Source organism: Rhizobium sp. 10N427, from assembly GCF_056394605.1.
On record NZ_JBFTID010000013.1, the window covers coordinates 56810 to 112925 of the forward strand.

Annotated in this window: 51 protein-coding genes (2 of these 51 cut by a window edge); 22 read left to right on the plus strand and 29 right to left on the minus strand. The window is 61.8% G+C overall.

Annotation, left to right across the window (positions count from 1 at the left end; translation table 11 throughout):
- Positions 1-640: the 3' portion of a DUF2793 domain-containing protein gene (locus AC1DIJ_RS23145; RefSeq protein ID WP_477831561.1), read on the plus strand. 395 nt of this gene lie to the left of the window's left edge; 640 of the gene's 1035 nt are visible here — the last part of the coding sequence; its start codon lies beyond the left edge, outside the window; its stop codon occupies positions 638-640.
- A gap of 3 nt (positions 641-643) precedes the next feature.
- Here AC1DIJ_RS23145 and AC1DIJ_RS23150 read toward each other — a convergent pair whose 3' ends face one another.
- A complete protein-coding gene (locus AC1DIJ_RS23150) occupies positions 644-1390 on the minus strand; it encodes a helix-turn-helix transcriptional regulator (RefSeq protein WP_112390407.1) in 747 nt (248 codons plus the stop codon).
- A gap of 396 nt (positions 1391-1786) precedes the next feature.
- On the opposite strand from AC1DIJ_RS23150, the gene sciP reads away from it, so the two are divergent.
- The gene (gene sciP, locus AC1DIJ_RS23155) at positions 1787-2062 is read left to right on the plus strand and encodes a CtrA inhibitor SciP (protein ID WP_034476390.1); all 276 of its coding nucleotides are present in this window, start codon (positions 1787-1789) and stop codon (positions 2060-2062) included.
- A 19-nt stretch (positions 2063-2081) separates the two neighbouring features.
- On the opposite strand, the gene AC1DIJ_RS23160 is transcribed toward sciP, so the two are convergent.
- Complete coding sequence (locus tag AC1DIJ_RS23160) at positions 2082-2549, minus strand: paraquat-inducible protein A (protein WP_112390406.1); 468 nt, start codon at positions 2547-2549, stop codon at positions 2082-2084.
- A 102-nt stretch (positions 2550-2651) separates the two neighbouring features.
- Between AC1DIJ_RS23160 and AC1DIJ_RS23165 the strand changes: the two genes are divergently transcribed.
- Genes AC1DIJ_RS23165 through AC1DIJ_RS23175 form a run of 3 tightly spaced genes read left to right on the plus strand, consistent with a single transcriptional unit; the run spans position 2652 to position 3543 of the window.
- Positions 2652-2930 carry a GNAT family N-acetyltransferase gene (locus tag AC1DIJ_RS23165; protein WP_112390405.1) on the plus strand — a complete coding sequence of 93 codons (279 nt, stop codon included), beginning with the start codon at positions 2652-2654 and terminating at the stop codon, positions 2928-2930.
- 56 nt (positions 2931-2986) lie between these two features.
- A complete protein-coding gene (locus AC1DIJ_RS23170; protein ID WP_112390404.1) occupies positions 2987-3250 on the plus strand; it encodes a ribbon-helix-helix domain-containing protein in 264 nt (87 codons plus the stop codon).
- A 50-nt stretch (positions 3251-3300) separates the two neighbouring features.
- Positions 3301-3543: a type II toxin-antitoxin system RelE/ParE family toxin gene (locus AC1DIJ_RS23175; protein ID WP_477831567.1), complete on the plus strand. Its 243-nt coding sequence runs from the start codon at positions 3301-3303 to the stop codon at positions 3541-3543.
- Positions 3544-3643: 100 nt separating this feature from the next.
- Here the strand turns inward: AC1DIJ_RS23175 and AC1DIJ_RS23180 are convergent, their stop codons facing one another.
- Entirely contained in the window at positions 3644-3994 is a 351-nt protein-coding gene (locus AC1DIJ_RS23180) for a flagellar export protein FliJ (RefSeq protein ID WP_112390402.1), read from the minus strand.
- 443 nt (positions 3995-4437) lie between these two features.
- Between AC1DIJ_RS23180 and ctrA the strand changes: the two genes are divergently transcribed.
- Entirely contained in the window at positions 4438-5139 is a 702-nt protein-coding gene (gene ctrA, locus AC1DIJ_RS23185) for a response regulator transcription factor CtrA (RefSeq protein WP_112390401.1), read from the plus strand.
- A 202-nt stretch (positions 5140-5341) separates the two neighbouring features.
- On the opposite strand, the gene AC1DIJ_RS23190 is transcribed toward ctrA, so the two are convergent.
- Both AC1DIJ_RS23190 and chpT read right to left on the minus strand, forming a co-directional pair.
- Positions 5342-5704 (minus strand): response regulator, encoded by a 363-nt coding sequence (locus tag AC1DIJ_RS23190; protein ID WP_112390400.1) that lies wholly within the window; start codon positions 5702-5704, stop codon positions 5342-5344.
- 119 nt (positions 5705-5823) lie between these two features.
- Complete coding sequence (gene chpT, locus AC1DIJ_RS23195) at positions 5824-6471, minus strand: histidine phosphotransferase ChpT (RefSeq protein ID WP_112390399.1); 648 nt, start codon at positions 6469-6471, stop codon at positions 5824-5826.
- 189 nt (positions 6472-6660) lie between these two features.
- Here chpT and AC1DIJ_RS23200 point away from each other — a divergent pair, with 189 nt between their 5' ends.
- Complete coding sequence (locus tag AC1DIJ_RS23200; protein ID WP_112390398.1) at positions 6661-7257, plus strand: EipA family protein; 597 nt, start codon at positions 6661-6663, stop codon at positions 7255-7257.
- A 118-nt stretch (positions 7258-7375) separates the two neighbouring features.
- Positions 7376-8533, plus strand: a complete 1158-nt coding sequence (locus AC1DIJ_RS23205) for a coiled-coil domain-containing protein (protein WP_162706084.1) — start codon at positions 7376-7378, stop codon at positions 8531-8533.
- Positions 8534-8535: 2 nt separating this feature from the next.
- On the opposite strand, the gene AC1DIJ_RS23210 is transcribed toward AC1DIJ_RS23205, so the two are convergent.
- Positions 8536-9354, minus strand: coding sequence for a TrmH family RNA methyltransferase (locus tag AC1DIJ_RS23210; RefSeq protein ID WP_112390394.1), 819 nt, complete (start codon positions 9352-9354; stop codon positions 8536-8538).
- A 3-nt stretch (positions 9355-9357) separates the two neighbouring features.
- Positions 9358-9741: a hypothetical protein gene (locus tag AC1DIJ_RS23215; RefSeq protein WP_112390393.1), complete on the minus strand. Its 384-nt coding sequence runs from the start codon at positions 9739-9741 to the stop codon at positions 9358-9360.
- A 36-nt stretch (positions 9742-9777) separates the two neighbouring features.
- Here AC1DIJ_RS23215 and AC1DIJ_RS23220 point away from each other — a divergent pair, with 36 nt between their 5' ends.
- Positions 9778-10812, plus strand: a complete 1035-nt coding sequence (locus AC1DIJ_RS23220; protein ID WP_112390392.1) for an RluA family pseudouridine synthase — start codon at positions 9778-9780, stop codon at positions 10810-10812.
- Between the two features lie 163 nt (positions 10813-10975).
- The gene (gene rpoH / locus AC1DIJ_RS23225) at positions 10976-11884 is read left to right on the plus strand and encodes an RNA polymerase sigma factor RpoH (RefSeq protein WP_112390391.1); all 909 of its coding nucleotides are present in this window, start codon (positions 10976-10978) and stop codon (positions 11882-11884) included.
- 88 nt (positions 11885-11972) lie between these two features.
- Here the strand turns inward: rpoH and AC1DIJ_RS23230 are convergent, their stop codons facing one another.
- The 4 genes from AC1DIJ_RS23230 to AC1DIJ_RS23245 form a co-directional block, all read right to left on the minus strand.
- A complete protein-coding gene (locus AC1DIJ_RS23230) occupies positions 11973-12482 on the minus strand; it encodes an SRPBCC family protein (protein ID WP_112390390.1) in 510 nt (169 codons plus the stop codon).
- Complete coding sequence (locus AC1DIJ_RS23235; RefSeq protein ID WP_112390462.1) at positions 12466-12822, minus strand: ArsR/SmtB family transcription factor; 357 nt, start codon at positions 12820-12822, stop codon at positions 12466-12468. The genes AC1DIJ_RS23230 and AC1DIJ_RS23235 overlap by 17 nt, the downstream gene beginning before the upstream one ends.
- Before the next feature lie 228 nt (positions 12823-13050).
- The gene (locus AC1DIJ_RS23240) at positions 13051-15423 is read right to left on the minus strand and encodes a ribonuclease E domain-containing protein (protein WP_112390389.1); all 2373 of its coding nucleotides are present in this window, start codon (positions 15421-15423) and stop codon (positions 13051-13053) included.
- Between the two features lie 59 nt (positions 15424-15482).
- The gene (locus AC1DIJ_RS23245; RefSeq protein WP_112390388.1) at positions 15483-16778 is read right to left on the minus strand and encodes an adenylosuccinate synthase; all 1296 of its coding nucleotides are present in this window, start codon (positions 16776-16778) and stop codon (positions 15483-15485) included.
- Positions 16779-16974: 196 nt separating this feature from the next.
- Here AC1DIJ_RS23245 and AC1DIJ_RS23250 point away from each other — a divergent pair, with 196 nt between their 5' ends.
- Positions 16975-17892 carry a DMT family transporter gene (locus tag AC1DIJ_RS23250; RefSeq protein WP_112390387.1) on the plus strand — a complete coding sequence of 306 codons (918 nt, stop codon included), beginning with the start codon at positions 16975-16977 and terminating at the stop codon, positions 17890-17892.
- Here AC1DIJ_RS23250 and AC1DIJ_RS23255 read toward each other — a convergent pair.
- Positions 17889-18734: a GNAT family N-acetyltransferase gene (locus tag AC1DIJ_RS23255; protein WP_112390386.1), complete on the minus strand. Its 846-nt coding sequence runs from the start codon at positions 18732-18734 to the stop codon at positions 17889-17891. The two genes, AC1DIJ_RS23250 and AC1DIJ_RS23255, sit on opposite strands and share 4 nt — an antisense overlap.
- A 321-nt stretch (positions 18735-19055) precedes the next feature.
- Positions 19056-21095: a response regulator gene (locus tag AC1DIJ_RS23260; RefSeq protein WP_477831568.1), complete on the minus strand. Its 2040-nt coding sequence runs from the start codon at positions 21093-21095 to the stop codon at positions 19056-19058.
- A 351-nt stretch (positions 21096-21446) separates the two neighbouring features.
- Here AC1DIJ_RS23260 and AC1DIJ_RS23265 point away from each other — a divergent pair, with 351 nt between their 5' ends.
- Positions 21447-22316, plus strand: coding sequence for a DUF6030 family protein (locus AC1DIJ_RS23265; RefSeq protein ID WP_112390384.1), 870 nt, complete (start codon positions 21447-21449; stop codon positions 22314-22316).
- Between the two features lie 4 nt (positions 22317-22320).
- Here AC1DIJ_RS23265 and AC1DIJ_RS23270 read toward each other — a convergent pair whose 3' ends face one another.
- The 3 genes from AC1DIJ_RS23270 to ung all read right to left on the minus strand — a co-directional run bounded on the left by AC1DIJ_RS23270 (position 22321) and on the right by ung (position 24714).
- Complete coding sequence (locus AC1DIJ_RS23270) at positions 22321-22929, minus strand: alpha/beta hydrolase (protein WP_112390383.1); 609 nt, start codon at positions 22927-22929, stop codon at positions 22321-22323.
- Positions 22930-22940: 11 nt separating this feature from the next.
- Entirely contained in the window at positions 22941-23873 is a 933-nt protein-coding gene (locus tag AC1DIJ_RS23275) for a VOC family protein (protein ID WP_112390382.1), read from the minus strand.
- Between the two features lie 139 nt (positions 23874-24012).
- Positions 24013-24714 (minus strand): uracil-DNA glycosylase, encoded by a 702-nt coding sequence (ung, locus tag AC1DIJ_RS23280; protein ID WP_112390381.1) that lies wholly within the window; start codon positions 24712-24714, stop codon positions 24013-24015.
- 153 nt (positions 24715-24867) lie between these two features.
- Here ung and AC1DIJ_RS23285 point away from each other — a divergent pair, with 153 nt between their 5' ends.
- The 4 genes from AC1DIJ_RS23285 (at position 24868) to AC1DIJ_RS23300 (ending at position 30190) form a co-directional block, all read left to right on the plus strand.
- On the plus strand, positions 24868-26289 hold the full coding sequence (locus tag AC1DIJ_RS23285; protein ID WP_112390461.1) for a phosphomannomutase: 1422 nt from the start codon (positions 24868-24870) through the stop codon (positions 26287-26289).
- Between the two features lie 32 nt (positions 26290-26321).
- Positions 26322-27749: a mannose-1-phosphate guanylyltransferase/mannose-6-phosphate isomerase gene (locus AC1DIJ_RS23290; RefSeq protein WP_112390380.1), complete on the plus strand. Its 1428-nt coding sequence runs from the start codon at positions 26322-26324 to the stop codon at positions 27747-27749.
- Positions 27750-27846: 97 nt separating this feature from the next.
- Positions 27847-29163, plus strand: coding sequence for a UDP-glucose dehydrogenase family protein (locus AC1DIJ_RS23295; protein WP_112390379.1), 1317 nt, complete (start codon positions 27847-27849; stop codon positions 29161-29163).
- Between the two features lie 4 nt (positions 29164-29167).
- On the plus strand, positions 29168-30190 hold the full coding sequence (locus tag AC1DIJ_RS23300; protein WP_112390378.1) for an NAD-dependent epimerase: 1023 nt from the start codon (positions 29168-29170) through the stop codon (positions 30188-30190).
- On the opposite strand, the gene AC1DIJ_RS23305 is transcribed toward AC1DIJ_RS23300, so the two are convergent.
- The 6 genes from AC1DIJ_RS23305 to AC1DIJ_RS23330 all read right to left on the minus strand — a co-directional run bounded on the left by AC1DIJ_RS23305 (position 30191) and on the right by AC1DIJ_RS23330 (position 39537).
- On the minus strand, positions 30191-31978 hold the full coding sequence (locus AC1DIJ_RS23305; RefSeq protein WP_112390377.1) for a GGDEF domain-containing phosphodiesterase: 1788 nt from the start codon (positions 31976-31978) through the stop codon (positions 30191-30193). It abuts the gene before it with no gap.
- Positions 31979-32156: 178 nt separating this feature from the next.
- Positions 32157-33044, minus strand: coding sequence for an NAD(P)-dependent oxidoreductase (locus AC1DIJ_RS23310; RefSeq protein ID WP_112390376.1), 888 nt, complete (start codon positions 33042-33044; stop codon positions 32157-32159).
- Positions 33041-34027, minus strand: coding sequence for a D-erythronate dehydrogenase (gene denD / locus AC1DIJ_RS23315; RefSeq protein ID WP_112390375.1), 987 nt, complete (start codon positions 34025-34027; stop codon positions 33041-33043). The genes AC1DIJ_RS23310 and denD overlap by 4 nt, the downstream gene beginning before the upstream one ends.
- A gap of 143 nt (positions 34028-34170) precedes the next feature.
- Positions 34171-37368 carry an efflux RND transporter permease subunit gene (locus AC1DIJ_RS23320; RefSeq protein ID WP_112390374.1) on the minus strand — a complete coding sequence of 1066 codons (3198 nt, stop codon included), beginning with the start codon at positions 37366-37368 and terminating at the stop codon, positions 34171-34173.
- Positions 37369-37488: 120 nt separating this feature from the next.
- Complete coding sequence (locus tag AC1DIJ_RS23325; protein WP_112390373.1) at positions 37489-38676, minus strand: efflux RND transporter periplasmic adaptor subunit; 1188 nt, start codon at positions 38674-38676, stop codon at positions 37489-37491.
- Positions 38677-38724: 48 nt separating this feature from the next.
- The gene (locus AC1DIJ_RS23330) at positions 38725-39537 is read right to left on the minus strand and encodes an alpha/beta hydrolase fold domain-containing protein (protein WP_112390372.1); all 813 of its coding nucleotides are present in this window, start codon (positions 39535-39537) and stop codon (positions 38725-38727) included.
- A 165-nt stretch (positions 39538-39702) separates the two neighbouring features.
- On the opposite strand from AC1DIJ_RS23330, the gene AC1DIJ_RS23335 reads away from it, so the two are divergent.
- On the plus strand, positions 39703-40614 hold the full coding sequence (locus AC1DIJ_RS23335; protein WP_112390371.1) for a LysR family transcriptional regulator: 912 nt from the start codon (positions 39703-39705) through the stop codon (positions 40612-40614).
- A 234-nt stretch (positions 40615-40848) separates the two neighbouring features.
- Here the strand turns inward: AC1DIJ_RS23335 and AC1DIJ_RS23340 are convergent, their stop codons facing one another.
- Positions 40849-41751 (minus strand): SDR family oxidoreductase, encoded by a 903-nt coding sequence (locus AC1DIJ_RS23340; RefSeq protein WP_112390370.1) that lies wholly within the window; start codon positions 41749-41751, stop codon positions 40849-40851.
- 63 nt (positions 41752-41814) lie between these two features.
- Positions 41815-42555, minus strand: a complete 741-nt coding sequence (locus tag AC1DIJ_RS23345) for an SDR family oxidoreductase (RefSeq protein WP_112390369.1) — start codon at positions 42553-42555, stop codon at positions 41815-41817.
- 118 nt (positions 42556-42673) lie between these two features.
- Between AC1DIJ_RS23345 and AC1DIJ_RS23350 the strand changes: the two genes are divergently transcribed.
- Both AC1DIJ_RS23350 and AC1DIJ_RS23355 read left to right on the plus strand, forming a co-directional pair.
- On the plus strand, positions 42674-43591 hold the full coding sequence (locus AC1DIJ_RS23350; RefSeq protein ID WP_112390368.1) for a LysR family transcriptional regulator: 918 nt from the start codon (positions 42674-42676) through the stop codon (positions 43589-43591).
- Positions 43588-44175, plus strand: a complete 588-nt coding sequence (locus tag AC1DIJ_RS23355) for a DNA-3-methyladenine glycosylase (protein ID WP_112390367.1) — start codon at positions 43588-43590, stop codon at positions 44173-44175. Before AC1DIJ_RS23350 ends, AC1DIJ_RS23355 begins: the two co-directional genes overlap by 4 nt.
- Positions 44176-44191: 16 nt before the next feature.
- Here AC1DIJ_RS23355 and AC1DIJ_RS23360 read toward each other — a convergent pair whose 3' ends face one another.
- The 3 genes from AC1DIJ_RS23360 to AC1DIJ_RS23370 are packed head-to-tail and all read right to left on the minus strand — an operon-like array spanning position 44192 to position 47423.
- Positions 44192-45736 carry a DHA2 family efflux MFS transporter permease subunit gene (locus AC1DIJ_RS23360; protein ID WP_112390366.1) on the minus strand — a complete coding sequence of 515 codons (1545 nt, stop codon included), beginning with the start codon at positions 45734-45736 and terminating at the stop codon, positions 44192-44194.
- Between the two features lie 12 nt (positions 45737-45748).
- Positions 45749-46966 (minus strand): HlyD family secretion protein, encoded by a 1218-nt coding sequence (locus AC1DIJ_RS23365; RefSeq protein WP_112390365.1) that lies wholly within the window; start codon positions 46964-46966, stop codon positions 45749-45751.
- Entirely contained in the window at positions 46959-47423 is a 465-nt protein-coding gene (locus tag AC1DIJ_RS23370; RefSeq protein ID WP_112390364.1) for a MarR family winged helix-turn-helix transcriptional regulator, read from the minus strand. Before AC1DIJ_RS23370 ends, AC1DIJ_RS23365 begins: the two co-directional genes overlap by 8 nt.
- A 226-nt stretch (positions 47424-47649) precedes the next feature.
- Here AC1DIJ_RS23370 and AC1DIJ_RS23375 point away from each other — a divergent pair, with 226 nt between their 5' ends.
- The 3 genes from AC1DIJ_RS23375 to AC1DIJ_RS23385 all read left to right on the plus strand — a co-directional run bounded on the left by AC1DIJ_RS23375 (position 47650) and on the right by AC1DIJ_RS23385 (position 53800).
- Positions 47650-49194 (plus strand): cation:proton antiporter domain-containing protein, encoded by a 1545-nt coding sequence (locus AC1DIJ_RS23375; RefSeq protein WP_112390363.1) that lies wholly within the window; start codon positions 47650-47652, stop codon positions 49192-49194.
- A gap of 242 nt (positions 49195-49436) precedes the next feature.
- Entirely contained in the window at positions 49437-50618 is a 1182-nt protein-coding gene (locus tag AC1DIJ_RS23380; RefSeq protein ID WP_112390362.1) for an efflux RND transporter periplasmic adaptor subunit, read from the plus strand.
- Positions 50615-53800 (plus strand): efflux RND transporter permease subunit, encoded by a 3186-nt coding sequence (locus AC1DIJ_RS23385; RefSeq protein WP_112390361.1) that lies wholly within the window; start codon positions 50615-50617, stop codon positions 53798-53800. The genes AC1DIJ_RS23380 and AC1DIJ_RS23385 overlap by 4 nt, the downstream gene beginning before the upstream one ends.
- A 4-nt stretch (positions 53801-53804) precedes the next feature.
- Here AC1DIJ_RS23385 and AC1DIJ_RS23390 read toward each other — a convergent pair whose 3' ends face one another.
- Both AC1DIJ_RS23390 and AC1DIJ_RS23395 read right to left on the minus strand, forming a co-directional pair.
- On the minus strand, positions 53805-54812 hold the full coding sequence (locus AC1DIJ_RS23390) for an acyltransferase family protein (RefSeq protein ID WP_112390360.1): 1008 nt from the start codon (positions 54810-54812) through the stop codon (positions 53805-53807).
- A 46-nt stretch (positions 54813-54858) separates the two neighbouring features.
- Positions 54859-56116, minus strand: the 3' portion of a protein-coding gene (locus AC1DIJ_RS23395) for an O-antigen ligase family protein (protein ID WP_112390359.1). The gene runs 8 nt beyond the window's last position; the window shows 1258 of its 1266 coding nt (coding positions 9-1266); its start codon lies off the right edge, out of view; it ends in the stop codon at positions 54859-54861.

Here is a 56116-nt window from a genome sequence, read left to right on the forward strand (position 1 = left end):
CCTCGCTATCTCCTCCTCTRCCAGCCTTTTCAATCACGAAGGTCATGGTCATCAGGTGAAGGTCAACAAGGCGTCGGCCGGCGACACCGCGTCGCTTCTCTTCCAGTCCAACTGGTCGGGTCGTGCGGAAATGGGGCTTGCCGGCAATGACGAGTTCTCGATCAAGGTGAGCGGCGATGGCGCGGCATGGGAGACAGCGTTGGCGATTGCCGCCGGCGGCATCGTCAGGACACCGGCGCGCCCGGTTGTGCGCGCTTCGCTTGCGGCGGGGACTTCGACCCCGGCCAACAACGCCCGCACCGGCTTCAATGCCATGCATGCGCAGCAGGGTGGGTTCGCCTTGGGCGCCGCGGTGCCATCCGGCACCGGCAACAGATTGATCGTGCCCGCTTCCGGCCTCTACCTGCTGATTCTCTCGGTCAGCACGCTGACCTCATCGGCCTATGGCGCACGGCTGGAAGCGAACGGCAGCACCGCACTCGCCACCGTTGCCGGTGTCACCACCACCGCGGCAGCACGCCAGACGGCGTTCGGCCTCGCCCAGCTGACCGCCGGAGACTGGCTGTCGATCGTGCATACGGGAACGGCGCAATATGAATTCGGCGCCGGAAAGACGGAGATCAGCGCCATCCTGCTTTGAAGGTCAGAGCAGCCGGTAACGCAGCGCCCGGGCAACGGCCTGCATGCGGTTGACCGAATCGAGCTTGCGCATGGCGCTCTTCAGGTAGCCAACGACGGTATGCGAGGAGAGATCGAGAATGATGGCGATCTCGTCGCTGCTCTTGCCGGCCGCAGACCAGCGCAGACATTCGATTTCGCGCCGCGTCAGGCTTTCCGCCGGGCCCACTTCATCGCGATTGGCGCTGCTGAAACGGTCGAGCGCCTGCATCGCCGAGAAAAAAAGTGCCATCTGCTCTTCCTGCTGCAGCGCGGGCCGCGAACCGGAAAAAGCAAAAATGTATTGTTTTAGATCAGCGTCATGTAGCGAAAAGCCGAAAGTTGCCTGCAATCCATGCATCTGGAAGGCGGCGTTCAACCGGCGGTTTTCTAGATTGGCGGCAGCCCCGCCAAAGGTTCCCGCATTGCAATATACTGGCACGATCGTCTGCTTCAGAGCATTGACGAGTTCGCTGCAGTAAAACATGTCCGCGCCCTCGTATAGATTGACGAGGGTCTGCGGCCAGTTGCTTGCGACCCGGTTTTCAACGAAGCCCGTCGCATCTCCGCGCGGAAACGAGGCAAGCAGGAAAAAATCGAAGCCCGCTTCCTTGGTCATGCGCTCAAGGCTGCGCTTGAACTCGATCTTGAGATCGCCCTGGCGCGTGGTGGTGGAAAGCGAAAAAGCGTTATCGTCTACGCAGTTACGCACTGCGCGTTCCCGTCTCGTCATCGATTTTTTCCTCAATCGCGACCTGCGGTCCGTTCCCGCTCCAGCAGGCCGTTGAAGGCGCCGGACAACAGCAAGAGCACAGCGAGGCTCCGCGTCGCAGTGGACGGAAGCTTTCGGCGTGATTCTATGACTGAATGCTGCGAGAAGAACGGAGACGAGGTCTAGCGCTCATTCGTAATGTTGCAGCGCTTATAAATCTTCCCGCGAAATATAGATATTATTTATTACGCATGGGAGCCATGCACCGGGCTCAAATTTACGTAAGGGAAGTTCGGCCGGAGGTGGGTAGCTCCGGCACTTAAAGTTGTTATCAAATTCTTACGACCGGTTTAGGCAATTTTTAAATGTGACGGGCTAGAGTGACGTTTGTGGTCTTGAGTTGTGTAGAGAGTCCCAATGACCGAAATGATACGACCCCGAGTAAAATATGTCATCGGCCCCGATGGCAGCCCGCTTACGATTGCGGATCTACCGCCGCCGAATACAAGGCGCTGGGTTATCCGCCGCAAGGCTGAGGTTGTCGCGGCTGTGCGCGGTGGCCTGTTGAGCTTGGAAGAAGCGTGTGAGCGTTACACGCTTACCGTAGAAGAGTTCCTGTCCTGGCAGTCGTCGATCAGCAGTCACGGCCTGGCCGGCCTGCGCACGACGCGTATCCAGCAGTACCGTCACTAATCGCCTTTTGGCGCCAAATTCATTTCGGGCCGGACGCATTCCCCGTCAAGGAATGCAGAAGGCCCGAAATTATTGTTGAGGCCGCATAACACCAGAGGCCCGGCTGCGTAAAAGCATCCGCCAGCCCTGTGGTCTTCGCCGCAGCAATGACGATCGCCACCAGAAGCACGTCCATCATTGACCACTTGGACAGGTAAGGCACGGCGTGACGATAAAACCAGCTGCCGGTTCCGCCACCGGCCGCTGTCGCCTCCACCGCCAGGCCGATCATCTTGCAAACCGGCAGAACGATCGAGACCAGGGCCACGATCGCCGCAAGCAGCATGTCGCCGCCGCTCCAGAGCGATGCAACGATCCCGATCAGCGACGGCGTCTCATCGAAAAAATAGAGTTTCTCGAAGCGGATCAGCGGCAGGACCAGCCCGAGCGCCAGAAAGAACGGCGCCGCGACCAGCAGCACGGGCTTCAGCAGCGCCAATTTCACCATCAAGCCTTCTCCGTTGAACACTGCGTCGCCCTCGCTCCGGCTTGTGAGCCCCTGCCCGGCATGCCACGTTCGGGCAACGCATCTCTTTCGGAGGACAATAGAATGGATATCCGCAACGAAGAAAATGCCTCGGGCGGCCGTTATGTCGTTGATGTCGAGGGGCATGAGGCCGAGATGACCTATTCCCGCACCTCGCCGAAGCTCATCATCATCGATCACACCGGCGTGCCGGACGCACTGCGCGGCAAAGGCGTCGGCCAGGCGCTGGCGCTGCACGCCGTCGAGGAAGCCCGCAAGGGCGGCTGGAAAATCTTCGCGCTTTGCCCGTTCTTCAAGGCACAGTCACAGCGCCACGACGAATGGCGCGACGTGGTGAACTGAGACCATTTGGCAAACGCCTGCCTACGGATTATCCTGTGGGTATCAAGAGGTGACAGATGGCACGCTTAACCGTATCGCTTTCCGATCAGCAGAGTGACTGGGTCGAAAGCCGCGTCAGCAAGGGCGACTATGCAAGCGCCGACGAGTACCTGCGCGACTTGATCCTGATGGACCGGACGCAGCAGGGCCAGGAGCTTTCGCTCGTCGAACTGGAAGAGATCATTGCCGCATCGCGGGTCAGCGGAACTGGCAAACGAACGGTTGATGAGATTTTCGCGGAGGCTGAAGCGCTCGTTGCTCGTCGCGCCGGTGCATCTTGAGCGGTTATGTCTTAACTGAACGCGCGGAACGCGACCTTCTTGCCATCTTTTTGAACAGCATAGAGCTCTTCGGAGCACCCCAAGCGAAGCGCTATCGGGACAGCGTTAAGAATTGTTTCGAGCTGATCGCTGAAAACCCGGATATGGGACGGCCCGCTAACAAGATTGGCCAAGGCGTTAGACGCCACGAGCACCAGAGCCACATCGTTCTCTACGACAAGGTTCCCGAGGGCGTTCGTATCCTTGCCCTCGTGCCATCGAGAAGCATTCGTCTGCTCAAACTCGGACCCTAAGAAAACACGAAAAGCCACGTATGACGGACCTTGCCCGTCATACGTGGCTTTTTCTTCGGCGATTCCCCAGGACGCCCAGGCGGCGTCCATCGCCAGACCGTTACGCCCGGGCGCGAATCGCGCCGTCGCGCTCCTCGAGGGCGGCTGCACGGGCATATTCTGCCTGCATCTCCTCGAGCGCCTGTTCCAGAGCCTCTTCCTGCATCTTCAACTCCTTGATGGAGACCTGAAGATTGTCGGCGCGCTGACGTGCGGCCTTGGCGAAGGTCGGGTAGGCGAAATGATTCGGGTCGGAAATGCCGGACTTCTTCTCTTCGACGACGATCTGGCTCTCCAGATCCTTCGTCATCCGTTCGAATTCAGACATCATCATCTGCAATTGCTGCAGCTGACGTCGTTTTTCGTTCACCTGAAATTCCTTCAGGCGAACTAGGCTCTCACGCGACTTCATACGCATTACTCCAGTGATGCGAGATCCCGGCTTTACTAAAACTGCCCCTTGCGCACCGCTTTGAGACGGTCTGCCCAAAAAATTTCCGTCGGTATTAACAAAAACCTACCGCTGGTAACCTTTCGTTTACGGGCATCGTTAATGATAGGTCCGATGATTTAAGGCTCGGTAAACATCACTACGCGATTTCCGAAACCTTTTCATTGCTGAGTCGAATGAATCGCTTAGCGGCCGTTCTTAATGTAAAAGTTAAGGAATCGGTCTTGCGAATTCTCGTTGGAAAACAGCGGAATGGACAAAATATTTAATAAATTCGTTACCTCTTGCCAGAGTGGAATAGAATTTGTTAACCATTTCGTGGCAGCTTCCAAATCACGCAGTGACATATTTCGGTATCGCGTAGGGGGCCAGACCACCTTTCGGCGGCGGTAAAGGGGATAATAATGCGGGTACTACTGATTGAAGACGACAGCGCGACCGCGCAGAGCATCGAACTGATGCTCAAGTCCGAAAGTTTTAACGTCTACACCACCGATCTCGGTGAAGAAGGCGTCGACCTCGGCAAACTGTATGATTACGACATCATCCTTCTCGATTTGAACCTTCCCGACATGTCCGGATATGAAGTGCTGCGCACTCTCCGCCTGTCCAAGGTCAAGACACCGATCCTCATCCTCTCGGGTATGGCCGGCATCGAAGACAAGGTCCGTGGTCTCGGCTTCGGCGCCGACGACTACATGACCAAGCCGTTCCACAAGGATGAGCTGGTCGCCCGCATCCACGCCATCGTCCGCCGTTCGAAGGGCCATGCCCAGTCGGTCATCATGACGGGCGAACTGATCGTCAACCTCGACGCCAAGACCGTCGAAGTCGGCGGCCAGCGCGTTCACCTGACGGGCAAGGAATACCAGATGCTGGAGCTGCTTTCGCTCCGCAAGGGCACGACGCTCACCAAGGAAATGTTCCTGAACCACCTTTACGGCGGCATGGACGAACCGGAATTGAAGATCATCGACGTCTTCATCTGCAAGCTGCGCAAGAAGCTTGCGAACGCTGCCGGCGGCGCCAACTACATCGAAACCGTCTGGGGCCGCGGCTACGTGCTGCGCGAGCCGGATGGTGCCGAATACGCCGAAAGCGCCTGATACCGCATTTCCCCTTTTGCCAAATTCAAAATCCCGCCTTCACGGCGGGATTTTTTCGTTTGCGATCTATCGTTTGGCCGCCCTCGCTAGGCGTCCTCTCTCATTCGAGGTCAGGTGGCCGGGCACTGGCAACGTCATTGGGCGCGCGCAAATCCCCGGGAGATGCCGGGCATAAGGTTTGAAACTGAAAATAGGTGGATTGTTACGCGGCGATCGCGCGGTTGCCGAAGACGGCGGTCAGGATCTTGCGGTCGAACGGCTTCAGCAGGAAGTCGGTCGCGCCTGCCCGCTTGCCGGCCATCAGCTTCTTCAGGTCGGCTTCGATAACGCAGTAATAAATCTTGACCTCTTTGCCACCATCCATGGCGCGGATGGTGGTGATCAGCTCTAGCGCACCTTCCATGCCGGAATCGACGATCAGGTAGTCGGGAAGTTCTATCTGGCAGGCAGACAGGGCTTCGGCGGCATTTGCCGCCTCGCCCACCAGGAAATCGAGCTCGGAAAGGATACGCTTGCCGACCTTGCGAACGACGTCCGAACTGTCGGTGATCATGAAACGCTGCATCACTGCTCCTTCGCCCCACTTCTGTCCCGGTGGCGCTTCCTCAGCCCGAAAGGATAGGTCGATTAGGCTAAGGAAGTGTTACCCGGAAAGAGACAATGCGCAGTCATGCAACCATAAGCTTAGGCCGCAACGGTTTCGGCTGTAAAAATAATCTCTTCGCCGGTTGCGCTGTGGCCGAGTTCCATGCCGCAATCGTCGGCCAGCAGAACGGTGTAATAGGGCTGGATCGAATGGGCATCGACCGCTTCCTCGATATTGCCCGAGGCAATCTCGACGAATTTAGGCGGCAGGCGCATCAGCTTGCCCTTGGCGACGATCTTGAATTTCGCGTCGAATTCCGGATTTTCGAGCGTCACTTCCAGCGAGCCGCCGCGCGGGATCGAGGAATAGGCGACCAAAAGCAGATTGAGCAGCAGCTTGACGCGGTTCTTGGCGACGATGGCGCGCGGACCGATCCAGGTGATCTCGGTCTTCTTTTCAGCCGCAGCGAAATCCTTGGCGGCGCGTTCTGCCTCGCCGGTGTCGATCGAGGCGCCGACGGAGCCTGAAGCACCGAAAGCGAGACGAGCGAACTTGAGACGCACAGAGGCATTCAGCGCGCTGGTGCGGATCAGATCCATGGCGTCGGCGTCGGCACCGCCCTCGTCGAGCAGCTCCAGACCGTTGTTGATTGCGCCGACAGGCGAGATGACGTCATGGCAGACGCGGCTGCAGAGTAGCGCGGCAAGATCCGGGCCGGTCAAAGTCAGATTGGGGTTCTTGGACATCATCGTCTCCTAATGGCGGTCAATTCATTCCGCCATATCTTGCCTGATCAAAATTGCACGAAGTTTGCGCCCGTACTCGGCGCCATAATGACACCATATTTGGTAAACCGATTGTTAAGGCGATCGGAGCAAAATGTATCAATTGCCGGAAACGGCTCATTGAACCGACCATGATGAACGGATGACACCATGCACCTTCAATCCCCAGGAAGATTTATGGGCTTCTGCCGGCTGCTTGTCGCGCTGACCATCTCTGCATTTATGCTCTCTTCGCAACAGGCTGCGGCCCAGCAGACCAATAGCAGCCAGTACACGGTCCAGGAAATCGTCGACGCCGGACACTCCTTCTTCGGCTCCACCAGCGGCGGTCTCGCCAAGGTCATCGAAGCTGCCTTCCAGAAATACGGCCTGCCGAACGGCTACATTCTCGGACAGGAAGGCTCCGGCGCCTTCATCGCCGGCCTCACCTATGGCGAAGGACAGCTGAACACCAAGAACGCAGGCGAGCATCCGCTCTACTGGCAGGGTCCGTCGCTCGGCATCGACTACGGTGGCCAGGGCTCGCGCGTCATGATGCTGGTCTATGACCTACCGTCTATCGACAGCATCTATGCCCGCTTCGGCGGCGTCAGCGGCCAGGCCTATGTCATCGCCGGCTTCGGCATGACGCTGCTCAAGAACAATAACGTTCTCGTCGTGCCGATCCGCACCGGCGTCGGCGCCCGTCTCGGCGTCAATGTCGGCTATCTCAAGATCACCCCCGGTCCGACGTGGAACCCCTTCTGATATGGAATGGACGGCGGGATTCTTCCCCGCCGTCACCCATCCGCCACTTGCCCCGCGCGCATTGCGTGCGTAATCATTGCTGCGACGCAAATCACTTTCTGGAAGCATTGACAGCGCCGTGATCGAATATGCTCTTCTGTTCGGGCTGGGTTTCCTGACTGCGGCCTTCCTGGTTTTCCTGGTGTCTCCTGCCATCCACCGGCGCGTCGTCTGGTACACGGAAAACCGGATGCGGGCGACGATGCCGCTCAGCCCACAGGAAGTGCGGGCGCAGAAGGATATGGTCCGCGCCCTCTACGCTGCCGACAATGCGCGCACGACGCAGGATCTTACCCGCGAGCGCGAAAAATCCCTCTCCCTGCAATTGCGGCATGACTCTTTGGCGCTCGACGGCGGCCGGTTGGCCGCCGAGATCAGCACCCTCCAGGGCCAGATCAGCGATCTCAACGTCGAAGCCGCCGAGCTGCGCTCGCATCTGCGCAAGGACGAGAACTATATCAGCCAGCTGAAGACCAGCCTGCATATCGCCGAGCAATCGAGCGCCCAGAAGGAAGGCGAGCTGGATGCGCTGCGCATCCGGCTGAACAAGCTTGCTGAACAGACAGACAATTTGAAGATCGACATGGCGGCACGCGAAACCGAGATCGAAAGCGTCAAATTCCGCGCCAATGCACTGCGCGACGAGCGCGACACGCTGCGCCAGGACGTTAACCTCCTGCAGAAGCGCGCCAAGGATGCCGAGCAGAAGCTGACCCAGCAGGAACACATGGTGATCCGCCTTGAAGACAAGGTGGCGCGCGAAACTGCTGCTGCGGCCGACAAGGACACGCTGCTTACCCGCCGCCAGCAGGAGCTCGCCAAGCTCAAGGAGCAGCTGAAAGGCACCAATTCCGAGCTGCGCAAGGCAGGCCGCGTCATCCGCGAGGCCGGCCTATCGGGTTCGCTGCTGAACGCGCTTCCCGATGCGGCACCAGCAACAGAGGAAGACGAAGGCATGGACCCGGCAGCCGCCGCAGCGCAGCTCGCCGAGGATGCGCGCGCCCGCAGCACCGACCTCTGTGATCGCATCCTGAAAGCGAGAACCGCCACTGGCAAAGACAGTGCGCTGCGTGAGGAAATCGCCTCGATCGCTGCCAAGGTCGTGGCGCTGACCGCGCTCAACGAGGGCGAGACATCTCCGGTTCGCAAGCTCCTGCCCGAAAATACCGGCAGCCTACAGGCCGAGCGGTTGAACCTCGCGGCCCGCACGGCAACCATTCTATCCGAACAGAAATAGGCTCAGAGCCTGCGGGCGGCCGACGCCATGGAAAACAGGGCGATCCCCGTTGCCGTCGCGACATTCAGGCTATCCAGCCCTTCGGATTGCGGGATCCGGGCACTGCGGAAGCGCGAGAGGATCGCCTCAGGCAACCCCTCCCCCTCGGTTCCGGCCACCAGCGCCATGCGCGGCGAAGCCGGGATATCGCGGATATCGACCTCGCCACGCGGCGACAGCGTCCAGATATCGAAGCCGCGCCCAGCAAGGCCGCCAAGCAGATCGAGTGCGGACCCGCTGCGTTCATAGGGAACGCTGAGCACAGAGCCGACCGAGACGCGCAACGCCTTGCGATAGAGCGGATCACAAGAGGTTTCGTCGAGGAAGATCGCGTCCGCCTTGAACGCTGCCGCATTGCGGAACATCGAGCCGGCATTGTCGTGATTGGAGATGCCGCATCCGGCAATAACCAGCGCCTGTTCCGGTAGCCGGTCGATCAGACTTGTCGCCGGCGCGAGCTTCCTGCCGAGCGCCAGCACGCCGCGATGTAGATGAAAGCCGACGATGCCATCAAGCGTGGCGGCATCGGCGATGTAGACGGGCACGTCGCTGGGAAACTCGGCCAGGATATCGTCCACGCCCGCCGCCCGGTTTGCGAGCAACAGGATCTTCTCGGCCGCGAACGTGCCGCGCCGGTGGGCCTGCGCCAGCATGCGCAGCACCACTGTTCCCTCGGCGATGAAACGGCCCTGACGCCCCGTCAGGTCACGCTCGCGGATCTCGCGAAACTCCGCGATCCTCAGATCGGCGGGATCATCGATCGTGACCGGAGCAGCCGCCATGGCTCAATTGCCGGCGATGGCGATATCGGCGACGGTATGGCCCGTCCTGGTATCGACGACGATCGCGCGGTGCTTGCCATCGCTACCCTGACCGTAGAACAGGATCTGGCTGCCCGAAAGCGAGGTCGACTGAACCGCGAAGCCAGCCGGCAGCGAAACCGTGCCGCTGACCGGCGAATCCGTCGGAACGCCGTTCGAAGCAACAGCAGGCGCGCCTGCCGGTGCAGGCCGCGTCACCTTGTAGACAACCGCGCCGAAGACCGCCATAAGGCTCACGAACATGATGGCGCCGGAAACGATCTGCAGGCGAACCATCTTGCGCCGGACGCTTTCCATTGCCGGGTCAAGGGGCTTGTCTTCCTGATCGTCTGGTTCGATTTGCGTCATTACGGTGTCCTATGAAAACGTCGGAGAAGAAGCGACTTGAGCGACCCCTTTAAACAAGCATCCGGCATTAGGAAAGTCCTGACGGCAGATGAGAGCGCAACGGGCCGCCTCGACGCATGGCTGACGGCCCAGCTTGGACCCGAGTTTTCGCGCAGCCGGGTGAAGGTGCTGATCAAGGAAGGCCAGCTTCTCGTCAACGGCGCCCTGGCGACCGATCCGCAAAAGAAGGTCCGCGCCGGCGATACCTACGAGATGCTGCTGCCCGAGCCGGAAGATCCGGAGCCCAAGGGCGAGAACATCCCGCTCGACATCCTCTACGAGGACGACGACGTCATCGTCATCTCCAAGCCATCGGGCCTCGTCGTCCATCCGGCCGCCGGCAACTGGACCGGCACGCTGGTCAACGCGCTGATCTATCACTGCGGCGACAGCCTTTCGGGCATCGGCGGCGTCAAGCGCCCGGGCATCGTCCACCGGCTCGACAAGGATACGACGGGCGTGATGATCGTTGCCAAGAACGATATCGCCCACCGCCATCTGTCGGCGCAGTTTGCCGACCACGGCCGGACCATGCCGCTGGAACGCGCCTATCAGGCGATCGTCTGGGGCCGTCCGCGCTCGCTGGCAGGCACGATCGACGCGCCGCTCGGCCGCGGCACCGGAGACCGCACCCGCCGCGAAGTAAAGCGCCCCGGCAATCAGGAAGCCGACGAGGCGATTACCCATTACGAAGTGCTCGAACGCTTCCAGGAGACGCCGGACGCCCTGTCGCTGGCTTCGCTGGTCGAGTGCCACCTGGAAACCGGCCGTACCCACCAGATCCGCGTCCACATGGCCCATATCGGCCATCCGCTGCTCGGCGACACCGTTTATGGCGCCGGCTTCAAGACCAAGGCAAACAAGCTTCCCGATGCCGTCCGCAAGGTGGTGAACGGCTTCACGCGTCAGGCGCTCCACGCCTATATGCTGCAGTTCGAGCACCCGCGCACTGGCGAAGTCATGCGCTTCGAAGTGCCGCTGCCGGACGACATGATCGAGCTCGTCGAGGCGCTGCGGGCAGCGGCGCCATAACGCCTTCGTGAATGCTCCGGTGGCCTTGAACCCCTGTTCGGCCATACTTATCTGTATATGGACTTAGTGCGGGCTCAGCTTTGAGCCGCACGTCCCGGTTTGCCTTTAACGACGCGGGGACGCGTTCCATCGGGAACCGGAATCTATATAGGAGGGTGCAATCATGGCCCGTAATAACCTGCCATCCATTACGGCCGGCGAAGCCGGTCTTAACCGTTACCTCGACGAAATCCGCAAGTTCCCGATGCTGGAGCCCCAGCAGGAATACATGCTCGCCAAGCGCTATGCCGAACATGGCGACCGCGACGCTGCGCACAAGCTCGTCACCAGCCACCTGCGTCTCGTCGCCAAGATCGCGATGGGCTACCGTGGCTATGGCCTGCCGATCGGCGAAGTCGTCTCCGAAGGTAACGTCGGCCTCATGCAGGCCGTGAAGAAGTTCGACCCGGAACGCGGCTTCCGCCTGGCAACCTATGCCATGTGGTGGATCAAGGCCTCGATCCAGGAATATATCCTGCGTTCGTGGTCGCTCGTGAAAATGGGCACGACCGCCAATCAGAAGCGCCTGTTCTTCAACCTGCGCCGCCTCAAGGGCCGCCTGCAGGCGATCGACGAAGGTGATCTGAAGCCGGAACACGTCTCCGAAATCGCCACTAAGCTGAAGGTGTCGGAAGAGGAAGTCGTATCCATGAACCGCCGCCTGTCCGGCGACGCATCGCTGAACGCCTCGATCAAGGCGTCCGAAGGCGATAGCGGCCAGTGGCAGGACTGGCTGGTCGATGATCACGACAGCCAGGAAGAAGTGCTGATCGAGCAGGACGAGCTCGACACCCGCCGCCGGATGCTCTCCAAGGCGATGTCGGTACTCAACGAACGCGAACGCCGCATCTTCGAAGCACGCCGCCTCGCCGAGGATCCGGTGACGCTGGAAGACCTGTCGTCAGAATTCGACATCAGCCGCGAACGCGTCCGCCAGATCGAGGTCCGCGCCTTCGAAAAGGTCCAGGACGCCGTCCGCAAGGAAGCGCTCGACATGGCCAAGGCCGTGCGCGTGGTGGAAGCCAGCGCGTAAGCGCCTGCAGTAGAACAACAATTGAAAAAGGCGGGCCAATGGCCCGCCTTTTTTGCAATGTGGAAGCGCTGGGCTTCACGATACCATGTCAGCAATGATCGCCGATGCTGGAAAGAAATTTGCGGAGTTGTTCCAGTTGTTCCGGCAATGCGGCCGCGCCTTCCTGCAGTGCTTGTTCAAGCGCCTCCCTGGACGGATAGACTTCGTGGAAGGTCAACAGGGTTTTCCCGCCCTGATCCTCGAAGGTCACGGTCGTGATCGCGCCCTCTTCGCCCTCGTCATTGGTCCAGACGATACGCTCGTTGGGCACGACCTCGAGATACTTACCGTAGAAGGCCATGGTATCCGAACCGCCAGTGCCGAATTCAAGCCGATATTTGCCGCCGGTCCGAACGTCCATGTCGCACGATACGAGCGAAACCCCGCCCGGCGCCGATTCCGGCACCCACCAGCGCTGAAACAGCTCCGGCTGGCTCCACGCCCTGTAGACCGTGCTCGGCGGCGCATTGAATGTTCGCGTAATGACGAGTTCGCGATCCCCTTTGCGCTGGACTGACGTGGGGTTCTGCGCGCCTGTACTCTCAAACTGCTCCTTCATCGCTTCCTCCCTGTTGTATTTCGTTGATGATTTCATCCAACGCGTCGAAACGGGCCTCGAAGAGCTTGCGGTGCGCCTCTATCCACTCCGCCTCCGCCTTGAGGCCGCGTTTTCCAAGCCTGCAGGTTCTCACCCTTCCAACCTTCTGTGTGACGACAAGCCCGGCCCTCTCAAGAACCTGGACGTGCTTCTTCATGCCAGTCAGCGTCATCTGAAAGGCATCAGCGAGACTGGTAATAGATGCGTCCCCATGACCGAGCAGATCGATGATCCCACGGCGTGTTGCATCGGAAAGCGCCGCGAACGAGAGATCAAGAGGAGGAGCTATATACTGAACCATATAGTTCAGTGTTGTAATCTGCTTAGACGAGAAGCGCAAGCGTTCCCCGCGATTCTGACTATTCGCTATGTCCCTTTCCAACGCGCGGATTCGACCGAGTTCGAAAATTCGACACTCGTAATCGTCCCGCCAACCGCGGTTCGTGGATAGAACTGGAGATGTTTCCCGCGCGTGAACGGCAGGCGGTCCCCGCAGGAACCGCCTCGTTTTGTGGCTACCAGCCAGATTTTACTGGCTGGTGCTGACGTCGCCGAGGGCGGTCCAGCTGCTGATCGCGGTGTTGAACGCGGCGCCGCCGGTCGAACCCTTCTGCATGGTGATCAGGGCACGGCGGCCGTTGCGGTAGGTGATCGGGATGTCGATCCAGTCGCGGGTGGCGAGCAGGTCGAGGTTCGACTTGCGGGCGTCCGGATAGTCGTTCAGGGCGATCATGTGGAAATCGTCGGTGATCTTGGCCGGAACGGCGATCAGCGCGTCGCCGCGGTCCTGCTCGGTCCGCTTCATCGAGATGCGCTGAACGCTGTCGATCTTACCGCCTTCAAAATTCGGCGGTACCGAGAAGACGATTTCGACCAGATGGCTGGCGGGCAGCGACGGGTCGGAATTGCGCTTGAAGGTCACGAGAGCCGAGAGATTGCGCTCGGGAACGGTGACGTTGCCCTGCACCGTCGCCTCATCCTTGCCGTTGGCGCCCTTCTCGTGCTGGACGCTCCAGACGACCGAACCCTGGATCGCCGTCGGCGAGCTCTGGCCAATACGCTCCTCATAGAGGAACATCTTTTCCGATGCGCCGACCGGTGTCTGCGTCTGCGCGGCAGCCGGGGCCGGCGCATCCGTTGCAGGTGGCTGCTGTGCATTGGCAGCGCCCGGCTGCGCCGCAGGCGTAGCCTGTGCCTGTACGGCCGGGGCGGCAGAAGCGACGCTCTGCTGCGCAACCGACTTGCCTTCGGCTGTCGGTGTCGTGGCGACCGTGGCGGGACCCGGATCCGTCTCGCTGCCGTCGGCCATCAGGCGCTGGTTGAACTTGTTGCTGACCGACGCGCCGTCATCCACGGCGGCAACCTGCTTGTTGCTTTCAGCCGGGGCTGCGGAGCTGTCGTTGGCCGCAGGAGCGGTGCCCGATGCCGGCGCGGTGGTGGGCGGCGTCGTGGTCGCTGCGGGTTTCGTCGTTTCGGCGGTCTTCGGCGCCGAGCTGATCAGGCCATTGACCATGGCGTTCAGCTCGTCGCGCTTCATCCACGCCGCGTAGCCGCCACCGCCAAGCACGGCGAGAGCAACGAGCGTACCGATGATCCTGCCGGAGCCGAAGCGGCGGCGCTTCGGCTCCATGCGGAAGTTCTTGTTCTGCAGCTTGGCAGCGACAATCTGGTCGATATCGGCAACCGGTGCCGTATCGTCGTCGTCATTGGCAACGCTGCCGCGGCGGCCGTAGCCGCGAAGCGATTCGGCTTCCTTCCACTCGCTGCCGGGCACATCGGGTGCCGGTTGCGCGGGCGCTGCCTTGTTGCCATGCACTTCGGAAAACAGATCGGAATCGTCGCCATGCGGTGCCGCTGCGGCCTTCTTGGGCGCATCGATCGGCGGCAGGTCGTCGAAGGCTGCCGCTTCCCATGAGAAGCCTTCGTGCGCCGGAGGCATCTTGGCGGGCTCCGGCACAGAGCTCAGACCCGACAGCGCCTCTTCGAAGGCGCGGGCGCCGGAATCGGCATTGGCCGCAGGCGCAAGGCTGGAGAAGTTGTGCAGTTCCTGATCGGCCCAGACCGTTTCTGCATCCTTCGGCGGCTCGGCGGGCGCCTCGGCAACGGGCTCGCTCCACACAGGTTCGAAACGCCCGGCGGCATCGCTCTGCAGCGGCTCTTCCTGCGTCTGCTCGACAAATTCCTGCGGCTTCTCGAACGAGGCGAAAGGCTCAACCAGGCGGTTGGCCGGATTATATTCGCTGGCGCGAAGCGGCTCGACGGCTTCCACCGGTTCCGGTTCGGCGTGATGTTCTTCGAAGACTGCGGTTTCGGCGGCAACGTGGTGTTCCGGCTCGACCGGCTCTTCGTGCTGCGGGGCGTGCCAGGTTTCAGCAGGCGCGTCCTCGGCAGGCTGCTGCCACGGCGCAGGCTCTTCTGCGTGCACTTCGGGTTCGGCGGCGGGTGCCGCTTCTTCATGATAGATGGGCTGCGGCTCTTCGTAGGCAGGCTCGGCGGCGGCAGGCTCTTGGTGGGCGACAGGCTCCTCGTAGGCGGAATGCTCTTCCGGAGCGGCGTCTTCAACCGGCTCGGCCCCAGCATGCACTGGCTCTTCGACCGGCGCTTCCGCTGCCGGCTCTTCGTAGACGGGCTCGGGGATGGCCTCGGCAGCGGCTATAGGCTCAAGCGCTACGGCGTTGTCGTCCGGCAGCGCCTCGGCATGCTCGGCCTCGACTTCACGAATGGCGGCATCCAGCTTTTCAAGCTGCCGTTGCAACATCGCTTCCGGCGGACGCGGCTTCATGTTTTCGAGCTGCCGCTGCACTGCGCCGCGGGCCCGCTCGTAAACCTTCACCCGCATCTCGGGCGTATTTTCGGTCAGACCGTCAACGGCCCGCCGGATGACTGCAATAAAATCCGCCATTCGTACTTTCTCAAAAGGCCCGGCTTAACGCACGGGCCAAATCGCAATGACCCGCGACATTAATCCTCAAAGGGATCGGTCACAAGTATGGTGTCATCTCGCTCAGGGCTTGTGGACAACAAGGCGACCGGTGCGCCGATCAGCTCCTCGACCTGGCGTACATACTTGATCGCCTGCGCCGGAAGATCGGCCCAGCTGCGGGCACCGACAGTCGATTCCTTCCATCCCTCGAGCGTGATGTAGACGGGCTCGACACGGGCCTGCGCGGCCTGGCTTGCCGGAAGATAATCGATCTCCTTCCCGTCGAGCTTGTAGGCAACGCAGATCTTCAGTTCATCCAAGCCATCGAGGACGTCGAGCTTGGTCAGCGCGATGCCGGTGATGCCGGAGGTCTTCACCGTCTGGCGCACCAGAACCGAATCGAACCAGCCGCAGCGGCGCGGACGGCCGGTGTTGACGCCGACTTCGCGGCCGACGGTCGACAGGTGCTTGCCGATCTCATCGTTCAGCTCGCACGGGAACGGACCTTCGCCGACGCGGGTCGTGTAGGCCTTGGTGATGCCGAGGACATAGCCGATCGCCGTCGGGCCGAGGCCGGAGCCTGCAGCCGCCTGACCGGCAACGGTGTTCGACGAGGTCACGAACGGATACGTGCCGTGGTCGTTGTCGAGCAGCGCACCCTGGGCGCCTTCGAACAGGATGCGGGCACCGGCCTTGCGCTGGTCGTCGAGAATGCGCCAGACCTGATCGACATAGGGCAGAACCTGAGCGGCAACGTCGTTCAGTTCCTTCTCCAGCGATTCCACCGAAATTTCCGGCAGGCCGAGGCCACGGCGCAGGGCGTTGTGATGGGTCAGGAGACGGTCGATCTTGGCCGGCAGCGTTTCCGGATCGGCAAGATCGATGGCGCGGATGGCGCGGCGGCCGACCTTGTCTTCATAGGCCGGGCCGATGCCGCGGCGGGTGGTACCGATCTTGGTGCCGCTGTTGGAGGCGGCGTCTTCACGGAAACCGTCGAGATCGCGGTGCAGCGACAGGATCAGCGGCGCGTTGTCGGCGATGCGCAGCACTTCAGGGGTGACATTGACGCCCTGGGCGCGCAGCTTCTCGACTTCGGCGACGAAGTGATGCGGATCGACAACGACACCGTTGCCGATGACGCTGAGCTTGCCACGAACGAGGCCGGACGGCAGCAGCGCCAGCTTGTAGCTGACGCCGTCGATGACCAGCGTATGACCTGCATTATGGCCGCCCTGATAGCGAACGATGACGTCCGCACGTTCCGAAAGCCAATCGACAATCTTGCCCTTGCCTTCGTCACCCCATTGGGAACCGACCACGACTACGTTCGTCATCCAACTCTTCCTGTTACCGGCGGATTATCCGCGCCCTGCTCAAACCCGCGCATCTATAAAGGTTTGTTTTTTGGAAAGCGACCCTGTTATCGCGGTGAAATGGGCTTTTTGCGTGACAAAACAGCCCGCCGCGGGCTATTGCCGGAGCCACGCCCCGCCTCCTGTCCGGCCAATCACCGATACGGAAAGAATCATCGTGCAGATCACGGCCTATATTTGCCTCGTCATCGCAACGCTGTGCTGGGGCGGCAATGCGGTGGCCGGCAAGCTGGCGCTTGGCCATATCAGCCCTATGATGCTGACCCTGCTGCGCTGGACGCTGGCAACGGCATTGATCGCCGCGATCTCCCTGCCCTACCTCAAGCGCGACTGGCCGCTGGTGCGCAAGAACCTGCCGCTGCTCTTCTTCTACGGCATCATCGGCTACACGACCTTCAACGCCATGCTCTATTCCGCCGTGCAGTATACGACGGCGATTAACGTGGCGATCGAGCAGGCAGGCATCCCGATGCTGATCTTCCTGCTGAACTTCGTCTTCTTCCGCACCAGCGTCTCGTTGGCGCAATTCGCTGGCTTCGGCATGACGCTGGTCGGCGTCGCACTGACGGCGGCCCACGGCGATTTCGCCACGCTGCTGCAGCTCAGCCTCAACCGCGGCGACGCGCTAATGCTGATCGCCGTCGTCGCCTATTCCGTCTATACGATCTTTCTGCGCTGGAAACCGCCCGTCGACTGGCGCACGCTGATGGCGATCCCGGCACTTGCTGCCGCACTGAGCTCGATCCCGTTGCTGATCTGGGAAGGCTCGAAAGGCAATATCCAGGTGCCCGATGCCAACGGCTGGGTGATCGCCTTCTACACGGCGATCTTCGCGTCGCTACTGGCGCAGATCCTCTACATCAAGGGTGTCGAAACGATCGGCGCCAATCGCGCCGGGCTGTTCATCAATCTGGTGCCGGTTTTCGGCACTCTGCTGTCAGTTCTGCTTCTCGGAGAAGAGCTGCAGGTCTTCCACATGATTGCACTGGCGCTGACGCTCGGCGGGATCGCCATCGCCGAGAAGGGACGCCCAAAGGCATCCGCTCCCACGACGCCAGCCTCGCCGGTCGACTAACCGAGTTCCAGCGTCGTCACGCCGTAGACGTTCTTCAGCGGGATCACCGGCGCCTGGCCGCGATACATGCGCATCGTCTCCATTACCGGCTTAAGCCCGATCGCCTCGGCGAGCGCGATAGCCTCCGCGTTATCGGCCGGCACGTCGATGAAGATCCGGGCGCCGTTCGCCTCGGTGACGAGCTGCGCAATGAGCGCCGCCGCCGTGTCGGCATCGGCGGCAAATAGCGGGCCGATCTTGTAGCCCTCGTAACAGCGGCGGATCGTGCCATAGCCGCGGATCTTGCCGCTCTTGCGCACGACGGCACTCTTGCGGCCCTTGCGGCTGGTGCACCAGGCGCTGATGAACTCGGGACGCGATGCGGGGAAGATCGAGGAGTCGTAGCGGGCGATGCCATCTGTCTTGTCGGAAACCGCTTGTGCGAGCTGCGGCGATTGCGGTGCAGGCTTGGCTATGCCGCCGAAGCGGATCGTCTTGTAGGCAGGCTCGAAACCCGCCTTGCGGTAACTCGGCTGCTGCGCCTCGACGCCATCGAGGCCGATGGTGCGGCCTTCGGCCGACGCCATACCGGCATTCCAGATCGCCTTGCCATAGCCTTTGCCACGGAAATCCGGGTGAACGATATAGAGGCCGAGAAAGGCGAAACTGTCGCCATATTTGACGACCGAGATCGAGCCGACAGGCACTTCGCCTATGGCGCCGACAAAGAAGCCGGACGGATCGGCGTCATGAAATGCAAGGGAATCGTCGAGGCCGGGATTCCAGCCTTCCTGCCGGGCCCACTCGAGTACAAGCTCCAACTCGCCCGGCCGCATGGGACGAACCGCAAACTCCGAATTCATGCAACTTCCCTAACCAACTCTGCCGCAAGCCCGCAAAGCGCATATGAAGAAAAGCTAAAGAATAGCTTTCCAAGCATCCCCGCCCATACGAAGAAACATGTTCATGACTGAAACGATCAAACATCGATCGCCGTAAGGCCCGGCGCGAAAAACTTCGTGCCGCAATGATCATGAAACAACAAAGCTACAATCTCAAGAAAATTACTTAACAAATCGCCAGCATCGCGAAGCCGTGGAAGAAGATTCCGGCGGCTCCACGCGTGCTATTCTCGCTGTTCCGGCAGTGCTGGAAGAATGCGGGCGGCAGTCTTAGGCGATCCGTTACTTGATCAGCAAATCTTTCACCCGGCGGGCGAAAGCATCGCCGAGAAACGGCTTGGTCATCACATGCATGCCGTGATCGAGATGGCCGTGGTTCAGAACCGCATTCTCGGCATAGCCGGTAACGAACAGGACACGGAGATCGGGCCGTGTCGCCCTGATCGCATCGGCCAGCTGCCGCCCGTTCATCCCGCCGGGCAGTCCGACATCGGTCACCAGGAGATCGATCGGCTGGCCGGAATTCATGATCCGCATCGCGCTCATGCCGTCATCGGCCTCCAGCACGTGATAACCGAGCTCCTCTAGGATCTCGACCGCCACCATACGCACCAGCGGCTCGTCATCGACGACGAGGATCGTCTCGTGGCCCGAAGCGCGCGGCGTCACCGTCGGGCTCGACATGTCGTCAGCCGTTTCCGCATCGCCGAGATGGCGCGGCAGATAGATGCAGATCATCGTGCCCTTGCCGAGCTCCGAATAGATGCGCGCCGTCCCGCCGGACTGGCCGGCAAAGCCATGCACCATCGACAGGCCGAGACCGGTGCCCTGCCCTGTGGGCTTGGTGGTAAAGAACGGATCGAACGCCCGCTCCACGACATCCGGCGTCATGCCGGTGCCGGTATCGCTGACGCATAGCGACACATATTGCCCGGACGACAGCCCTCGCTGTCGCGAAGCCCGCTCGTCGAACCATCGGTTGCCGGTCTCGATCGTCAGCTTTCCGCCATCGGGCATCGCATCCCTGGCGTTGAGGCAGAGGTTCAGCAGGGCGTTTTCGAGCTGTCCGATATCGACGAACGTGGTCCACAGACCGCCCGCCAGCGCCGTCTCCACCTCGATGGTCGGCCCGACGCTGCGGGTCACCAGGTCCTGCATGCCAGACACCAGACGATTGAGCGTTGCCGGTTTCGGATCGAGCGTCTGCCGCCGCGAAAACGCCAGCAGACGCTGCGTCAGGCCCGCCGCGCGTTTGACCGCGCCCTGTGCGCCGGTGACGTAGCGGTCGAGTTCGCTGATGCGGCCCTGCGCCAGGCGCGTCTGCATCAGCTCCATGGAGCCGGAGATACCGGCCAGCAGGTTGTTGAAATCATGCGCCAGACCGCCGGTCAGCTGACCGACAGCTTCCATCTTCTGCGAATGGCGCAGCTGCTCCTCGGCATGCATCAGTTCCGCCGTCCGCTCGGCGACACGCTGCTCCAGCGTATCGTTGAGCGAACGAAGTGCCGACGTGGCGCGGTCGCGTTCGGCCTCGACGGCGCGGCGCGTTTCGATGTCGAGGAGCACTCCGGGAAAGCTGAGCGGCGTGCCATCGGCGGCAAGCTCGACCCGTCCATTGGCTTCCAGCCAGTAATATTGCCCGTCGGCGCGGCGCGTCCGGTATTGATGCGCATAGGGACCGCCGCGTCTTAGGGCTTCGCCCATGGCCTGCGAAAGCGAGGCCTTGTCGTCGGGATGAACGGTTTCGATCACCTGATCGAGGCTGAGTCCGATCCGGCCAAGCGCCGGATCGAGACCGAATGCCCGCGCAAAGGCCTCATCCACCGTGAACCGGTTTGACGGCACGTCCCAAAACCACGTGCCTATGATGGCGCCGGCCGCCAGCGCCAGCTGAACGCGCTGCACATTCTCACGCGCGGTCGCCTCGCTGTCACGCAATGCATTTTCCGCCTGCCTGCGCGCGGTGATATCCCGAAACAGCACCGAGACCTGCCGCAGGCTTGCCGGCTCGACGCGCGAGGCCGAGACTTCGATATAGCGGTCGACGGCAACGAAATGCTGCTCGAAGCGGATCGCCCGGCCACTTTCCAGCACGCCGCCATAGAGCGTCAGCCACTGGTCTGGCGCATTCGGTTCGATGTCGCGCAGCGTCTTGCCGATGATGTCGGAGATCCCGGTATGCCGCCCATAGCCGGAATTGGCCTCGATATGCACATAGTCGCTCAAGGGGCCATGTGGACCGTCGATGAATTCGATGATGCAAAAGCCGTCGTCGATCGCCTCGAACAGTGCGCGATAGCGCGCCTCGCTGCGCATCTGCATCTCGTCGGCCGATTGCGGCACGTCACCGCGTCCCGGCTCGACGCCGCTGTGACTGCCTGCTCCGAGGGGTCTGTCTGGCTGCTGCGATCTCAGACGTCGTACTTCTTCTTCGAGCTGCTCCCGGGAGAGCGATGTTACGTCTGAACTCAAGGCGGCAACCTTTTCTGGATGATATCCGCTTGTACGGAGAGGGACAGATCTAGATCACCATCGGCCAACCGCAATGGTCCGAATGCCGTGCTGCGGGCATTTACTGCACATCGGCAGAATTTGCGGTATTTTATTGAGTATTCCGCTTTATCTTTACTGAGACGTGGCGGGCGGGAAGCGCTGGGGAAACGCCACACCAGAGTGATCGATTTGGCAACCGAGACCTCAAATCAGGACATGAAGAGCCCGCCGCTGCGCCGGAGGCGCGGCCTGGTGCTGTGGTCTATGCTGGCCGTCTCGCTCTCTCTGATCGGCGGCACCGTTCTGCTGTCGAACGACATGCGGCATCTGCGCGATCTTGCCGGGCGGCTGGGCTACCCGTTCACGCCACAAAAGACCGTGGCAGTCCTCCCGAAAAGCTCGCCTCCGCCACCCAGGCCAAGACCGGCACCCAATCCCGTCCTCGCCAGCATCGAGCGTGATCCGCGGCTGATGGATCCACCGCTTGCCGAACTCGCGGCCGCCTTCTTCAGGACATGGTGGACGACGGGCCCGGCGATCTGCGACGCCCTGCGGAAGGCAGGCATCGGCACGACGCCGTGGCGGGCTGCCGGCATGAGCAGCACCACATTCGAATGCACCTTCCAGCAGGTCTACAAGCAGGATGCCGAACGCCCGCTGAGCTCGGTCTTCGTGATTATCCGCGGCGACCGCGACGGAGCGATCTTCAACATGCGCGCCAAGCTCGTCGGTCCGGAGACCGACAGCGCCGGAAAGCTCGATCCGGCGGCGATGCGAATTTTCGAGACCATGCTCGCCCAGCCGCACTGGCAGGACTTCTCCGCCACGCTCGCAGCGATCCGCGAATTGAAAGACGTGAAGGAAGAAAGCTTCGGGACCAGCGTCAGCTTCACCCGCGAAACCACCAGCGACAATAGCTTCAACTTCATCATCGCAATGAAGGCGACGCCCGGACCGCAGGTCCGCACCAGAGCCTATTTCTCCGGCGAACGCTGGCTTGAGTTGCCCGAGCAGCCGCCTTCGGAAAAGCGGCCGCCCTATTTTCGTTAGAGGCTTAGAAGTAAGGCTCGAAGAACGTCCTGATGGCATCGATCTCGTTCGGACGGATGTCATGCCCGCCCGTGTGCCACTCCGTCGTGACCTTTGCCTTTTCCTGTTCGAAATAGGCAGCAAGCGCCTCGGTCTGTGGCACCGGGCAGATCGGATCGCGCTGGCCCGCAGTGATCAGCATGCGCCGTCCGGCAAGTTCCGGATTAGACTTCGGCTGGAACGGGATCAGCGGATGCAGCAGCGCGGCAGCATCGAAGATGCCTTTCTCGATCAGCACATTGGCGAGAATGTTCGCACCATTGGAAAAGCCCAGTCCGAGAATGTGTGACGCGCCGTGACCGGCCGCGAGATCCCTGACATAGGCGGCCATTTTTTCGGTTGCCCGGGTGAGGTCGTCCATATCGTAGACGCCCTCGCCGGTGCGCTTGAAGAAACGCGCCGCACCATGTTCGGAAACATCGCCCCGCGGCGAAACGATTGTTGCTTCCGGCAGCAGACGCCGACCGAACTCGAAGAACTGCGTCTCGTCGCCCCCCGTGCCGTGCAGCACGAAGAGAATAGGCTTTCCGGGTGCACCGGCATGCAGCCGGTGCACATATGAATTATCAGCCATGGCTGTTCTCCTTAGGCTTCGAGCGGCGGCAGATGCTGCTCGATCAACTGGCGCATATGCGCATGCTGCTGCGGCAGCTTCAGCGCCTCGCCGAGATGAGCCGTATCTTCGTCACGGTCGAAGCCCGGTTCGTTGGTGGCGATCTCGAACAGCACGCCACCCGGCGTGCGGAAATAGATTGCCCAGAAGTAATCGCGGTCGATGACCGGCGTCACCTGGTAACCGGTATCCATCAGCGCCTTGCGCACTTCGAGCTGCGTCTCGCGGTTTTCGACGGCGAAGGCGACGTGGTGGACGGAACCGGCACCCGGAAGCGCACGGTTGATGCTCGGCATCGTTTCGAGATCGATCAGATGCGCACCATTGCCGCCGGGCAGGATAAGACGCTTGACGCCGTCCTTCTCGTCTTGGACCTGATAACCCATGAACTTCAGAAGTTCGGACGTCGCGCCGTCATCGCGCAGCCGCATGGCAACCGAGTGGAAACCGCGGATCGCATGATCCTCGGAGATACCGCCGTTCGTCCACGGCTTACGCGCATCGTCCTTGACTTCGACGAGCGCGAAGCCGTCACCGTCAAGACCGGCAAAATTCAGGCGCTTCTCGCCGAAGCTTTCCTCTGCCTTCAGGCCGCCGGCATCGAGCTTCGACAGCCGGTCGCTCCAGAAGCCGATCGAGCCTTCGGGAACCGAGTAGACGGTGGTGCCGACTTCGCCGGTGCCCGGACGGCCCTGCGCCATCTTCGGGAACGGGAAGTAGGTCATGATCGTACCCGGCGCACCGGTCTCGTCACCATAATAGAGGTGATAGACGTCGGGAGCGTCGAAGTTCACGGTCTTCTTGACCCGGCGCAGGCCGAGCGCGTGGGTGAAGAACTGATTGTTGGTCCGGGCATCCTCAGCCATCGATGTGACGTGGTGCAGCCCCTTGATCTGGTTCAACATGGAAAACCCCTTTCTTGCCCGCATCGGCGGGCTTTCGATGGGTGATAGATGATCCCTCGGCGGCTTTTGGAATAGCCCCGCAAGCTGACACGCATTGTCTCTTTTTATTGAACGATGAGAGAATGTCGTTCAGAAAGCGCTAGTTAACCTGTGGGTTCGCAGGCAGCTGCCAATCGATCGCCGCACGGCCATGAGACTGCAGATAGGCATTCGCCTTGGAAAACGGCTTGCTGCCGAAAAAGCCATTATGCGCCGAGAGCGGCGAAGGATGTGGCGCCTTCAGCACCAGATGGCGCGCGCTATCGACGAACGCCGCCTTGCGCTGCGCATAGGATCCCCAGAGGATGAAGACCACATGCTCGCATTCCTCGTTGACCTTGCGGATCACGGCATCGGTGAATTTCTCCCAGCCCTGTCCCTGATGCGAGGCAGCCTGCGCCTCCTCGACGGTCAGTACACTGTTTAAGAGCAGCACGCCCTGCTTCGCCCAATGCTCCAGGAAGCCATGCCGGGCGCGCTCGATACCGAGATCGGTCTCCATCTCCTTGTAGATATTGACCAGCGACGGCGGGATGCGCACGCCGGGACGCACGCTGAAGCACAGCCCGTGCGCCTGTCCGAGGCCGTGATACGGATCCTGGCCGAGGATGACGACCTTCACATCGGATAGCGGCGTCAGATCGAGGGCGCGAAAATACTCCGATCCCTTGGGGAAAATATGCTTTCCCGCCTGCTTCTGCGCCTGCAGAAACGCCTTCAGCTGCTGCATGTACGGGCTTGAAAACTCCGGGGCCAGCGCGGCCTTCCAGCTGTCTTCCAATGCGATTGTCTGTTCGGTCATTTGCGCTCCCGTTCGCTGAGAACGAGCACCTGATGTGGCTCGAAAAGGGAATTGCGAAGTAATTTAGTGATCGCTGCGGATCAAAATTTACGAAGTGACAGTAGTGTGTTGATAATGGCCGACGGATTCAAGCGCTGGCAGGGCTTATTCAGAATGAAATTTGGGACTAGTGGACTGCGCGGGCTCTCCGCCGATCTAAAAGGCAGGGCTTCCGCGCTCTATGCGGCCGCCTTCGGCCAGTATCTCCTGGAAAGCGGACAGGTAAAGCCGGGTGACCTCATCCTGCTCGGCCGTGACTTTCGCGATTCCAGCCCGGAAATTGCTGATAACTGCACAGCAGCGCTGGCTTCGCTCGGATTCGCGGTCGCCGATTGCGGCACCGTGCCCACCCCGGCGCTGGCGCTCTACGGCCTCAAGCTCAGCGCCGCCAGCCTGATGATCACGGGCTCGCATATCCCCGCAGATCGCAACGGCATCAAGTTCTACCGGCCGGATGGCGAAATCGACAAGGCCGACGAGACGGCGATCTCCGCTGCCGCAGCCAAGCTCGACGCCACGTTTGTGATGCCCGCGAAAACAGGCACTGCATCAGATCATGCGGCGGCGTGCGCCGAAGGCTTTTTCAAGCGCAACGCGGCTATCCTCCCGGCAAAGGCGCTTTCCGGCCAGCGCATCGGCGTCTACCAGCACAGCACCGTCGCGCGCGACATGCTGGTTGATCTGCTGGCGCTCTATGGCGCCGAGACGATAGCGCTCGGCCGTTCGCAAACTTTCATTCCCGTCGATACCGAAGCCGTCTCGCCTGAAACGATCGAGCTGTTGAAGGGCTGGGCTGCCGAGCACCGGCTGGACGCAATCGTCTCCGCCGATGGCGATGGCGACCGGCCGCTGGTGACCGACGAAACCGGGACGCCGCTGCGCGGTGATCTCCTCGGCCTGATCGCCGCGAAGTTCCTGAAAGCCGCCGTGGTCGTCACTCCGGTGACCTCGAATTCCGGCATCGAGACGGCGGGCGATTTTGCTGTTACCCGCACCAAGGTCGGCTCGCCCTTCGTCATCTCGAGCATGCAGGAGGCGGTTTCGGCCGGCAAGGCGCGCGTCATCGGCTTCGAAGCCAATGGCGGCACGCTGACGGCGTCGGAATTTGCGATCAACGGAACGGTGCTGGCGCCGCTGCCGACACGCGATTGCTTCCTGCCGATGCTGGCCGTGCTTTCGCTTTCGGCAAAGGACGGCAAACTGCTGTCCAAGATTGCCTCGTCCTTTGCCCTTCCCGTCGCTGCTGCCGACAGGCTGGAGAATTTTCCAGTCGAGACCAGCGCCAGGCTGATGGCTTATCTTCGCCAATCGCCTGACAACCTCGCCGAATTCCTGACGCCGATCGGCGAACCGGCGAAGGTGAGCGATATCGATGGCCTGCGGGTAACGCTTAAGGATGAAGCCGTCATCCACTTTCGGCCTTCCGGTAACGCACCGGAAATGCGCTGTTATGTAGAAGCGAAAGATGAAGCTGCGGCAGCTGCGCTGCTGGATGCCGGCCTGAACCGGATCCGGCAATGGGCGAACGCCAACTGAACCAAGACTTACGACCGCGAGGAAACATAGAAATGACGCAGAAGATCGTTCCCGTGATCATGGCCGGCGGCAAGGGCACGCGCCTCTGGCCGCTGTCGCGCGCATCGGCGCCGAAGCAGTTCATCCAGTTTATCGGCGACCGGACGCTGTTCCAGGAAACGCTCGCCCGCGTCTCCGATCCCGCCCTCTATGAGGCTCCTGTTGTCCTCACCAATGAGGAGTTCCGCTTCCTCGTTGCCGAGCAGGCCCGCGAGCTCGGCCATGAACTGAAGGCGATCCTGCTTGAGCCGTCGGCCCGCAACACCGCGCCCGCCGTTGCCGCCGCCGCCGTGCTGATCGCCGATCTCTTCGGCAAGGACGCGCTGATGCATGTCCTCGGCTCCGACTACGAGATCGTCGCCGACCAGAGCTATTTCGATAGCGTGCGTGCCGCCGAAGCGACCGCCGCCAAGGGCAAGCTCGTCACCTTCGGCATCGAACCGTCCGAGGCCGCAACCGGCTACGGCTATATCGAAGGCGGCGAGACGCTTCCGACCGGCGCACTGACCGTCAAGCGCTTCATCGAAAAGCCGCCGCTTGCCAAGGCCGAGGAGATGCTGGCCGCGGGCGGCTTCTACTGGAACTCCGGCATGTTCATGTTCCAGGTGTCCGCGCTTCTGGCAGAAATGCGGGAACACGCGCCGGAGGCATCGCAGGCTGCCGAAGAAGCGGTTTCCAAATCCGTCCGCGACCTCGACTTCATTCGTCTGGATGCCAAGTCCTTCGCCAAGGCGCCGAATATCTCCATCGACTACGCGATCATGGAAAAAACGGCCAATGCCGCCGTCGTCCCTTCGCCCTTCAAGTGGTCGGATCTCGGCAGCTGGGACAGCGTGTGGAAGTCAGGCAATCGTGACGAGCATGGCAATGTGGCCACCGCCAACACGACGTTGATGAACAGCCGGAACTCACTGGTCATGAGTCACGGCGTCCACCTCGCAGTCCAGGGCATGGACGACATCGCTGTCATCGCCAGCGAAGACGCCGTCTATGTCGGCCGCCTGCAGGACAGCCAGAGCGTCGGCGATATCGTCAAGACGCTGGCCGCACGGCCGAAGACGGTGAAGCTCACCGAAACGCACCCGACTTCCTACCGTCCGTGGGGTGGTTACACCTCGATCTTCAATGGCGACCGCTTCCAGGTGAAGCGCATCTTCGTCACGCCGGGCAAGAAACTGTCTCTGCAGAAGCACCATCACCGCTCAGAGCACTGGATCGTCGTCAAGGGCACGGCGGAAGTGACGATTGGAGAGAATGTGCAGATGCTGCGTGAAAACGAGTCGGTCTATATCCCGCTCGGCGAAGTCCACCGCCTCGCCAACCCGGGCAAGATCATGCTGGAGCTCATCGAGGTGCAGACCGGTTCCTATCTCGGCGAAGACGACATCATTCGCCTCGTCGACGAGTTCGGCCGCAACTGACCACAGCACTTGTCTTGAACTTATGACTTTCGCTCTGTAACACGGTCGCGTTCTGCCAGTGGCGGACGCGATCGTTTTTCATGATGGAAGTCATCCCATGCGTATTGTTATGATCGGTTCTGGTTATGTCGGCCTGGTGTCCGGCGCCTGCCTTGCGGATTTCGGCCACCACATCACCTGCGTGGACAAGTCCGAAGCCAAGATCGATGCCCTGGAGCGCGGCGAAGTGCCGATCTTCGAGCCAGGCCTCGACGCGATCATCGAGCATAACCGGGCGGCCGGCCGCCTCGACTTCTCCAAAGATCTGGCGGCGCCCGTCGCTGCTGCCGACGTCGTCTTCATCGCTGTCGGCACCCCATCGCGCCGTGGCGACGGTCATGCCGATCTGAGCTACGTCTATGCCGCAGCCCGCGAGATCGCCGCTGCCGTCACTGGCTTCACCGTCATCGTCACCAAGTCCACCGTGCCGGTCGGCACCGGCGACGAGATCGAGCGCATCTTCCGCGAAGAATTCCCGGGCAAGGACATCGCCGTCGTCTCCAATCCGGAATTCCTGCGCGAGGGTGCAGCGATCACCGACTTCAAGCGCCCTGACCGCATCGTCATCGGCACCGAAGAGCCGCGCGCCGTGGAAGTCATGCGCGAAGTCTATCGCCCGCTCTATCTCAACGAAGCGCCGCTCTATTTCTGCGAACGCCGCACCTCCGAGCTGATCAAATATGCCGCCAACGCCTTCCTGGCGATGAAGATCACCTTCATCAACGAGATCGCCGACCTCTGCGAGCAGATCGGCGCCGACGTACAGAAGGTCGCAAAAGGCATCGGCATGGACAAGCGCATCGGCGACAAGTTCCTGCATGCAGGCCCCGGCTATGGCGGCTCATGCTTCCCGAAGGATACGCTGGCCCTCGTCAAGACCGCCCAGGACTATGACAGCCCGATGCGGCTGATCGAGACGACGGTGGCCATCAACGACAACCGCAAGCGCGCCATGGGCCGCAAAGTCATCGCCGCCTGCGACGGCAGCGTGCGCGGCAAGAAGATCGCCGTCCTCGGCCTGACCTTCAAGCCGAATACCGACGACATGCGCGACGCCCCGTCTATCACCATCATCCAGGCGCTGCTCGATGGCGGCGCTGAGGTTCACGCCTATGATCCAGAAGGCATGGACGACGCCAGGGAATTGCTGGGCGCCGTCACCTATGGCAAGGATCCCTACGAGATCGCCGAGGGTGCCGACGCGATCGTCATCGTCACCGAATGGGATGAGTTCCGCGCCCTCGATTTCAAGCGCCTGAAGACCACGGTCAAGACGCCGACGATCGTCGACCTGCGCAACATCTATCCCGCCGCCGAAGTCAGTAGACATGGTTTCAGCTACTTCGCCGTCGGCAAGAAAAGCGAGAAGCAGTAAGAGGATGCATTATTTCATAACAGGCACGGCCGGTTTCATCGGATTCCACCTGGCGCGGCGCCTGTTGCAGGATGGTCACCGGGTGACCGGCTTTGACGGCCTGACGCCCTATTACAACGTCAAGCTCAAGCATATGCGCCACGCAGCGCTGGCGCAGTTTCCGTCCTTCACGCCTGCTATTGCCATGCTCGAAGACCGCGAGAAGCTGGAGGCGGCCATCGCTGAGGCACAGCCCGACGTGCTGATCCATCTCGCCGCGCAGGCGGGCGTTCGCTACAGCATCGAGAACCCGCGTTCCTACATTAGTTCGAACGTCGATGGCTCCTGGAACATTCTGGAATTTGCCGAACGGTATAAGGTCAAGCACCTGATGCTCGCCTCGACCTCGTCGATCTATGGCTCCAACCCGGACGTCCCCTTCCGCGAGACCGATCGCGCCGACGAGCCGCTGACCATCTATGCCGCGACCAAGAAGTCGATGGAGCTGATGGCGCACAGCTATTCGCATCTCTACAAGCTGCCCATCACCGCCTTCCGCTTCTTCACCGTCTACGGCCCTTGGGGCCGGCCGGATATGGCGCTCTTCAAATTCGTCAAGAACATGCTTGAAGATCAGCCGATCGAGATCTACGGCGAAGGCAAGATGAGCCGCGATTTCACCTATATCGACGATCTGGTGGAATCGATCGTCCGCCTTTCGGCCGTCATTCCCTCCGAGGAAAATCGTGTCGCCGGTGACAAGGTCGAGACGCTCTCGCACCAGGCGCCCTTCCGCGTCGTCAATATCGGCGGCGGCCAGCCCGTCAGCCTGATGGATTTTGTCGAGACCGTCGAACGCGCACTCGGGCAGTCCGCCAAGCGCACCATGCTGCCGATGCAGAAGGGTGATGTGCCCCGCACCTTCGCCAGCCCCGACCTGCTTCTGGCACTGACCGGCTACAAGCCGGAGACGACGCTGGATGAGGGCGTGAAGGCATTCATCGAGTGGTATCTCGAAGCGCGAGCCGACATGGAAATCCCTGCCTAGTTATCGTCCGCCGACGCCTGGCGTCGCGTGGTTCAGGGCACGCGGCGCGATCAGTCTGGCGATATCGGCCGCGGGCGCCGGATAGCCGAGCGCATAGCCCTGCAGCGTGTCGCAGCCGATCGCCGTCAGCACTTCGGCATGGCCCTCGGTCTCGACGCCCTCGGCAATCACTTCGACATTCAATGCCTTGGCGATCTCGACGATCGAGCCGACAACGCGGTGTTGCTCTTTCGATCCGACGATATCGGTCACCAGCTGCCGGTCGATCTTCAGCCGCTTCGGTCGCAGGCGGGCAAGCCCGATCAGCGAGGCATGGCCGGAGCCGAAATCGTCGATCTCGATATCGATGCCCATCTGCTTGATGCGCTCGATGCTGGCGACCAGACGGTCGTCGGAATCGTCGAGGAAGATGGTTTCGACCAGTTCGAAGGACAAGGCGCCCGGCGGGATTTTCAGGGCCTCCAGATTTGCAAGCAGCCCGGGATCGAAGAGCCGCGGGCCCGAAATATTGACGGCGACACGGGGGACTACAGCACCCTGCGCCTGCCAGTCGAGCCGGTCTTCCAGAACCCTGCTGAGAATGGCCGCGTCGATCTCTGCGGCAAGACCGTTTTCGTCAGCCACCTTGAGGAAAACAGCAGGAGACAGCACGCCCTTTTCGGGATGGATCCAGCGGGCCAGCGCCTCCAGGCCGGCAATTTCCCGGGTCTTCGCGTCAAGCTGGATCTGGTAATAGGGAACGATCTCGCGGCGCTCCAATCCGAGCCTCAGTTCCTCGGCCAGCCGCCGCTTGCTTTGAATGTCGTCCTGCAGCTGCCGGGTGAAGAATTCGATGCGGTTGCGGCCGAGCTTCTTGGCCTGGAACAGCGCCAGATCGGACTCGGTCAGGAGATTGCGCGCGTTGCGCCCGTTGTTCCACGCAACGCCAATCGACGTTCCGGATTGCAGGAGCTCCTGCCCGAACCGGATCTTCTTGCCGAGCCGGCGCTGCAGGTCGCTGGCAATGCGATCCAGTTCCTCGCGGCCTGCGAAATTCCATAGAATGATGACGAACTCATCGCCGCCGACACGGGCCACCATGCCGTCAGCGGGAATGCCTGCGGTGATCCGCAGGGCAGCAGCACGCAGAACGGTATCGCCGGCCGAATGGCCATGGCTGTCGTTGATCTGCTTGAACTGGTCGAGATCGAGATGCAGAACCGCGAGCGACGATACCGACTTGTTGCCATGCAGCTCGGCAAGCCGCTTGTCGAGAAGCCGCCGGTTCGGCAGACCCGTCAGATAATCGTGCTCGGCGGCATGCTCGATCCGCGCATTGCTTTCCTCCAGCGCTCTCGCCCGCGCTTCCGCAACGAGGCGCTGGCGCTGCAGTTCGGCGGCAAGCTCGACATCAGCGGTCACATCCCATTCGGCGCCGATGAACGACGGTGCGCCATCCTCGCTGACGAAGAAATGCGCCCGTGAGCGCATGTGACGGATCTCGCCGTTCGGCCAGATGATGCGAAATTCGGAATTATAGGCGCCACGCCGCGCGATCGCATCGTCGAACTCTGCGAAGGCACGGTCCCGGTCATCAGGGTGGATGGCGTTTTCCCAGATCGCTGTCGGCACCAGCCGGCTAGTTTCACCGGTCTGGTATAGACGGTGCATCTGCGCATCCCAGACGATCCCGCTCTTGCGGACATCATGTTCCCACACACCGATCTGCGACGCATCAAGGGCAAGCTCGAGGCGTCTCAGCAAATCCTGGAATTCACGTTCTGACCGGGTCGGTTTGTTATGGGGCAATGCAGTCTCAACCTAGCAGCGGCCTTTGCCGATATTACCACCTTCTCAAAGCCGGATTAACGAAGGCTTCTCCGTATTATCGAACTAGTTACTAGGTGAACTGTTCCTTACAACAGTCACAAAACGCTCATGGGTTGTGCCGGGATCGTATTTTCACTTGAGAATGAAGCACCCTGTATCACCGCTTGGCGCGCGAATGCTTGTCCTCGAAATGCTGGAGAATGCCGCTGTGGTCGACGTCGCCGCCGCCGCCCGCGACGAATTCGGCGAACTCGGCGCGCACGGTTTCTGTCAGCGGCAATGCCAGCGACAGGCTCTCTGCCACAGCTAGGATATTGTTCAGATCCTTGAGCTGCAGCTTCGAAGGGCCGCCGGTGCCGAAATTATGATCGACCATGCGCTGGCCATGCAGATCGAGGATACGGCTCTCGGCGAAACCGCCGCGGATCGCATTGCGAAACGCCTCGCGTGAACCGCCACCCGCTTCCACCAGCATCATCGCTTCGGCAACGGCACCGATGGTCACAGCGACGATCTGCTGGTTGCCGAGCTTGGCAAGCTGCCCGGTTCCGGTGGGGCCTACATGGGTGACGCGGCCGAGAGGCGAAAAGACATCCGCCAGTTCGGCGACGACAGCCCCATCCCCGCCCGCCATGATCGCCAGCGTTCCGGCTGCTGCACCGACGACACCGCCGGAAACCGGCGCGTCGATATGCCGGATGCCACGTTCGGCAAGGCGCTGCGCATGATCCCGCGCCGCCTTGGGCGCGATGGAGCTGCAGTCAATAACAACCGCACCTGCGGCAAGCGCTGCCGCAACACCCTGGTTGAAGAGGACGTCCTCAACGGCATTACCATCCGACAACATGGTGAAGACGATACTCGCGCCCCTTGCCGCTTCACCTGCGTTACCTGCAATGCGCGCGCCTTCGGCCGAAAGTGGCGCAGCCTTGCTGGCATCCCGGTTCCAGGCCGTGAGCGCAAAGCCCGCGCCCAGCAACCGGCGTGCCATCGGCCCGCCCATCAGGCCGGTGCCGAGGAAGGCGATGTTCCGTGTGCTGCTCATCCGATCTTGCCTCCAAGCTCGTCGTCTATATGAATGCGGATGATCTCATCGAAGGAGCTGTCGGCGCTGAAACCGAGCGCGCGCGAGCGCTTCGCTTCAAAAGCTTCCGGCCAGCCCGAGACGATGCGCATGATCAGTTCGTCGGGCTGGCGGCGGATGAGCTTCACCGCCTTGTCCCCAGCCACGCGGCGCAGCGCCTCGATCTGCTCTCCAACAGTGGCGCTGACGCCGGGCATGGTCAGGCTTCGCGCCGCGCCGAGCGGCGCGAGATCGATCCGCGACGCCTGCAGCAGAAAGCCGACGGCCGAGCGTGGCGACGCGTGCCAGTGCCGCACGGTATCCGGCACCGGCAGGATGGCTTCCTGCCCGGCAAGCGGTTCGCGCAAAATGCCGGAGAAGAAGCCCGAGGCCGCCTTGTTGGGCTTGCCTGGACGGATGCAGATGGTCGGCAGGCGGATGCCGATGCCATCGAGGAAACCGCGGCGGCTGTAATCGGACAGCAGCAGCTCGCTCATCGCCTTCTGCGCGCCGTAGCTCGTCAGCGGCGTCTGGTGGAAATCATCGGGAATGACCTTCGGGAAGGGTGAACCGAAAACCGCCAGCGACGAGGTAAAGACCACGCGCGGCTTGTAGCCATCCTCGGCATGCGCGAACCGGATCGCTTCGAGAAGCTCGCGCGTGCCGTCGAGATTGATACGGTAGCCCTTCTCGAAATCGAGCTCCGCTTCGCCCGAAACGATCGCCGCCAGATGGAAGATCAGGTCCGGCCGGCCGGCAACGATCTTCGCCGCTTCACCAGACGCCGAAATGTCGGACGCCCAGGCATTCACCGTGCCGGCAAACCCCGCCGGCTTTTCCGGTTCGATGACATCGATCAATGAAAGGGCCGAGATTTCCGCGCTGCCGAGGACCTTGTCCTTGACGAGACGCGCCGTCAGCTTGCGGCCGACCATGCCGGCCGCACCGATAATCGCGATATGCATGCATTCCTCCGCTATGCGCTCAATCGGCCTAACTCCACCCGGCCGATGTACGTTCATCAAAGACTAACCGGCTGACCGGGCGATGCAAATGAAAAAGGCGGGACTAAATGTCCCGCCTTCCTGTTTCACTCTGGGGTTGCCGCTTACTCGGCTGCGACCTTCATATGGTCTTCTTCATCCACCGGATGGTTGTCGTTGTGCTGGATCAGCGGGCGATTACCAGCCAGCTTGCGCAGCAGCACGTAGAATACCGGCGTCATGAAGATGCCGAAGAAGGTCACGCCGATCATGCCGGAGAACACCGCGATACCCATGGCGGCGCGCATTTCGGCACCCGCACCCGTCGAGGTAACGAGCGGCACGACGCCCATGATGAAGGCCATGGAGGTCATCAGGATCGGGCGAAGACGCATGCGGCTCGCTTCGACCGCCGCCTGCACCGGCGTGCGTCCTTCGAACTCCAGTTCTCGGGCGAATTCCACGATCAGGATCGCGTTTTTCGCCGATAGACCCACAAGGACCACGAGGCCGATCTGCGTGAAGATGTTGTTGTCTCCACCGGTGAGCCAGACACCCGTCAAGGCGGCAAGCACACCCATCGGCACGATCATGATGATCGCCAGCGGCAGCGTCAGGCTTTCATACTGGGCGGCCAGCACGAGGAAGACGAGCAGCAGGGCCAGCGGGAAGACGACGACACTCGAGTTGCCGGCAAGGATCTGCTGGTAGGTCAGATCCGTCCATTCGAAGTCGATGCCGGATGGCAGCGTCTCCTTCAGGATCTTCTCGATCGCAGCCTGCGCCTGACCGGACGAGAAGCCCGGTGCTGGGCCGCCATTGATATCGGCAGCGAGGAAGCCGTTATAGCGGTTCGTGCGCTCCGGACCGGTCGTGGCATCGACCTTCAGCAAGGCCGAAAGCGGGATCATCTGGCCGGATGCCGACCGAACCTTCAACTGACCGATATCTTCCGGCTGTGCACGGAACTTGGCATCGGCTTGCACGCGGACGCTGTAGGTGCGGCCGAAGGCGTTGAAGTCGTTGACGTAGAGCGAGCCGAGATAGATCTGCAGCGTCTGGAAGACGTCGGTGACGGAAACCCCGAGCTGCTCGGCCTTGGCGCGGTCGAGATCGGCATAGAGCTGCGGCACGTTGATCTGGAAGCTCGAGAAGATGCCTGCGAGTTCCGGCGTCTGGTAGGCCTTGGCGAGCACGGCCTTGGTCGCCTCGTCGAGAGCCTGGTTGCCGAGACCGGCACGGTCCTCGATCTGCAGCTTGAAGCCACCCGTCGTGCCGAGACCGTTGACCGGCGGCGGCGGGAACATGGCGATGAAGGCGTCCTGGATGACACCGAACTTCTGGTTCAGCGCCATGGCAATAGCCCCGCCCGAAAGATCAGGCGTCTTGCGCTCGTCGAAATCCTTCAGCGTCACGAAGACGATGCCGGCGTTGGAGGAGTTGGTGAAGCCGTTGATCGACAGGCCCGGGAAGGCGATCGCGTTGGCGACACCCGGCTGCTTCAGCGCGATATCGGTCATCCGCTTGATGACGTCTTCGGTGCGGTCGAGGCTGGCGGCATCCGGCAGCTGGGCAAAGCCGATCAGATACTGCTTGTCCTGCGACGGCACGAAGCCGCCCGGCACCGCGGTGAACAGGCTGTAGGTTGCCCCCACCAGCGCCAGGTAGATGACCATGACGATGCTCTTGCGCGACAAGAGACCGCCGACGCCCTTGCCATAGGCATTCGAACCCGAGCCGAAGGCACGGTTGAAGCCGCGGAAGAACCAGCCGAAGATCGCATCCATGAACCGCGTCAGCCAGTCCTTCTTCGCGCCATGCCCCTTGAGGAGCAGAGCTGCGAGTGCCGGAGACAGCGTCAGCGAGTTGAAGGCCGAGATGACGGTCGAAATGGCGATCGTCAGCGCGAACTGGCGGTAGAACTGGCCCGACAGACCGGAGATGAAGGCGAGCGGCACGAAGACCGCGACCAGCACCAGAGCGATCGCAATGATCGGACCGGACACTTCCTTCATCGCCTTGTAGGTGGCGGCCCGCGGGCTGAGACCCGCCTCGATGTTTCGTTCGACGTTTTCGACGACGACGATCGCGTCGTCGACGACAATACCGATCGCCAGCACCAGCCCGAACAGGCTGAGCGCGTTGATCGAGAAGCCGAAGGCATACATGACGGCGAACGTACCGATGATCGACACGGGGACGGCGATCAGCGGAATGATCGAGGCGCGCCATGTCTGCAGGAAGATGATGACGACGAGCACGACGAGCGCGATGGCTTCGAGCAGCGTGTCGATGACCTTCTCGATCGAGGCGCGAACGAACTTCGTCGTATCGTAGACGATCTCGTATTTGACGCCTGTCGGCATCGCCTTCTGCAGTTCCTGCATCGTCGCATTGACGTTGTCGGCGATCTGGATGGCGTTCGAGCCGGGGGCCTGGAGAACCGCGACGGCAACGGCGGGCTCGCCGTCGAGCAGCGAGCGCAGCGTATAGTCGGCCGCTCCGAGCTCGATGCGGGCGACATCGCGAAGGCGGGTGATCTGGCCGTTGGCCCCCGTCTTGACGATGATGTTGCCGAATTCCTCAGGCGTGCGCAGACGGCCCTGGGCATTGACGTTCAGCTGAAGATCGACACCCTGCGGGCTCGGCGACGCGCCGATGATACCGGCAGCGGCCTGAACGTTCTGGGAGCTGATCGCGTTGCTGATGTCGCTGGCGGCGAGATTGTGCTCGGCGGCTTTCTGCGGATCGATCCAGACGCGCATCGAATAGTCGCCGGCGCCGAACACCTGCACCTGGCCGACGCCCTCGATACGGGCAAGGCGATCCTTGATGTTCAGGGTTGCGTAGTTACGCAGATAGGTGATGTCGTGATCACCACCGGTCGAGACGATATTGACGACCATGATGAAGTTTGGCGAGCTCTTGACGGTCGTCAGACCAAGCGCGCGAACTTCGGCCGGCAGACGCGGCTCGGCCTGCGACACGCGGTTCTGAACCAGCTGCTGGGCCTTGTCAGGATCGGTACCGAGCTTGAAGGTGACGGTGACGTTGAGAACGCCGTCCGACGTCGCCTGGCTTGCCATGTAAAGCATGCCTTCGACGCCGTTGATCTGCTCTTCGAGCGGTGTTGCCACCGTCTCGGCGATGACCGAGGGGTTGGCGCCAGGATAGGTGGCGCGCACGACGATCGACGGCGGCACGACCTCGGGATATTCCGAGATCGGCAGCGAGCGCAGGCCGATCAAACCTGCGACGACGATCAGAACCGACAGCACGCCGGCAAAGACCGGCCGGTCGATAAAGAATCTGGAGATGTTCATATCAAAGCCCTCTCCGGGATGAACGTGGAATGCAACGTCCCATTCCGGCGGCTTGGGAGGCCGCCGGCGGGGTAGGAATAATCAGGAATTCCGCTTCTCCCCGCGGGGAGAAGCCAGGTCTCAGTTGGTCGCGACCTTCTCTTCCATCTGCGGCGCGACGACGGCGCCCGGACGGATGCGCTGCAGGCCGTTGACGACGATCTTCTCGCCGGCCTTCAGGCCGTCTTCTACGACGCGCTGGCCGTCATAGATGGCGCCGAGCTTGACCTGGCGGTAGCCGACCTTGTTGTCGCCATCGACCACGAAGACGAACTTCTTGTCCTGGTCGGTGCCGACGGCGCGGTCACTGATGACGATCTTGTTCTCGGCCTTCGGCTGGCCCATGCGGACCCGCACGAACTGGCCGGGGATCAGCTTGCCGCCCGGATTGTCGAAGACGGCGCGAACAGCGATCGTGCCGCTTGCGGCATCGACGACGTTGTCGACCAGCTGCAGCTTGCCCTTGATCGGCGTGCCGTCATCGGCAAGCGTGCCGACCTCGACCGGGATCTGCTCGACGGCAGGCAAGGCGCCATCCGTTGCCGGAAGCTCGGAGAGGGCCTTGGTGACCATCTCTTCGCTGGCATTGAAGCTTGCATAGATCGGATCGACGGAAACCAGCGTCGTCAGCTCGGGCGATGCCGAACCGGCGGCGACGAGATTGCCGACGGTGACTTCGAACTTGCCGATACGGCCGGAAACCGGAGCCCGCACCTGCGTATAGTCGAGGTCGAGCTGGGCCGACTGCAGGGCTGCCTGGGCCGAACGGAGACCCGCCTGTGCTTCGGCCAGCGTGCTTTGACGCTGATCGAGATCGCTCTGCGAGATCGTCCGGTTATCGGAAAGCCGATGGCCGCGATCGAGCTCGGTCTGCGCCAGGCTGACCTTGGCATCGGCCGAAGCCACCTGGCCCTGCGCCTGCGCCACGGCTGCCTCATACGGTGCCGGATCGATGGTGAAGAGCAGATCGCCGGTCTTCACCAGCGCGCCTTCACGGAAATGCACGGACTGGATCGCACCCGCAACGCGGGGACGGACCTGAACGCGATCGACCGCTTCGAGACGGCCCGAGAAATTCTCCCAGGCGGTGACGTCACGGTTCTGGACCAGGGCGACGGTAACCGGCACAGCGGGAGCCTGTGCGGGTTCCGAAGCGGCGGTCGCGACCGTGCTCATCGGCAGTTCGAAAAAGATGGCAGCGGCTGAAACAGACGCAGCAAGGCCCAAGCCGGCGCCCACGAGGGCCCAGCGCTTCTTTCTGGACGTCATCGGTATCTCTCCTTGCGGCCTCAACGGCCGCTCATTCACAACAAGACTTCAATGCAATTGGGGTTGGACGCTTAACTCGCGGATGAAACTTCCGAACTCACGGCTGATAGTCGCCTGCCAGTCGGACACTCCTTCCGTTTTCCCGCCGTAGATTGACGGCCAGCCCTTCCCGGCGGGGAGAACATGCTGGCGAACCGAAACTTCCGCCTTCTTGAGACGCGCGGCATAGCCAAGCGTCTCGTCGCGAAGGGGATCGTCTTCTGCTGTCATGACCAGTGCCGGCGCGACACCCGAAATGCGCGAGCAGAGGCTTGGTGCCGCATAGGGATGGCAGCCGCCGCCGCTGAGATAATGGCTCCAGCCTTCGGTCCAGCGCTGCCGCATGCCTGCGACATCGGCCTTTCGGATCGACGACGTTCCCATGAAAGGATCGAGCAGCGGCGAAATCAGGATCTGGCCATTCAGCGCATTGGCGTAATGGTCACGCGCCTTCAACGCCACACCGGCAGCGATGTTGCCGCCCGCTTCCTCACCGGCCACCAGCAGCAGCGAGTTGCGGTCGCCAAGACCGGACGCCCGCTTGTTGGCCATGTAGGAGAAGAGCGAATAGCCAACTTCGAGCGGCTTCGGAAAGACACCGCCGAGCGGCGCATTGTAATCGGCGACGACGACGATGGCACCGGCGCTGGCAATGCTTTCGGCTACGGCACTGTCCTGAAGACCAGAGCCCTGAAAAGCACCGCCGTGAAAGAACAAGACGATCGGCGAACCCTTACCGTATTCGGCGCCCTGATAGACGCGCGTAGAGACGGGGCCGATGGCCACCTTCTCGAACACCATGTCTTTCACCTGCACCGTCATCGGTCTTGTAATCCTGTTAGCCGCATAACACATGACGAAACGCCACGGCTTGCCAAACTTGTAAAAAACATATTGTTATTCAGGCCACGGAATAAGAACCGCCATTCTGATTACACTGTTCCGTATTTCGAATAATATCGCAGTGCAAACTGTGGAGATCCCATCATGGACCAGCTCTCGGCAATGCGCGCCTTCATCCGCGTAGTGGAGACGGGTAACTTTACACGGGCCGCCGACACTCTGTCGATGCCAAAGGCAACCGTGACCAATTTGATCCAGGGCCTCGAGGCCCATCTGCGCACCAAGCTTCTCAACCGTACGACGAGACGCGTCATGGTCACGACCGATGGCGCGCTCTACTATGAACGCGCCTCGCAGATCGTCTCGGAACTGGAAGAACTTGACGGCAGCCTTTCCAATTCGCAAAGCTTGCCGACCGGCCGCTTGCGCGTTGAAATGGCAGGCGCTTTCGCCGATTCCATCGTGGTCCCGGCACTCTGCGATTTCTATCAGAAATACCCCGATATCCGCATTGATCTGGGTGTCGGCGACCGTACCGTCGATTACCTTGCAGAGAATGTCGATTGCGCGCTGCGCGCCGGCACCCCTGCTGATCAGTCGTTGATCGCCAGGCGTGTATCCGAACTCGAAATCGTCACCTGCGCCGCCCCGCTCTACATCCAGAAATTCGGCGAGCCGGAACGGCCGCAGGACCTCGAAAACGACCACTATACGATCAACTATTTTCGCGCCCAGACGGGCCGCGCGCTGCCCTTCGAATTTGACCGCGACGACGAACACCTCGAGATCACGCCACGCTATATGCTGGCCGTCAACGACGGCAGAACCTTCATAAGCGCGCTCACGACGGGATTGGGAATCGGGCAGACGCTGCGTTTCATGGCCCGCGACGCGATCAAGAAAGGTGAGCTGATTGAGGTTTTGCCGCAATGGTCGCGCGAGCCGATCCCGCTTTACATCGTCTATCCGCCGAACCGTCACCTGAGCAACAAGGTCCGCGTCTTCGTCGACTGGATGGTCAAGCTGCTGGCCGATGCCAAGCTGAACGACCCCTGAAAATGAAAACGGCCCGGAAGGGAGGGATACCTTCGACGGGCCGTCAATCATCGACTTTGAATTTGGTGGTCCACCGCGTCACCAGGGGAAATGGCTCGGCGGACCCGGGAGGCGGGCTTCGGAACGGAGACTTTCCGTCGCCCCTTGCCCAATAGATATATGCCCTATTGCGGAGTTTGTAAGGCGTTTGATTCGCATAGCAGTGTTCGCAAAATTGCAACAATCAAGCGCCGATCAGCCGATCACGGAAGGCTTCAGCAGGTCTTCGAGACCGACGCGATAGAAGAGTTCCGCCCTGACCCGATCGGCAACACCGTTGACGATCTCGGCCCCATCCTGCGACGGATCGATATGGACGCGGAACGGGCGCTCGCCGAACGGCTTGCCGACGACATCGACGATCGCACGGGCCACCTCTTCGGGATCGGCATCGGCAGGTTCCAGCGATGCCAGCCCCTGCAGCGCCTTGGCGGAAACGCCCTTGTAGGGACCCTCGAGATATTCCGCTGCCCGTGCCGTATCCGCCGGCGAGCCGGAATGGGCGAAGTGGTTAGTGCCCTTGGTGAAGGCGCCGGGCACGATGATCGAGGTCTCGATGCCCCAGCGGGTGAGCTCGCTGGCATAGGAAACCGCCAATGAGTCCATCGCGGCCTTGGCGGCGAAATAGGGCGCCAGGAACGGCGGCGTGCCGCCGCGGGTGCTCGACGAGGAAACCCAAACGATCAGACCCCTGCCCTGCTTGCGAAGCTGCGGCAGCGCCGCACGATTCAGCCGCTGCGTCGAGAGAACATTGATGTCGAACAGCTCGGCATATTGCTCCGGCATGAAGGCTTCGGCCGGGCCGAAGGACATGTGTCCGGCATTGTGGACGATCACATCGAGCCGACCGTTGCCGGCAACGATCTTTGCGACCGCCTGCTCGATCGATGCATCGTCGGTAACGTCGAGCTCGATGGTACGCAGGTCTGCATTATTGTCCCTGGCGAAAGCCGCCGCATCGGCAACGGCCTTGGAGTTGCGGCTGGTGGTGGCGCGGATGCCCGCATAGACGGTGTGTCCGGCCATGGCGAGCGCGCGGGCGCTCATCGCGCCGAAGCCGCTCGATGCACCTGTGACGACGATAATTTGCTTGCTCATTGTCCTGCTCCTTTTGCTTTGGATTTGGGAGAGAAGGAGACGGGCATGCCGCCTCCCTTGAATTCAGATCAGGCCGCCATTGGCGCGCAGCACCTGCCCGTTGATCCAGGCTCCATCTGGACCGGCGAGGAACGACACGGCTGCAGCGATATCCTCGGGCGTACCGAGCCGTTCCAGCGGGTTCATCTTCGCCATGCGGGCGACGAGCTCGTCCGACTTGCCGTTGAGGAACAGGTCGGTGGCGGTCGGCCCCGGTGCGACGGCGTTGACGGTGATGCCGCGGCCGCGCATTTCCTTCGCCATGATGCCGGTCATCGTTTCCACCGCAGCCTTGGTGCCGGCATAGACGGCGTAGCTCTCGAGCTTCAGGCCGACGACGCTGGTCGAGAAGTTGACGATCCGGCCGCCATTGCGCAGGCGCTTCGCGGCTTCGCGCAGCGTATTGAACGTGCCCTTGAGGTTGACGGCGATCTGCCTGTCGAAGTTCTCGTCATCGGCATCAGCCAGCGTCGAGAGCATCATGATGCCGGCATTGTTGACGAGCACATCGACGCCGCCGAAGGCAGCTTCCGCTGCATCGAACATCCGGCGCACGGCCGCAGCATCGCTGACATCGGCCTTCGCCGTCAGCGCCTTGCCGCCTGAAGTCTCGATCTTGGCGGCGAGCTCTTCTGCGAGCGCCGCATTGCCCGAATAGTTGATGACGACGGTGAAGCCGTCCTTGGCGAGGCGTTCGGCGATTGCCGCGCCGATGCCGCGCGAGGCGCCGGTAACGAGAGCGACCTTGTTGTCCTGAGTAGCCATCTTCTTTCTCCTTCAGTGATCTGCGCTTCAGCGCGTTTCGATGAGAAGAAGATGACCCTTTCCTTCTTTCGGATAATCAGGCATTGTTCGGCATCACTATCCGGATTAGCCGAACAAAATGGACAGATTCGATGCCATGCGGGTCTATTCCCGCGTCGTTGAGCGCCGCAGCTTCACTGCCGCCGCCGAGGATACCGGCCTGCCGCGCTCGACGGTGACGGATGCGGTCAAGCAGCTGGAAGCGAGGCTCGGCGTCCAGCTCCTGCAGCGCACCACCCGCCATGTCAGCCCGACGCTCGATGGCGAGGCCTATTACCAGCGCTGTCTGTCGATCCTTGCCGATATCGAGGATGCCGAAGGCGCCTTTGCCGGGGCCAAGCCGAAGGGCATGCTGCGCGTCGATGTGCACGGCACGCTGGCCCGGCATTTCGTGCTGCCGAGCCTGCCTTCATTTCTCGAAACCTATCCGGATATCGAATTCTACATGAGCGAGGGCGACCGGCTGGTCGATCTGGTACGCGAAGGCATCGATTGCGTGCTGCGCGTCGGCATCCCGCAGGACAGTGACATGATCGCAAGGCGCGTCGCCATGCTGGAAGAGATGACGCTCGCCTCGCCCGAATATCTCGCCCGCCACGGCATGCCTGAACATCCGGACAGGCTGGACGGCCACCGCATGGTCGGTTTCCGCTCTTCGGCAACGGGCGCATTGATGCCGCTGGAATTCATCGTTGACGGCAAGGTTCGCGAAATCACCATACCCGCGACAATCTCGGTGAACGCCGCCGAAAGCCTACATGCCGCCGCCCGCTGCGGCCTCGGCATCATCCAGGTGCCGCGCTATCACGCCGAGCGCTACCTTGCCTCGGGTGAACTGGTGCAGATCCTGAAGGACTATCCCTTGACGGAGACGCCGGTCTCGCTTCTCTATCCGCGCAACCGCCAGCTTTCGCCGCGCGTGCGCGTCTTCATCGACTGGTTGGTGAAGATCTTTGCAGAGCACCGGCGGACGGCCGATAGCGAGGACATCAGTTGAACACGCAGGGACCGATCAGCGCAGCACCTCTGGAAGGCGTGACGCTTCGCGATTTCTTCGAGCGCGATGCGATCGCCGTCGCCCGGGATCTGCTCGGCTGTCATCTTGTAGTCAACGGCATGGGCGGGCGGATCACCGAGACGGAGGCATATTTTCCCGATGACGAGGCCTCGCACAGTTTTCGCGGGCCGACCAAGCGCAACGGCGCGATGTATGGCCCGCCGGGCAATGTCTATATCTACCGCATCTACGGCATGTACTGGTGCCTGAACTTCGTCTGCACTCCGGGCTCGGCCGTTCTCATTCGCGCCATCGAACCGGAAAGCGGCATCGTGGAAATGGCCGAGCGCCGCGGCACGGATCAGCTGACCAGCCTGTGCAGCGGCCCGGGCAAGCTCTGCCAGGCCATGGATATCGGCATCGCCATCAACGACCGGCTGCTCGACCGGGAGCCCTATGCGCTCTTCCCTTCCTCCCCGGTTCCGATCGTTTCGGGCACGCGGATCGGCATCACGAAAAATGCCGAAGCACCATGGCGCTTCGGCATTCAGGGATCGCGTTATCTCAGTAAGCCGTTCCGGTAATTGCGGCGCGCAGGACCTATTCCATCACGGCTGCATGATCCATCGGCGGCGCGGCCGCCTTCGGCTTGCGCAGCAGGAAGACCAGCGGCATGACGGCGAGCGACATCAGCATCAGCAGCTTGAAATCGTCCATATAGGCAATGATCGTCGATTGCAGCGTGATGACCTCGTTCAGCGACGCCCGCCCGGCGGCCGTCAGCGGGCTCAGGCCCTGAGCCGCCGCCGCGTTGAAGGCATGGTTGAACGGCGTCACATAGGCGGCGATCGATTCATGGTTGCTCTGCGTATTCTCGACGATCAGCGCCGACACGATCGAGATACCGACGGACGAACCGATGTTACGCGAGAGATTGTAAAGGCCCGTACCATCGCCGCGCATCTGCGCCGGTAAGGTCGAAAACGCCATCGTCGTCAGCGGCACGAACAGGAAGCCGAGGCCGGCACCCTGGATGAAGCCGGTGGAAACGATCGTCCATTGCGAGACATCAGGCGTCCAGCCGGTCATGTCGTACATCGCCCAGGCGGTCAGCGCGAGGCCGAGCGCCAGCAGCCAGCGGGAATCCACCTTGCCGATCAGCCGCCCGACGATGAACATGCAGAGCATCGTCCCAAGACCGCGGGGGCCCATGACGATACCGGCGGTGATAACAGGGTAACCCATCAGCGTCTGCAGATAGGGCGTCATCAGCGCCAGCGAGGCCAGATAGGTGATCCCGACCACGAAGATGAAGATCATGCTGACGGAGAAGTTCTGATCGAGGAACAGCCGCGGATTGACGAAGGATTTCTCCGCCGTCAGCGTATGCACGACGAGCAGATAGAAGGCTGCGGCGCAGACGATCGCCTCGATCATGATCTCGCCCGACGAGAACCAGTCGAGCTGCTCGCCGCGGTCGAGGAAAAGCTGCAACGCGGCGATGAACAGGCTCATCATCCCGAAGCCGAACCAGTCGAGCTTCGCCAGCGCATCCCTCTTGGTTTCAGTCACGAAGATGACGATCCCGGCAAAGGCCAGGGCACCGATCGGCACGTTGATATAGAACACCCAGCGCCAGCTGATATTGTCGGTCAGCCAGCCGCCGATGACAGGCCCGAGAACCGGGCCGACCATGACCGATACGCCGAACAGTGCCATTGCCGAACCGCGCTCCTCAGCCGTGTAGATATCGAGCAGGATACCCTGCGACAGCGGCACCAGCGAAGCGCCGAACAGGCCCTGCAGCAGACGGAAGGCGACGATCTGGTTCAGCGACTGCGCCAGACCACAAAGGACGGAGGCGACGACGAAGCCGACGATCGCCGTCAAAAGCACGTTCTTGCGGCCGAACTTAGCGGCAAGAAAACCTGACGGCGGCGTCATGATCGCGGCGGCGACGATATAGGAGGTCAGAACCCAGTTGATCTGGTCGGCGGAGGCCGAGACGCTGCCCTGGATATAGGGCAGCGCAACGTTGGCGATCGTCGTATCCAGCGCCTGCATGATGACGGCCAGGATGACGCAGGCCGTGATCGCGCCGCGGTTGGCAACCGGGGTTGCCGGGGATGCGGGAGCGTTGCTCATGGCAATAACTCTTTACTGGTGGCTCACAGGCCGCCCAAGAAGCTTGTTGACGAAATCAGGCAGCCCGCGGGCATGGCCGGTTTCGACATCGACAACCGTGCTCATACCGACGCGGAGCGGCGGCTTGCCTGCAGCATCCTCGATGCTGACGCGCATCGGAATACGCTGCACGACCTTCACCCAGTTACCCGTGGTGTTCTGGGCCGGCAGCAGCGAGAAGCTGGAGCCCGAGGCCGGGCTGATGCTCTCGACCTTCCCTTTCCAGGAAACGCCCGGATAGGTGTCGACATAGACGGTCGCTTCCTGACCGGGCTTCACATAGGTGAGCTCGGTTTCCTTCGGGCTGGCGGCGATCCAGAGATTGTTGGTCGCGACCAGCGAGAATGCCTGCGCCGACGCCTGCAGATAGGAGCCGACCTGCAGCGCGTTCACATTGGTCACGACGCCATCGAACGGCGCCTTCACGACGCTGTGGTCGAGTTCGCGCTGGGCGTTGTCGACATTCGACTTGGCCTGCAGGAAGAGCGGGTTCTGCTCCACCGGCTGATCGGCATTGCCGCCGAGCTGCGCGAGCGTCGTCGCGGCTTCCGCCTTGGCGACCGAGACCTTCTGCTGGGCGACCTCAAGATTGTGCTTGGCTTCGTCATAGGCCGACTGCGTGGCGCTGCCGTTGTTGACGAGGTTCTGCTGGCGGTCGAACTGATCCTGATAATAGGGCAGATCGGCCTCGGCCTGGGTGATCTCGGCCTGCGACTGCTGATAGCTGGCCTTCAGGTTGGCGATCTGGTTACGCTGCACGCCGAGCTGGGCCTTGGCGCCGTCGAGCGCGATCTTGAAGGCGTCGGACTGCAGGCTGAAGAGCACCTGCCCGGCTTTCACCGTTTCGTTCTCATGCACGTTGATCTTGTCGACGATACCAGAGACGTCGGTGGTGATGCCCACCATGTCGGCCTGGATATAGGCGTTGTCGGTCGACATCACCTGGCCGCCGTTCACATAATAATAGCCGCCGACGATGAGGGCCAGGGGCAGCAATGCAAACAGGATCGGGCGCGTGAGGCTGCGCCGGCGGCGGACCGTGGTGCCGCCAGGCGCAGCGACAGCAGTAGCGGGCGCTGAATTGGATGAAGGCGCTTCCGCTACCGTTTCTTGCGTCTTGGGAGCTTCGATTTCTTCGGCAGTCTTTGCGTTGGCATCGGACACAACGCGGAGGGGGATTTTCTTAACCATGGTTCTGCTCTTTTTCAGCGACCGGTGTCCGGCACGCCACTACAAGGTTCGTCTTCATTTCGGATAGGATTGCAAACAGCGCTTCACGCTGCTCCGCTGTGACGCCGGCAAGCGCTTCGGCCCGCGTCACATCGCCGAGCTCGCGCATTTCCGCGAGGATCGGATGCGCGGCTTCGCGCATGTAGAGAAGCCAGATACGCCGGTCGGTCGGGTGCTGGCGCCGCTCGATCAGCCCGCGTTCGGCGAGTTTGTCGAGAATGCGCACCAGCGTGATCGGCTCGATTTCAAGAATTTCAGCCAGCCCGCCCTGATGAATGCCTTCGTTGTTCGACAGGTAGGCAAGCGTCTGCCACTGCGAACGCGTCAGGCCAAGGCACTTCGCGCGCTGCTCGAACCGCTTGCGCAGCAGCCGGGCGACGTCGTGGAGAAGGAAGCCGAGGGTCGGGTTGGAGTTCATGAAATCTGTGCCAGCTATTAATAAGTGTGCTTATAATGTTGGTAGATATATTGAGCATGGCTGACGCACAAGATCAGCCGTCTTAGATTCAGCAGCTGCGGCTAAAATGCCGCAGTGCATCGTCAAGCGAAGATTGATGCCGCGGCCTCTCCCGCGCTCCCGTCACGGGCATGGCCAAGCGCCGGCAGCGCGCTAGATCATTCCCTGCAGGCGGATAGGGGGACCCATGGCATTTTTCGAAAGCATGCTGACGCTGCTGCTCGTTGCCATCGTCTTTCTCCAGGTGTCGCGGAAATTCCTGATCCCCTACCCGACGATGCTGGCGATCGCCGGTCTCGCCGTCGCGTCCGTCCCCTGGGCACCGGAGATCGGCATCGATCCGCAGCTGGCGCTGGCACTGTTCATCGCGCCCGCCCTCTTCGACGCCGCATACGACCTGCCGCCGCGGACACTGCGCCAGAACTGGCTGCCGCTGATCTCGCTCGCGGCCATCGCCGTCATCCTGACGACCGCGGCCGTCGCCACGGTCGGCATTTGGATGGCAGGGCTGCCGATCGCGGCGGCGATCGCGCTCGGCGCCATCGTCGCGCCACCCGATGCGGTTGCAGCAACTGCCATGCTCGACCGCTTCGATCTCCCCCGCCAGACCTATGTGGTGCTGAAAGGCGAAAGCCTGCTCAACGACGCCGTCTCGCTGCTGATCTTCACCGCCGCGGTCGCGGCTTCCACCAGCCCGGCCTTCTTCGCCAGAACGCTGCCCGAACTGGCCCTGGCGATACCGGGTGGCATGATCGTCGGCTATGCCGCCGGGCGGCTCTACATGATCATCGGCACCAGACTGGCAGGCACGCTCGGCGGCACGCTGCTGGAATTCGTCGCCACCTTCGGCACCTGGATCATCGCCGAGCACCTGCATCTTTCCGCCATCCTGGCGATCGTCGTCTATGCCATGGTGATCGCCCGTTACATGCCCGAGCGGCAAAGCGCCCGCCATCGCATCCATTCCTATTCCGTATGGGAAGCGGCAGTCTTCCTGCTCAATGTCGTCGCCTTCCTGCTGATGGGACTGCAGGCGCGGCAGATCTTCCTCGACATGGAGCCGGGCCGGCGCACCTACGCCCTGACGGTCGCTCTCGCCGTCTTTATCACCGTCGTCTGCGTCCGCATGCTCTGGGTGCTCGGCTACAATGTGGTGATGACGCGGCGGCGGATGAGGCGGACGACAAAGCAGGAGCCGCCGACGCTGGCGATGAGCATCGTTGCCGGCTGGTGCGGCATGCGCGGCCTCGTGACGCTCGCCGCAGCACTTGCCTTGCCCTTCGACTTTCCAGAGCGGGACGTGATCCTGCTGAGCGCCCTTGGCGTCGTCCTCGGCACCCTGATCATCCAGGGATTAACGCTCGGTCCGCTGATCCGTTTCCTGCGCTTCGCGCCTGACACCTCCTGGGAAAAAGGATTGTCGGATGCCCGCGCCGATCTGCTGGAATCCGCTCTCGCGGAGCTCGAGGGCAAGGAAAGCAAGGCGGCAGCGATCCTGCGGCATGTCTATACCTCCGAACGCGAAATCGTCCGCAAGGGTGAACATCCGCGCGAAGTCAGCGAAATGGACGAACTGCGCCGCAGTATCATCACCGCGAAACGCCAGAAGCTCGCAGAGATGCGGCGAACCGACGAAATCGATGACGACATCTTCCATATTCTCGAGCAGGAGCTCGACTGGGCAGAGCTTGCGGCATCATCTCCCGGGCAGGAACAGATCGTCGAAGGGTAGTGACCACATGACTGAGCACTGCAACCTATTGTCGTTTGCTATTTCCGCGAAGTGACGCTTATAGTGCCGTTTCATACGGTTAGCGCGGCAAAACCACGCAGCCCGGACGATTGGCAATGCGCCCTCGGGCGCTCGAATTGGAAGTAGCAGACGCGGCACCCGCGTTTGAAGCAGTGGATATGATACGCATCATTTCAGCATGAGATTGGCGGCATAACGGCCGCCCAGAATGGGGGATCGCTATGCCTTACTCTCTTCGTGCCGCTATTGCATTCGGCTTTGTCTCGGCTCTTCTGCCGCTCGCCGCTGAGGCCCAACAGGCCGCCGCACCGCCTCCCCCGCCCGTCACCGTCGCCAAGCCCGTCGTCCGCGAGGTCGTCGACAACGACGAATTCATCGGCCGCTTCGAAGCCGTCGACCAGGTTTCGATCCGCGCCCGCGTCGGCGGATATCTGCAGGAAGTGCATTTCACCGACGGCGCGCTCGTCAAGAAGGGCGACCTGCTGTTCGTCATCGACCAGCGCCCCTTCATCACCGCCGTCAACGAGGCGAACGCCGCGCTCGAAGTCGCCAAGTCGACGCAAGAATATGCCGAGACGCAGTTCAAGCGGGCAGAGTCGCTCGCCAATAGCGGCAGCCAGTCGGTCTCGACACTCGACGACCGCCGCCGCGACTGGGTCTCCGCCCAGGCCAACGTTCGCGGCGCCCAGGCCACCGCCGACCGCGCCGCGCTCGATCTCGAATATACCAAGATCACCGCGCCGATCAGCGGCCGCATTGACCGCCGCCTGATCTCCGCCGGCAACCTCGTGCAGACCGACCAGTCGGTGCTGACGACCATCGTCTCGCTCGATCCGATCGACTTCTATTTCGACGTCGACGAGCGCCGCCTGCTGAACTTCGCCGATACCGCCCGCACCCGCGGCAGCGATCTGCAGCAGGGCGGTGGTGGCGTGCCGGTCCAGGTGCGGATCTCCGATTCCACCCAGAAACCGTTCAGCGGCAAGCTGGATTTCGCCGAAAACCGGGTGGACAACGAGTCCGGCACGATGCGCATCCGCGCCCGCTTCGATAATCCCAATCTCGTGCTCCAGCCCGGCCTTTTCGGCCGCGTGCAGGTGGAAGCCTCGAATACCTACAAGGCGATCCTGGTTCCCGACGAAGCCGTCGGCTCCGACCAGAACCAGCGCGTCGTCTATATCGTCGGCGCTGACGGCACCGTTTCGACCAAGCCGGTCCGGCCGGGACCGCGGCTCTATGGCTACAGGGCCATCCGCGAAGGCATGGACGGCACCGAAACCATCGTCGTCAACGGCCTGATGCGCGCCCGCCCCGGCTCGAAGATCACGCCGCAGCTGATCGAACTGCCCCAGAGCCGTGATGACATCCCGCCGGAAGCTGCAGGCATGGAGCTCGCCCAATGAGGTTCGCCCATTTCTTCGTCGACCGGCCGATCTTCGCGTCGGTGCTCTCGATCGTCCTGCTCATCGTTGGCGGGCTCGCGTATTTCCAGCTGCCGGTGGCGCAGTATCCGGAAATCGCCCCGCCGACCATCGTCGTGCGCACCGCCTATCCGGGCGCCGACGCCGAAACCATCGCCAATACGGTGGCAACGCCGATCGAGCAGGAAATCAACGGCGTCGAAGACATGCTCTACATGTCCTCCTATTCGACCGCCGACGGCTCGATGGCGCTGACCATCACTTTCAAGCTCGGCACCGATCTCGACAAGGCACAGGTCCTCGTCCAGAACCGCGTTGGCATTGCCGAGCCGCGGCTTCCCGAAGAGGTCCGCCGCATCGGCATCACCACCGCCAAGAGTTCTCCCGACCTGATGATGGTCGTGCATCTCCTGTCGCCGAACTCGCGCTATGACCAGCTCTACGTTTCCAACTATGCGCGCAGCCGCATCCGCGACACGCTCGTCCGCCTCGATGGCGTCGGCGACGTCATCATCTTCGGCGAACGCGAGTATTCGCTGCGCATCTGGCTCGATCCGGAAAAGCTCTCGGCCTACGGGATGACATCGAGCGACGTCGTGCAATCGCTGCGCGATCAGAACGTTCAGGTCTCAGGCGGCTCGATCGGCGGTCCGCCCACATCAGGCACTAATGCGTTCCAATATACGGTGACGACGGAAGGCCGCTTCTCGGATGCCCGCCAGTTCCGCTATGTCATCGTCAAGGCGACGGCCAGCGGCCGTCTGGTGCAGCTGCAGGACATCGCCCGCATCGAGCTCGGCGCCAAGGACTATGTCACCAACAGCTATCTGAACGGCAAGCCGGCAGTCGCGCTCGGCATCTTCTCGCGCCCGGGCACCAATGCGCTGGCAGCCGCCGCCTCGATCAAGCAGGCGATGCAGACCGCGCAGCAGGATTTCCCCGACGGCCTCTCTTACGACATCGTCTACAACCCGACCGAGTTCATCTCGGAATCGATTGACGAGGTCTACAAGACCATCGCCGAAGCGGCGATCCTCGTGGCTCTCGTCGTTCTGGTCTTCCTGCAATCCTGGCGAACGGCGATCATCCCGATCGTTGCCATTCCGGTGTCGCTGATCGGCACCTTCGCCTTCCTGCTCGCCTTCGGCTTCTCGCTGAACATGCTGACGCTGTTCGGTCTGGTGCTGGCGATCGGCATCGTCGTCGACGACGCCATCGTCGTCGTCGAGAATGTCGAGCGAAATCTGGCGAAGGGCATGACACCGCGCGAGGCGGCGCATGTGACGATGAACGAGGTCGGCACCGCCGTTCTCGCCATCTCGCTGGTGCTCATCGCGGTCTTCGTGCCGACGGCCTTCATCCCCGGCATTTCAGGCCAGTTCTACCGGCAATTCGCGGTGACCATCTCGGTCGCGACGGCGATTTCCGCGCTGAATTCGTTGACGCTGTCACCGGCGCTCGCCGCGATCGTGCTGAAACCGCATGATGCGCATCACAAGCCGAAAAACCCGGTCTCGCGCTTCGGCAATGCGCTGGCCAACGGCTTCAATAATGGCTTCGACCGGCTGAGTTCGGGCTATTCCTGGATCGTGCGCCATGCGGTGCAGACCTGGGCGGCGCTCGGCATCGCACTGCTGGTCTTCGTGGGCCTGCTCGGCCTCACCTATTATATGACCAGCATCGTGCCGCGCGGCTTCGTGCCCGTGATGGACCAGGGCTACGCGATCGTCGTCGTGCAGTTGCCGGATGGCGCGTCGCTGGCGAGAACCGATGCCGTCGTCCAGCGCGCCTCGGAGATCATCCGCAACACGCCGGGCGTCAAGAATGCCGTCGCCTTCTCCGGCTTCAGCGGCGCGACCTTCACCAATGCCTCGAATGCCGGCGTCGTCTTCGCCGCCTTCGATACGTTCGAAAACCGGCTGGAGCACCACCAGAATGCCGGGCAGATCATCGGCCAGCTCTACGGCAGCCTGCAGAGTATCCAGGAAGCCTTCATCATCGCCATCCCGCCGCCGCCGATCTCCGGCATCGGCAATGCCGGCGGCTTCAAGATGCAGGTCATGGACCGCGAGAGCTCTGACATGCGCCGCGTGCTGGGGGCCGCCTATCAGATCATGGGCAAGGCCAACCAGACACCCGGCCTCACCGGCGTCTTCACAACCTTCTCGGCTTCCAGCCCGCAGTTTTTCCTGGAGATCGACCGCGACAAGGCGCGTGCGCTGAACGTGCCGATCCCCAATATCTTCGATACGCTGTCGATCAACCTTGGCACGTCCTACGTCAACGACTTCAACGCCTTCGGCCGCGTCTACCAGGTGCGCGCGCAGGCCGACCAGCAGTACCGCGTCGAGCGCGACGATATCCTGGCGCTCAAGGTCCGCTCGGCAACCGGCGCGCTGGTACCATTGGGCACGCTGGTCGAGATCAAGGACACGGCGGGTCCCTCGCTCGTCCAGCATTATAATATGTATGTCTCCGTTCCCCTGCAGGGCAACGCCGCACCCGGCGTCTCGACCGGCAGCGCGCTCAACACGATGGAGGGCGTTGCCGCAAGCATCCTGCCGGCCGGCACGACCTTCGAATGGACGGAAATCGCCTATCAGGAAAAGAACACTGGCAACACGGCGATCTATATCTTCGCGCTCTCGGTCATCTTCGTCTTCCTGGCGCTGTCGGCCCAGTATGAAAGCTGGGTCCTGCCGCTGGCGATCATCCTGATCGTGCCCTTGGCGATCCTTGCCGCCCTGATCGGCGTGCATCTGCGCGGGATGGACAACAATATCCTGACGCAGATCGGCCTGATTGTGCTGATAGGCCTTGCGGCCAAGAACGCGATCCTGATCGTCGAGTTCGCGAGACAGGCGGAAGAAGAAGGAAAGACGGCGATCGAGGCTGCCATCGAGGCCAGCCACCTGCGCCTGCGCCCGATCCTGATGACCGCCTTCGCCTTCATCTTCGGCGTCGTGCCGCTGATGATCGCGACCGGCCCCGGCGCAGAAATGCGCCAGTCGCTCGGCACCGCCGTGTTCTCCGGCATGCTGGGCGTGACGATCTTCGGCCTGTTCCTGACGCCGGTCTTCTATGTGGTGCTGCGCGCCCGCTACCGGCGCAAGCCGGCAGTCACCGCGCCGCCACCGGCGCAGGCCGAAGAAGCCGCGCAGTAAGGGATCAGGAGGGGCGCCGCTGCAATCGGCGGCGCTTCAGCCCCTCGCCGGAAAAGATCCTGCGAAGCGGCTTCTCGACCAGTTCGTAAGCTCCGACACCGACGATCGTACCGCCGGCGATGGCGCCGAGCAGCGTCAGCTCGCCGCCGATGCCGAGAATCTCGGCGGCCTTGACGGCAACCGAAATCGCCAGCGTGTGCCAGAGATAGATCGAATAGGAGGCATCGCCGAGATAGGTCAGCACCGGCACGCGGCCGATGCTGCCGCCGGTTTCCAGCGACACCATGCCGAAGACCAGCGCCATCGCCAGCGGCCCGCAGATGGACTCATCGAACTCCGCACCCATCAGATAGATCGCTGCAAAGCCGCAGAGTGCTGCGCCGATACAGGCAAGCCCGAGGCTCGTTCCCGCCACCTTCCGACGGATCCACAATTCGGCGATGAACACGCCGCCGAGGAATTCGAGGATGATCGGCCGTGTATAGGTCTCAAGCGCTGCCGAGGACGGATGGGTCAGCAGCCCGGCAACGAAAAACAGACCGAAGACGGCGGTGAGGAAGACCAGCCGCCACTGACGCGGCAGGAACAGCGCGCCGGCAAACAGCACATAGAAGAACATCTCGAAATTCAGCGTCCAGCCCTGCACCAGCACCGGCCAGATTTCACCACTGCTCGGCGAACGCACCGGAATGAAGAACAAGGAGCCGATGAGATGTCCAGCGCTGAGCTGCAGGTTCGGGAACAGCCCGGCAAGAGCGCCCGCCACCATGATCCCGGTCACCAGCCAATAGGAGGGCGCGATGCGCTTGATACGATCGAGCAGGAAGCGCTGCGGCGTCACCGGCCGCCGGTCGCTGATCACCCACATGATGAAGCCTGAGATGACGAAGAACACATCGACCCCAGCCGCACCGATGGCGAAATGGCCGCCGGTCCGTTCGGCCGCGTGGAACACCACGACGGCAAGCGCTGCAAAGGCACGCAAATACTGGATCCCGTAGAGGGTCTTCATGCAGTTTCCTCAAGATGCCGCGAGAAGCGGCGGGCAATGAAATGGATCAGGAATGGGCGGCAGGCATCGTTTCGTAGCGCCGCAGTTCGGCCATCGCCGAGCGCTGCCGCGCGCCGACCAGTTTTCCGGCACAGAAATAAAGAAGGAAGGTGCCGACATTATAAGGTGTGAGCACGTCGATCTCGACGAAGGAGCGCACCGTCAGCAGCACCGCAAGCCCGAGCAGCAGATAGGACTCGTCGTTGCGCACGTCCTCGATCAGCCGCCGCAGGTGCCCCCAGAGCATCGCGAGCATCGTCGCCGCCAGGATGAGCACCCCGGTCAGCCCGAGTTCGACGGCCGTCTCGATATAGGTGTTGTGAAAATGGAAGCCGCTGCGCGAACCGATGAAGAACTCTTCCCAGAGACGCTCCGGTTCCGAGAAGCCCTGCACCCAATAGGCCTGATAGCCGATGCCGAAGGCCGGGTGCTGCGTCCAGGCTTCGATTCCCTGCTGCCAGAGATAGGTGCGCCCCGTCAGCGTCGAATCCTTGCCGAACAGGCCGAGGACAAGGTCGACGACGCCGAGATAAACGCTGGCAACGGCGAGGATGATCGCCGCCACGCCACCGCCGATCACCAGTAGCTTTCGCTGCTGCGGCGACAGCATCAGCACGATGCGGATGCCGACGAGCAACGCGACGATGACGGCCGTTGTCAGCACCGAAGTCGCGGATTGCGAGGCAAGCAGGCAGTAAGCGGCCATCAGACCGGCAGCGGCAGAGACCATCGCCCATATCCGCCGCTCGCCATAGATAAAGACGGCGGCAAAGGCGAAGATGATGCCGAGCGAAGCATAGAAGCCGAGCTGGTTCTTGGAGGCGAAGGCGCCGACGAAGCTGTAGGTGCCGTCGAGCGGATCATATTCGTAATAGCCGAACAGGATCGAATAGAGCAGCACGACCGCCGCCCCGGCAACGCCGCCGAGCGTCAGCGTCCTGACATCGATGGTGCGCACCGCAATCAGCGCGCAGAGCACCTGCGTCAGATACTGGATGCTGGCGCGCATCGAGACGCTCGGCACCTGCGACCAGAACACCGAGAGAAAGGCAAAGACGGCGAAGGCATAGAGCCAGACGAACTTGCTGTGACTGCCGAGCACCTTCTTGTAGTCGACGGCGATAAGCGGCAGCCAGAGCGCATAGTAAAGCAGGATCGCCGCCTGCCCGAAACGGATCGAATAGGCAAAGCAGAACATCGAGAGCGCGACCGCCGGGATGGCATAGGCCGCGTTCACGCCTGGAATGATCAGTGCCGATTTGGCG

What these genes read in the sequence shown, in the direction of transcription:
- AC1DIJ_RS23240 (WP_112390389.1), bottom strand. Translation starts at nt 15,423, where the DNA reads ATGGCGGATTTTATTGCAGTCATCCGGCGGGCCGTTGACGGTCTGACC.
- AC1DIJ_RS23320 (WP_112390374.1), bottom strand. Translation starts at nt 37,368, where the DNA reads ATGAACATCTCCAGATTCTTTATCGACCGGCCGGTCTTTGCCGGCGTG.
- AC1DIJ_RS23330 (WP_112390372.1), bottom strand. Translation starts at nt 39,537, where the DNA reads ATGACGGTGCAGGTGAAAGACATGGTGTTCGAGAAGGTGGCCATCGGC.
- AC1DIJ_RS23270 (WP_112390383.1), bottom strand. Translation starts at nt 22,929, where the DNA reads ATGGCTGATAATTCATATGTGCACCGGCTGCATGCCGGTGCACCCGGA.
- AC1DIJ_RS23275 (WP_112390382.1), bottom strand. Translation starts at nt 23,873, where the DNA reads ATGTTGAACCAGATCAAGGGGCTGCACCACGTCACATCGATGGCTGAG.
- AC1DIJ_RS23375 (WP_112390363.1), top strand. Translation starts at nt 47,650, where the DNA reads ATGGCATTTTTCGAAAGCATGCTGACGCTGCTGCTCGTTGCCATCGTC.
- AC1DIJ_RS23170 (WP_112390404.1), top strand. Translation starts at nt 2,987, where the DNA reads ATGGCACGCTTAACCGTATCGCTTTCCGATCAGCAGAGTGACTGGGTC.
- AC1DIJ_RS23325 (WP_112390373.1), bottom strand. Translation starts at nt 38,676, where the DNA reads ATGACGTCCAGAAAGAAGCGCTGGGCCCTCGTGGGCGCCGGCTTGGGC.
- AC1DIJ_RS23335 (WP_112390371.1), top strand. Translation starts at nt 39,703, where the DNA reads ATGGACCAGCTCTCGGCAATGCGCGCCTTCATCCGCGTAGTGGAGACG.
- AC1DIJ_RS23150 (WP_112390407.1), bottom strand. Translation starts at nt 1,390, where the DNA reads ATGACGAGACGGGAACGCGCAGTGCGTAACTGCGTAGACGATAACGCT.
- AC1DIJ_RS23350 (WP_112390368.1), top strand. Translation starts at nt 42,674, where the DNA reads ATGGACAGATTCGATGCCATGCGGGTCTATTCCCGCGTCGTTGAGCGC.
- AC1DIJ_RS23285 (WP_112390461.1), top strand. Translation starts at nt 24,868, where the DNA reads ATGAAATTTGGGACTAGTGGACTGCGCGGGCTCTCCGCCGATCTAAAA.
- AC1DIJ_RS23365 (WP_112390365.1), bottom strand. Translation starts at nt 46,966, where the DNA reads ATGGTTAAGAAAATCCCCCTCCGCGTTGTGTCCGATGCCAACGCAAAG.
- AC1DIJ_RS23310 (WP_112390376.1), bottom strand. Translation starts at nt 33,044, where the DNA reads ATGAGCAGCACACGGAACATCGCCTTCCTCGGCACCGGCCTGATGGGC.
- ung (WP_112390381.1), bottom strand. Translation starts at nt 24,714, where the DNA reads ATGACCGAACAGACAATCGCATTGGAAGACAGCTGGAAGGCCGCGCTG.
- sciP (WP_034476390.1), top strand. Translation starts at nt 1,787, where the DNA reads ATGACCGAAATGATACGACCCCGAGTAAAATATGTCATCGGCCCCGAT.
- chpT (WP_112390399.1), bottom strand. Translation starts at nt 6,471, where the DNA reads ATGTCCAAGAACCCCAATCTGACTTTGACCGGCCCGGATCTTGCCGCG.
- AC1DIJ_RS23160 (WP_112390406.1), bottom strand. Translation starts at nt 2,549, where the DNA reads ATGGTGAAATTGGCGCTGCTGAAGCCCGTGCTGCTGGTCGCGGCGCCG.
- AC1DIJ_RS23230 (WP_112390390.1), bottom strand. Translation starts at nt 12,482, where the DNA reads ATGAAGGAGCAGTTTGAGAGTACAGGCGCGCAGAACCCCACGTCAGTC.
- AC1DIJ_RS23300 (WP_112390378.1), top strand. Translation starts at nt 29,168, where the DNA reads ATGCATTATTTCATAACAGGCACGGCCGGTTTCATCGGATTCCACCTG.
- AC1DIJ_RS23370 (WP_112390364.1), bottom strand. Translation starts at nt 47,423, where the DNA reads ATGAACTCCAACCCGACCCTCGGCTTCCTTCTCCACGACGTCGCCCGG.
- denD (WP_112390375.1), bottom strand. Translation starts at nt 34,027, where the DNA reads ATGCATATCGCGATTATCGGTGCGGCCGGCATGGTCGGCCGCAAGCTG.
- AC1DIJ_RS23245 (WP_112390388.1), bottom strand. Translation starts at nt 16,778, where the DNA reads ATGACGAACGTAGTCGTGGTCGGTTCCCAATGGGGTGACGAAGGCAAG.
- ctrA (WP_112390401.1), top strand. Translation starts at nt 4,438, where the DNA reads ATGCGGGTACTACTGATTGAAGACGACAGCGCGACCGCGCAGAGCATC.
- AC1DIJ_RS23190 (WP_112390400.1), bottom strand. Translation starts at nt 5,704, where the DNA reads ATGCAGCGTTTCATGATCACCGACAGTTCGGACGTCGTTCGCAAGGTC.
- AC1DIJ_RS23340 (WP_112390370.1), bottom strand. Translation starts at nt 41,751, where the DNA reads ATGAGCAAGCAAATTATCGTCGTCACAGGTGCATCGAGCGGCTTCGGC.
- AC1DIJ_RS23360 (WP_112390366.1), bottom strand. Translation starts at nt 45,736, where the DNA reads ATGAGCAACGCTCCCGCATCCCCGGCAACCCCGGTTGCCAACCGCGGC.
- AC1DIJ_RS23380 (WP_112390362.1), top strand. Translation starts at nt 49,437, where the DNA reads ATGCCTTACTCTCTTCGTGCCGCTATTGCATTCGGCTTTGTCTCGGCT.
- AC1DIJ_RS23385 (WP_112390361.1), top strand. Translation starts at nt 50,615, where the DNA reads ATGAGGTTCGCCCATTTCTTCGTCGACCGGCCGATCTTCGCGTCGGTG.
- AC1DIJ_RS23295 (WP_112390379.1), top strand. Translation starts at nt 27,847, where the DNA reads ATGCGTATTGTTATGATCGGTTCTGGTTATGTCGGCCTGGTGTCCGGC.
- AC1DIJ_RS23180 (WP_112390402.1), bottom strand. Translation starts at nt 3,994, where the DNA reads ATGAAGTCGCGTGAGAGCCTAGTTCGCCTGAAGGAATTTCAGGTGAAC.
- AC1DIJ_RS23290 (WP_112390380.1), top strand. Translation starts at nt 26,322, where the DNA reads ATGACGCAGAAGATCGTTCCCGTGATCATGGCCGGCGGCAAGGGCACG.
- AC1DIJ_RS23200 (WP_112390398.1), top strand. Translation starts at nt 6,661, where the DNA reads ATGCACCTTCAATCCCCAGGAAGATTTATGGGCTTCTGCCGGCTGCTT.
- AC1DIJ_RS23260 (WP_477831568.1), bottom strand. Translation starts at nt 21,095, where the DNA reads ATGCAGATGCGCAGCGAGGCGCGCTATCGCGCACTGTTCGAGGCGATC.
- AC1DIJ_RS23210 (WP_112390394.1), bottom strand. Translation starts at nt 9,354, where the DNA reads ATGGCGGCTGCTCCGGTCACGATCGATGATCCCGCCGATCTGAGGATC.
- AC1DIJ_RS23255 (WP_112390386.1), bottom strand. Translation starts at nt 18,734, where the DNA reads ATGAATTCGGAGTTTGCGGTTCGTCCCATGCGGCCGGGCGAGTTGGAG.
- rpoH (WP_112390391.1), top strand. Translation starts at nt 10,976, where the DNA reads ATGGCCCGTAATAACCTGCCATCCATTACGGCCGGCGAAGCCGGTCTT.
- AC1DIJ_RS23345 (WP_112390369.1), bottom strand. Translation starts at nt 42,555, where the DNA reads ATGGCTACTCAGGACAACAAGGTCGCTCTCGTTACCGGCGCCTCGCGC.
- AC1DIJ_RS23390 (WP_112390360.1), bottom strand. Translation starts at nt 54,812, where the DNA reads ATGAAGACCCTCTACGGGATCCAGTATTTGCGTGCCTTTGCAGCGCTT.
- AC1DIJ_RS23235 (WP_112390462.1), bottom strand. Translation starts at nt 12,822, where the DNA reads ATGGTTCAGTATATAGCTCCTCCTCTTGATCTCTCGTTCGCGGCGCTT.
- AC1DIJ_RS23165 (WP_112390405.1), top strand. Translation starts at nt 2,652, where the DNA reads ATGGATATCCGCAACGAAGAAAATGCCTCGGGCGGCCGTTATGTCGTT.
- AC1DIJ_RS23215 (WP_112390393.1), bottom strand. Translation starts at nt 9,741, where the DNA reads ATGACGCAAATCGAACCAGACGATCAGGAAGACAAGCCCCTTGACCCG.